This window comes from Anabaena sp. UHCC 0204, assembly GCF_009711975.1.
Taxonomy (GTDB): domain Bacteria; phylum Cyanobacteriota; class Cyanobacteriia; order Cyanobacteriales; family Nostocaceae; genus Dolichospermum.
The window spans coordinates 144,954-201,348 of record NZ_VIKW01000006.1 but is presented as its reverse complement, the minus strand read 5'-3'; the positions used below and the strand labels follow the sequence as shown (position 1 = coordinate 201,348).

Annotated in this window: 53 protein-coding genes, 1 tRNA gene and 1 pseudogene (1 of these 55 running past the window's edge); 26 read left to right on the top strand and 29 right to left on the bottom strand. The window is 37.5% G+C overall.

Annotated elements, in window-relative coordinates:
- The 3 genes from FJR04_RS07505 to FJR04_RS07495 form a co-directional block, all read left to right on the top strand.
- Positions 1–255, top strand: a 255-nt coding sequence (locus FJR04_RS07505) for a GUN4 domain-containing protein (RefSeq protein ID WP_174763516.1), incomplete at its 5' end; no start/stop codon positions are given.
- Between the two features lie 434 nt (positions 256–689).
- Entirely contained in the window at positions 690–1,055 is a 366-nt protein-coding gene (locus FJR04_RS07500) for a nucleotidyltransferase domain-containing protein (RefSeq protein WP_168493210.1), read from the top strand.
- On the top strand, positions 1,012–1,380 hold the full coding sequence (locus FJR04_RS07495; RefSeq protein WP_168493208.1) for a HEPN domain-containing protein: 369 nt from the start codon (positions 1,012–1,014) through the stop codon (positions 1,378–1,380). Before FJR04_RS07500 ends, FJR04_RS07495 begins: the two co-directional genes overlap by 44 nt.
- A 188-nt stretch (positions 1,381–1,568) precedes the next feature.
- On the opposite strand, the gene FJR04_RS07490 is transcribed toward FJR04_RS07495, so the two are convergent.
- Complete coding sequence (locus FJR04_RS07490; RefSeq protein ID WP_168493206.1) at positions 1,569–2,156, bottom strand: Uma2 family endonuclease; 588 nt, start codon at positions 2,154–2,156, stop codon at positions 1,569–1,571.
- Positions 2,157–2,756: 600 nt separating this feature from the next.
- A complete protein-coding gene (locus tag FJR04_RS07485) occupies positions 2,757–3,548 on the bottom strand; it encodes an SDR family oxidoreductase (protein WP_168493204.1) in 792 nt (263 codons plus the stop codon).
- Between the two features lie 789 nt (positions 3,549–4,337).
- On the opposite strand from FJR04_RS07485, the gene FJR04_RS07480 reads away from it, so the two are divergent.
- The 4 genes from FJR04_RS07480 (at position 4,338) to FJR04_RS07465 (ending at position 8,314) form a co-directional block, all read left to right on the top strand.
- Positions 4,338–5,678, top strand: a complete 1,341-nt coding sequence (locus tag FJR04_RS07480) for a mechanosensitive ion channel family protein (RefSeq protein WP_168493202.1) — start codon at positions 4,338–4,340, stop codon at positions 5,676–5,678.
- Between the two features lie 130 nt (positions 5,679–5,808).
- Positions 5,809–6,840, top strand: coding sequence for an AI-2E family transporter (locus FJR04_RS07475; RefSeq protein WP_168493200.1), 1,032 nt, complete (start codon positions 5,809–5,811; stop codon positions 6,838–6,840).
- Positions 6,841–7,110: 270 nt separating this feature from the next.
- On the top strand, positions 7,111–7,461 hold the full coding sequence (locus tag FJR04_RS07470) for a phage holin family protein (RefSeq protein WP_168493198.1): 351 nt from the start codon (positions 7,111–7,113) through the stop codon (positions 7,459–7,461).
- Positions 7,462–7,507: 46 nt separating this feature from the next.
- The gene (locus FJR04_RS07465; RefSeq protein ID WP_254445230.1) at positions 7,508–8,314 is read left to right on the top strand and encodes a superoxide dismutase; all 807 of its coding nucleotides are present in this window, start codon (positions 7,508–7,510) and stop codon (positions 8,312–8,314) included.
- A 380-nt stretch (positions 8,315–8,694) separates the two neighbouring features.
- On the opposite strand, the gene FJR04_RS07460 is transcribed toward FJR04_RS07465, so the two are convergent.
- From FJR04_RS07460 to FJR04_RS07445, 5 genes and pseudogenes are all read right to left on the bottom strand, one after another.
- Complete coding sequence (locus tag FJR04_RS07460) at positions 8,695–9,261, bottom strand: DUF4365 domain-containing protein (protein ID WP_168493196.1); 567 nt, start codon at positions 9,259–9,261, stop codon at positions 8,695–8,697.
- 2 nt (positions 9,262–9,263) lie between these two features.
- Complete coding sequence (locus FJR04_RS07455; RefSeq protein WP_168493194.1) at positions 9,264–10,466, bottom strand: helix-hairpin-helix domain-containing protein; 1,203 nt, start codon at positions 10,464–10,466, stop codon at positions 9,264–9,266.
- Positions 10,467–10,614: 148 nt separating this feature from the next.
- Positions 10,615–10,795 (bottom strand): annotated as a pseudogene (locus FJR04_RS26605) (hypothetical protein); the annotation flags it as partial.
- 24 nt (positions 10,796–10,819) lie between these two features.
- Positions 10,820–11,242, bottom strand: a complete 423-nt coding sequence (locus tag FJR04_RS07450; RefSeq protein WP_168493193.1) for a hypothetical protein — start codon at positions 11,240–11,242, stop codon at positions 10,820–10,822.
- 66 nt (positions 11,243–11,308) lie between these two features.
- The gene (locus FJR04_RS07445) at positions 11,309–12,001 is read right to left on the bottom strand and encodes a hypothetical protein (protein WP_174763515.1); all 693 of its coding nucleotides are present in this window, start codon (positions 11,999–12,001) and stop codon (positions 11,309–11,311) included.
- Between the two features lie 275 nt (positions 12,002–12,276).
- On the opposite strand from FJR04_RS07445, the gene acs reads away from it, so the two are divergent.
- A complete protein-coding gene (gene acs / locus FJR04_RS07440) occupies positions 12,277–14,247 on the top strand; it encodes an acetate--CoA ligase (protein WP_168493192.1) in 1,971 nt (656 codons plus the stop codon).
- A gap of 185 nt (positions 14,248–14,432) precedes the next feature.
- On the opposite strand, the gene FJR04_RS07435 is transcribed toward acs, so the two are convergent.
- From FJR04_RS07435 to FJR04_RS07420, 4 genes are all read right to left on the bottom strand, one after another.
- Complete coding sequence (locus FJR04_RS07435) at positions 14,433–15,800, bottom strand: DICT sensory domain-containing protein (RefSeq protein ID WP_168493191.1); 1,368 nt, start codon at positions 15,798–15,800, stop codon at positions 14,433–14,435.
- Positions 15,801–16,052: 252 nt separating this feature from the next.
- The gene (locus FJR04_RS07430; RefSeq protein WP_168493190.1) at positions 16,053–17,543 is read right to left on the bottom strand and encodes a UDP-N-acetylmuramoyl-L-alanyl-D-glutamate--2,6-diaminopimelate ligase; all 1,491 of its coding nucleotides are present in this window, start codon (positions 17,541–17,543) and stop codon (positions 16,053–16,055) included.
- Positions 17,544–17,721: 178 nt separating this feature from the next.
- On the bottom strand, positions 17,722–18,450 hold the full coding sequence (locus tag FJR04_RS07425) for a hypothetical protein (RefSeq protein WP_168493189.1): 729 nt from the start codon (positions 18,448–18,450) through the stop codon (positions 17,722–17,724).
- Positions 18,451–18,486: 36 nt separating this feature from the next.
- Positions 18,487–19,596 carry a hypothetical protein gene (locus FJR04_RS07420; RefSeq protein WP_168493188.1) on the bottom strand — a complete coding sequence of 370 codons (1,110 nt, stop codon included), beginning with the start codon at positions 19,594–19,596 and terminating at the stop codon, positions 18,487–18,489.
- A 374-nt stretch (positions 19,597–19,970) separates the two neighbouring features.
- Between FJR04_RS07420 and lpdA the strand changes: the two genes are divergently transcribed.
- From lpdA to FJR04_RS07395, 5 genes are all read left to right on the top strand, one after another.
- A complete protein-coding gene (gene lpdA, locus FJR04_RS07415) occupies positions 19,971–21,401 on the top strand; it encodes a dihydrolipoyl dehydrogenase (RefSeq protein WP_168493229.1) in 1,431 nt (476 codons plus the stop codon).
- A 43-nt stretch (positions 21,402–21,444) separates the two neighbouring features.
- Entirely contained in the window at positions 21,445–21,828 is a 384-nt protein-coding gene (locus FJR04_RS07410; RefSeq protein WP_168493187.1) for a four helix bundle protein, read from the top strand.
- An 82-nt stretch (positions 21,829–21,910) separates the two neighbouring features.
- Positions 21,911–22,792: an indole-3-glycerol phosphate synthase TrpC gene (gene trpC / locus FJR04_RS07405; protein WP_168493186.1), complete on the top strand. Its 882-nt coding sequence runs from the start codon at positions 21,911–21,913 to the stop codon at positions 22,790–22,792.
- A gap of 134 nt (positions 22,793–22,926) precedes the next feature.
- The gene (locus tag FJR04_RS07400; protein WP_168493185.1) at positions 22,927–23,172 is read left to right on the top strand and encodes a DUF5340 domain-containing protein; all 246 of its coding nucleotides are present in this window, start codon (positions 22,927–22,929) and stop codon (positions 23,170–23,172) included.
- 268 nt (positions 23,173–23,440) lie between these two features.
- The gene (locus FJR04_RS07395; protein ID WP_168493184.1) at positions 23,441–24,592 is read left to right on the top strand and encodes an alanine--glyoxylate aminotransferase family protein; all 1,152 of its coding nucleotides are present in this window, start codon (positions 23,441–23,443) and stop codon (positions 24,590–24,592) included.
- 72 nt (positions 24,593–24,664) lie between these two features.
- Here the strand turns inward: FJR04_RS07395 and FJR04_RS07390 are convergent, their stop codons facing one another.
- The 6 genes from FJR04_RS07390 to FJR04_RS07365 all read right to left on the bottom strand — a co-directional run bounded on the left by FJR04_RS07390 (position 24,665) and on the right by FJR04_RS07365 (position 29,803).
- Positions 24,665–24,856, bottom strand: coding sequence for a DUF2949 domain-containing protein (locus FJR04_RS07390; RefSeq protein ID WP_168493183.1), 192 nt, complete (start codon positions 24,854–24,856; stop codon positions 24,665–24,667).
- A 695-nt stretch (positions 24,857–25,551) separates the two neighbouring features.
- The gene (locus FJR04_RS07385) at positions 25,552–26,070 is read right to left on the bottom strand and encodes a DUF192 domain-containing protein (protein ID WP_168493182.1); all 519 of its coding nucleotides are present in this window, start codon (positions 26,068–26,070) and stop codon (positions 25,552–25,554) included.
- Between the two features lie 177 nt (positions 26,071–26,247).
- On the bottom strand, positions 26,248–26,961 hold the full coding sequence (gene nblR / locus FJR04_RS07380; RefSeq protein ID WP_168493181.1) for a response regulator transcription factor NblR: 714 nt from the start codon (positions 26,959–26,961) through the stop codon (positions 26,248–26,250).
- 498 nt (positions 26,962–27,459) lie between these two features.
- Positions 27,460–28,377, bottom strand: a complete 918-nt coding sequence (locus FJR04_RS07375) for an NAD(+) kinase (RefSeq protein WP_168493180.1) — start codon at positions 28,375–28,377, stop codon at positions 27,460–27,462.
- Positions 28,378–28,483: 106 nt separating this feature from the next.
- Complete coding sequence (locus FJR04_RS07370; protein WP_168493179.1) at positions 28,484–29,482, bottom strand: SDR family oxidoreductase; 999 nt, start codon at positions 29,480–29,482, stop codon at positions 28,484–28,486.
- Between the two features lie 216 nt (positions 29,483–29,698).
- Positions 29,699–29,803 carry a PetM family cytochrome b6-f complex subunit 7 gene (locus FJR04_RS07365; RefSeq protein ID WP_168493178.1) on the bottom strand — a complete coding sequence of 35 codons (105 nt, stop codon included), beginning with the start codon at positions 29,801–29,803 and terminating at the stop codon, positions 29,699–29,701.
- 221 nt (positions 29,804–30,024) lie between these two features.
- Between FJR04_RS07365 and pdxA the strand changes: the two genes are divergently transcribed.
- The 3 genes from pdxA (at position 30,025) to FJR04_RS07350 (ending at position 31,924) form a co-directional block, all read left to right on the top strand.
- Positions 30,025–31,062, top strand: coding sequence for a 4-hydroxythreonine-4-phosphate dehydrogenase PdxA (gene pdxA, locus FJR04_RS07360; RefSeq protein ID WP_168493177.1), 1,038 nt, complete (start codon positions 30,025–30,027; stop codon positions 31,060–31,062).
- Between the two features lie 234 nt (positions 31,063–31,296).
- Entirely contained in the window at positions 31,297–31,635 is a 339-nt protein-coding gene (locus FJR04_RS07355; protein ID WP_168493176.1) for a type II toxin-antitoxin system RelE/ParE family toxin, read from the top strand.
- Entirely contained in the window at positions 31,628–31,924 is a 297-nt protein-coding gene (locus tag FJR04_RS07350) for a DNA-binding protein (protein ID WP_168493175.1), read from the top strand. The genes FJR04_RS07355 and FJR04_RS07350 overlap by 8 nt, the downstream gene beginning before the upstream one ends.
- Positions 31,925–31,934: 10 nt before the next feature.
- Here the strand turns inward: FJR04_RS07350 and FJR04_RS07345 are convergent, their stop codons facing one another.
- The 7 genes from FJR04_RS07345 to FJR04_RS07315 all read right to left on the bottom strand — a co-directional run bounded on the left by FJR04_RS07345 (position 31,935) and on the right by FJR04_RS07315 (position 40,334).
- Positions 31,935–32,807, bottom strand: coding sequence for an endonuclease/exonuclease/phosphatase family protein (locus FJR04_RS07345; protein WP_254445226.1), 873 nt, complete (start codon positions 32,805–32,807; stop codon positions 31,935–31,937).
- A 160-nt stretch (positions 32,808–32,967) separates the two neighbouring features.
- Positions 32,968–33,684: a response regulator transcription factor gene (locus tag FJR04_RS07340; protein ID WP_168493174.1), complete on the bottom strand. Its 717-nt coding sequence runs from the start codon at positions 33,682–33,684 to the stop codon at positions 32,968–32,970.
- 638 nt (positions 33,685–34,322) lie between these two features.
- The gene (moeB, locus tag FJR04_RS07335) at positions 34,323–35,495 is read right to left on the bottom strand and encodes a molybdopterin-synthase adenylyltransferase MoeB (protein WP_168493173.1); all 1,173 of its coding nucleotides are present in this window, start codon (positions 35,493–35,495) and stop codon (positions 34,323–34,325) included.
- Positions 35,496–35,765: 270 nt separating this feature from the next.
- Positions 35,766–37,454 carry an NAD+ synthase gene (locus tag FJR04_RS07330; protein ID WP_168493172.1) on the bottom strand — a complete coding sequence of 563 codons (1,689 nt, stop codon included), beginning with the start codon at positions 37,452–37,454 and terminating at the stop codon, positions 35,766–35,768.
- Positions 37,455–37,501: 47 nt separating this feature from the next.
- Entirely contained in the window at positions 37,502–38,248 is a 747-nt protein-coding gene (locus tag FJR04_RS07325; protein ID WP_168493171.1) for an NUDIX domain-containing protein, read from the bottom strand.
- The gene (locus tag FJR04_RS07320) at positions 38,218–38,808 is read right to left on the bottom strand and encodes a nicotinate-nucleotide adenylyltransferase (RefSeq protein WP_168493170.1); all 591 of its coding nucleotides are present in this window, start codon (positions 38,806–38,808) and stop codon (positions 38,218–38,220) included. Before FJR04_RS07320 ends, FJR04_RS07325 begins: the two co-directional genes overlap by 31 nt.
- A 143-nt stretch (positions 38,809–38,951) precedes the next feature.
- Entirely contained in the window at positions 38,952–40,334 is a 1,383-nt protein-coding gene (locus tag FJR04_RS07315) for a nicotinate phosphoribosyltransferase (RefSeq protein WP_168493169.1), read from the bottom strand.
- Between the two features lie 381 nt (positions 40,335–40,715).
- Between FJR04_RS07315 and FJR04_RS07310 the strand changes: the two genes are divergently transcribed.
- From FJR04_RS07310 to ctpC, 5 genes are all read left to right on the top strand, one after another.
- Positions 40,716–40,865, top strand: coding sequence for a nicotinate phosphoribosyltransferase (locus FJR04_RS07310; protein WP_168493168.1), 150 nt, complete (start codon positions 40,716–40,718; stop codon positions 40,863–40,865).
- Positions 40,866–41,082: 217 nt separating this feature from the next.
- Positions 41,083–41,448 (top strand): DUF1818 family protein, encoded by a 366-nt coding sequence (locus FJR04_RS07305; RefSeq protein ID WP_168493167.1) that lies wholly within the window; start codon positions 41,083–41,085, stop codon positions 41,446–41,448.
- Between the two features lie 122 nt (positions 41,449–41,570).
- Positions 41,571–41,644: transfer RNA gene (locus FJR04_RS07300), tRNA-Pro, on the top strand.
- 111 nt (positions 41,645–41,755) lie between these two features.
- On the top strand, positions 41,756–42,982 hold the full coding sequence (gene ispG, locus FJR04_RS07295; RefSeq protein WP_168493166.1) for a (E)-4-hydroxy-3-methylbut-2-enyl-diphosphate synthase: 1,227 nt from the start codon (positions 41,756–41,758) through the stop codon (positions 42,980–42,982).
- Positions 42,983–43,196: 214 nt separating this feature from the next.
- Entirely contained in the window at positions 43,197–44,480 is a 1,284-nt protein-coding gene (ctpC, locus tag FJR04_RS07290) for a carboxyl-terminal processing protease CtpC (RefSeq protein ID WP_168493165.1), read from the top strand.
- 50 nt (positions 44,481–44,530) lie between these two features.
- Here ctpC and miaB read toward each other — a convergent pair whose 3' ends face one another.
- Both miaB and FJR04_RS07280 read right to left on the bottom strand, forming a co-directional pair.
- Complete coding sequence (miaB, locus tag FJR04_RS07285) at positions 44,531–45,892, bottom strand: tRNA (N6-isopentenyl adenosine(37)-C2)-methylthiotransferase MiaB (protein WP_168493164.1); 1,362 nt, start codon at positions 45,890–45,892, stop codon at positions 44,531–44,533.
- A 451-nt stretch (positions 45,893–46,343) separates the two neighbouring features.
- A complete protein-coding gene (locus FJR04_RS07280) occupies positions 46,344–47,216 on the bottom strand; it encodes a Cof-type HAD-IIB family hydrolase (RefSeq protein ID WP_168493163.1) in 873 nt (290 codons plus the stop codon).
- Between the two features lie 360 nt (positions 47,217–47,576).
- On the opposite strand from FJR04_RS07280, the gene FJR04_RS07275 reads away from it, so the two are divergent.
- From FJR04_RS07275 to FJR04_RS07265, 3 genes are all read left to right on the top strand, one after another.
- Complete coding sequence (locus tag FJR04_RS07275) at positions 47,577–48,392, top strand: exosortase-dependent surface protein XDP2 (protein ID WP_168493162.1); 816 nt, start codon at positions 47,577–47,579, stop codon at positions 48,390–48,392.
- A gap of 55 nt (positions 48,393–48,447) precedes the next feature.
- The gene (gene polA / locus FJR04_RS07270; RefSeq protein ID WP_168493161.1) at positions 48,448–51,363 is read left to right on the top strand and encodes a DNA polymerase I; all 2,916 of its coding nucleotides are present in this window, start codon (positions 48,448–48,450) and stop codon (positions 51,361–51,363) included.
- A gap of 107 nt (positions 51,364–51,470) precedes the next feature.
- The gene (locus FJR04_RS07265) at positions 51,471–52,436 is read left to right on the top strand and encodes an alpha/beta fold hydrolase (RefSeq protein WP_168493160.1); all 966 of its coding nucleotides are present in this window, start codon (positions 51,471–51,473) and stop codon (positions 52,434–52,436) included.
- 15 nt (positions 52,437–52,451) lie between these two features.
- Here FJR04_RS07265 and FJR04_RS07260 read toward each other — a convergent pair whose 3' ends face one another.
- From FJR04_RS07260 to petN, 3 genes are all read right to left on the bottom strand, one after another.
- Positions 52,452–54,977 carry a GAF domain-containing protein gene (locus FJR04_RS07260; protein ID WP_168493159.1) on the bottom strand — a complete coding sequence of 842 codons (2,526 nt, stop codon included), beginning with the start codon at positions 54,975–54,977 and terminating at the stop codon, positions 52,452–52,454.
- 179 nt (positions 54,978–55,156) lie between these two features.
- On the bottom strand, positions 55,157–55,318 hold the full coding sequence (locus FJR04_RS07255; protein WP_168493158.1) for a hypothetical protein: 162 nt from the start codon (positions 55,316–55,318) through the stop codon (positions 55,157–55,159).
- A gap of 7 nt (positions 55,319–55,325) precedes the next feature.
- Positions 55,326–55,412, bottom strand: coding sequence for a cytochrome b6-f complex subunit PetN (petN, locus tag FJR04_RS07250; protein ID WP_013189847.1), 87 nt, complete (start codon positions 55,410–55,412; stop codon positions 55,326–55,328).
- 101 nt (positions 55,413–55,513) lie between these two features.
- Here petN and FJR04_RS07245 point away from each other — a divergent pair, with 101 nt between their 5' ends.
- On the top strand, positions 55,514–55,960 hold the full coding sequence (locus FJR04_RS07245; protein ID WP_168493157.1) for a hypothetical protein: 447 nt from the start codon (positions 55,514–55,516) through the stop codon (positions 55,958–55,960).
- Between the two features lie 9 nt (positions 55,961–55,969).
- Positions 55,970–56,395: the start of an acyltransferase gene (locus FJR04_RS07240; protein WP_168493156.1), read on the top strand. 666 nt of this gene lie beyond the right edge of the window; 426 of the gene's 1,092 nt are visible here — the first part of the coding sequence; its start codon is at positions 55,970–55,972; its stop codon lies beyond the right edge, outside the window.

Sequence of the window (56,395 nt, the reverse complement as noted above, 5' to 3'; positions counted from 1 at the left end):
ATTGCTGTTCAGAAACGCATTTATCAAAGTTTAGGTGGAACAAGAAAATATAACTCAGACATCTGGGAGAAGTTCGGGGACAAGGTAGGATGGCGAAAAGGAGGAAGTTGGTTGTACTACAGAGATATTACTTTTGACAAAAAAGCACCAGAAGGACACCTACCTAAAGCAATGTGGGGTTTTTTTGGTTGGGTAAAGGTGGGGAATAAATGTATCTCTTCTCTCGCGTCGAGACTTGTAAACTCTAACATCTAAAGCTTTCAGAAAATTATTAAATCAGAATCAGAATATCCAGGATTAAAGGATTTACAGGATTTTATTTTCTGATGAAAGCTCCCCCAATTCTGAGATAATTAATTAGATGAACGAGAAAATTACTCCCTTCTCACACAAAGATAACTGATATTTTTTCTCTGTGTCCTCTGTGGTTCGGTTAAAAAAATTAGTAATCTAACAGTAATATCAAGAATAATTGAACGCAGATAAACGCAGATAAACACAGATAAAGATGGACAATCAAAATTCAAAACATGATACTTTTTCAAACAACATCCTGTAAATCCTAAAATCCTGGACATCCTGATTCAGACAAATTAAAATATTAGTACAGCACAAATAAAATCAACATCCCTAAAATCCTGATTCTGACAAAAAATGCTATATCTCCAAGTAGAAAATATTACTAAACGATGAGACACCCAAAACTAGAAGAAATTATGCAGGAATTGTGTAATAACTTGCTTGAAACATACCAGGAGCAACTAATTGCAGTGATTCTTTTTGGTTCTCAAGCGCGTGGTGATGCTACTCCTGATTCAGATTTTGATGTATTAGTTATACTGAAGGATTTAGTGCAAGCAACCAAAGAAATTGAAAAAATTGGCTTTTTTCTTAGTCCCCTTTGTTTAAAATATACTGTAGTAATTTCTAACCTGTTTTACTCCCTCAGTCGTTTTGAAAAAGAACAAACAATGCTAATCCAAAATATCAAAAAAGAAGGTATTTATTTTTATGAACAAAGAACAAGAATTTCTAGTGCAAAAAGCTCAAGATAGTCTGCGTGCAGCTAAAATTTTAGCTGGTGAAAATCTACCTGACTTTGCTGCTTCTCGTGCTTATTATGCCATGTTTTATATAGCTGAAGCATTCCTGGTAAGTGAAAATCTCAGTTTTAGCAAACACTCCGCTGTAATTAGTAAATTTGGCGAACTTTTTGCTAGAACTGGTAAAATTGATCCCAAATTTCACCGTTATCTAATTGATGCAGAACAGATCCGTTTAAAGGGAGATTATGATCGCTCTGAACGTTTAACTGCTGAAGATGCAAAACTACTGATTGAAAGAACAGAAGAGTTCCTAGAATTATTAGACTATCTATAATCTTGCTAATTCAAATAAATCAATAGTTAAATAAATAATGCTAATGTAACAGTAATACCAAATTAGTTGAACGCAGATAAACGCAGATAAACACAGATAAAGATGGACAATCAAAATTCAAAATATGATCCTTTCAAATAATATCCTGTAAATCCTCAAATCCTGGATATCCTGATTCAGACAAATAATTAAGATTCTGCACTGGTAAAGGCTATTTTTTCATAAATATCAGCCAGAGAAATTTGACCTGGAATAGAAGTTAAATTTAAAGTATCGTTAATATTTTCATATTCTAAAAACATCCATTTTCTATTATCAGTTTTTACATATTGTTCAACGTGAATTGTGTATTGGTCAATTAAAATATATTCTTGAAAACTAGCAATAGTCCGATAAGCTGCAAACTTTTCATCTCTATCATAACCTTTGGTAGATTTTGATAAGACTTCAGCAATCATCACTGGATTAGTAATAGTGTCATTTCTTCCTTCTGCAAACACTAGGGGAGTTTGGACAACCATTACATCAGGATAAATATGAATCTGTCGTTTAGGAATCCAAAGCCGTTGATCAGTATCATAGACTTCATAAGGTTGGCATTTGAGGGCAAAATGTATGGCAACATATAAATTACCAGCTATTTTATTATGATTTGGTGTTTCGCCTGTCTTATGGATAATTAATCCATCAATATATTCGTGACGTAGTTCTGAATTTACCTCAAATTCTAGGTATTCTTCAGGTGAGTAGTAGCGTGTTGTTTGTGCAATAGTCATGATATCTAGATCCTTTTATTGCTTTACCATTGATGTTAGCTTACTCATATTTAGGGCTTGCTGAATAAAGCTGTAACCGTCTATTAATAGGGGTTTCGCGGATTTCAAGAACAAGCAAGTGCAAGGTTTTAGCTTATGGTGTCTCAAAACAGTTGCATTTTTCCTTGTCGGATATGGGAAATTGAGGATATCCAGATAGTTGAAACTGTTCCCTGTTCCCTGTTCCCTGTTCCCTCCCCTCACAGATAACTTTTTCAGCAAACCCTATTTAATATGTTATTAAACCTGCATCAATTTCAAAAAAATACTTCTTGACGCATAGCAGCAAATCGCCAGTAAGTATCAAAAATTTCTTGTCTTACTTGCATATATTGTTCTCTTTGCTTCTCATCATCATTTATGGGCTAATAAAGTTTAGTTAAGCCTAAAAATCAACATTATCAAATTTTTAGTTGGGTTGCGTTGTCGCTTCACCCAATCTACCATTTTTTAACTTGGAAGGGAGCAAAGACGCAAAGTGTTTTTTGTGTCTTTGCTTATTACTGGAGTTTAGTATCTCTAGGAGAGATTGTGCGAAACAAAACTCAAATAGGTTGAACTTTATCCCGCAGCGTCAGGTAATGGTTTTTTCGGTGTTGCTAGTTGCATGATGATCTCTAGTAACCAAGGGGCGAGACGTTGGCATAATACAGCTAGGTGAGATTGCCATCCTACTAAGATCTCTGGTGTATCTTTTTGTAAACCAATGACGAGAGCTTGGGCAACTTGTTCCGGTGTCATAGGAATTACTCCATGAAATAAATTCAAGTCACGCACCATGTCTGTTTCCGTGAGGGAAGGGAGTAAAGCAATAACGCGGACATTGTGTTGAGCAAGTTCTTGACGTAGTGCTTGGGTAAATCCGACAATTGCAAACTTAGTGGCGGAATATGTGGCCATTGTCGGGGCGGCAACTTTCCCCATTAAACTGGAGACATTGACAATGATCCCCTTTTTTTGACTAACCATGCGTTTGGCTATCAAGCTGGTGAGGGTGTACATTCCCATCAAATTGACGGATAGTTCTTCTTGAAGTTGGGGAAGTTTTGATTGCAGAAATGAATTTTGGTGTGCGACTCCGGCACAATTTACGAGTAGATGAATTGGTCCATAACTGCGCCAAAGTTGGGCTACGGCTATGTTAACGTTGATTGAGTGAGTTAAGTCTAAGGCCATGATTGTAGTTTCTACGCCCAAAGCTTCGATTTCTTGGGCTACTTCGGCTAACTTTTGCCGATCGCGTGCTACCAATATTAACCTTTTCATTCCTTGTTTGGCTAATTCTAAAGCGATCGCTCGGCCAATTCCACGAGAAGCCCCGGTAATTAGTGCAACTTTTCCTTGAATATTCATTGGTTTTCACCTCCAAATTCTTCGTCTTCCTTTTGCGTTCTTTGCAATCACAAGGTCAGACGATGGATGAACGGTAAACTAAAATCAACTCTCAACGAGTTGCGATCGAAGATCCTTTTTCTGCTCATCTGCAATACCCCTTTATTGCTTCTCGAAAGCAGAAATTATTTGTCCTCATAATGGGAACAATCAACATAAAAGACTTTTGGCAGGATGGATAAAGCTCATTGATTTTACCTCTCTAATGATCCGAGCATTCACCAGTGCTGTCGTACCTACACACATTAGCAACTAAATCAAGTTATTGCAATATTTTTTAATCAGGATTTCTGAACAGTCGTTTTCGTTAAGTATATATATCGCAATCTGAATTTATATAAGTTTTTATGAATACCGAACCATTAATGTCTTGATCCCCTCACAATTTAGGGATTTTTGTTACAAAAGACACATTTTTTTACCTTATTTAAAAATATATGCTGCTGAATTTGGAATGTATTTATAAAAATTATTTGCACAAGAGTTTCCCATTTTTTCCCGCTTCTACCTATGAATAAATCCCCTATACTTATGAAACATCTTCAAAGAATCCCTGTATGAAAAACGTCTCTACAATGATTAAAATCAAATTAATCAATTGTTAATTTATAAAATATGTCTTTAGGTAATTGAGTAATTACTAAGTGTCAAGTTAATTTATCTAAAACGGTAAGAACCTAATCACACATAAATTCCCAGACAAAAACAACACACCTGTTATAGCAGTTTTACGTTATTAAAAAAAACATAATGAATCACACCTTTAATTTTGGTAAACCCAAATTACCTGCAAAAACAACCGTATTTATTGTTTCCTGTTTACTCCTCATAAATTTTGGCAAAGGACTAACACAGGAAATTCCCCTGAATCCGGCAATACCTCAACCAAACAAAACAAAAACAACTTCAATTGATGGGTTATTTTTCGCTGATATTATTGTGAGAGGACAGCCTATCTTCCAAATTGGTAGTGTGGGAAATGTGAGTGCTAGACAACGCGCACAAATAGTTAACCGTCGCATTGCAGGTATTTTGACACAACCTCAATCAGGCAGAGATGTTACTGTTGTTTTTGATAAATCACGGGGTATTGCTACCATACAAATAGGCAACCGGGTTTTAATAACTGTTACCAAACAGGATGGACAAGACTTTAATTTACCAGTAGAAATTCTGGCACAAAAGTGGGCAAATCAACTATCTAAAGCATTTGAACAACCACCTTTAGTAATTGACATAGGGCGAAGATTATACAGGACTGCACGCCAATTTCAGCGAGATAGTATTGATAATCTACCTTCCTTTTTAGGTGCATTTTTAGCCTTAATTGCTACTTGGATAATGGCTGCTAGTGTCCGTCGTTTTACACTATTTGCTTCCCAGCAGTGGGAAGTTGACCGCAATTCTAAAATTCTTGTGAGTCGTTTGGTATACGGTAGCGTTTGGGTAATGGGTACAATTGTTGCTTTGGGGGTTTTGGGGCTTGATTTTGCTACCTTAGTAGGAACTCTAGGATTAACAAGTGTAGCAATTGGTTTTAGTTTACGAGATATATTAAGTAACTATTTTTCGGGAATTGTTTTATTAACATCTCGCCCCTTTCGTTTAGGTGACCAAATTGTGATTAAAGAATTTGAAGGTACAGTTACTCAAATTCAGTTGCGAGCAACAACATTAAAAACCTATGATGGCCGTGTAGTTTCTATTCCCAATCAGGAAGTGTTTAGAGCTATTATTACTAATAATACTGCTTGTACTCATCGCCGTAGCTCAATTATGGTGGGGATTGACTATGACTCAGATATTAGTAGAGCAAAACAAATTATTAATGATGCAGTTTTGAGAGTCGAAGGAGTTGAATCAGAACCAACACCGGATATTTTAGTGCGTGAACTTGCTGCAAGTACAGTAAATATTGAAGTACGATTTTGGGTTGATTCTCGTCGGTTGCCATTTCTAGAAATGACTTCTCATGTAGCACAATCAATTAAAGAAGCATTAATGCAAGCAGGAGTGGAAATGCCAACAGATATTTATACTGTCAGGTTACGAGGTTTACCACCATTTATTGATAACCATCACGTTAATTAACTAAGATGATAAAAATTTATTTAATTAAACATTTTTTGGATTAGTATATTAATTATAGATAATATATCCAACTTCTCCTAAAAAACGAAAATTATAAATTAGTATAACCTATGGTAGATGTCAAATACAAATGAGCAACTCAGTAAAGAATTCATTAGAACAAATAGGTACTAATAAATTAGTTCACTACCTATTGCTCTTTGCCCTTGGATGGGTAATAGTCCAAGTTTTAGCTTATTTTTCCACAGTAATTATCGTTTTTATCTTAGCAGCAATTGTAGCATTTTTGCTTAATTATCCTGTGCAGTGGATACAGCGTTTTTTGCCCCACAGTTTCGCCGTTATTTTAGTATTTTTAATAAGTCTGTCAATTCTGGTTATTTTTACATTCACAATCGGTTTTACTGCTTTATCTCAAGGACAAGACTTACTCGGTCAATTTCCAGACTTTGTAGATTTTCTGATATCTTTATTAAAAAGACTAGAAACTTTCCTAGCTCGGTGGAATTTACAAGTAAATTTAACGGCTGTTGAAGAACAAATCCGAACTCAAGCTTTAGAAGGAATTGGTATTGGTTTCGCTACAGTTCAAAGATTATTTTCCAGTCTCATTGACATAATTTTGATTGCTGTGGTAGCTTTCTTTATGTTGCTAAATGGTGAACGTCTTTGGTATTTTGTTCTCAAACTTTTCCCCGAACATCTGCGTAATAATTTGACGATTTCTATTCAGCGAAACTTTTTAGGCTTTTTTTGGGGACGGTTAATTTTATCTGTATTTTTTGGAGTTTCTGCCTTTATTGTCTTTTTGATTTTGCAAATTCCCTATCCATTAATTTTATCAGCTATTGCTGGAATTTTTGACTTAATTCCAGGCATTGGAGCGACATTAGGAATTAGCATTGTAGCTTTAATTGTTTTACCTCAAGGAATTTGGATCAGTATAAAAGTATTAATAGGTTGTATTTTAATTCAACAAGTAGAAGAGAATTTGCTAATGCCACGCATTATGCAAGGTTCATTAAATATTAATCCAGTTGTGATGTTTTTCGCATTATTAATAGGTGCTAGAATCGCAGGTTTACTAGGAGTTTTTCTCGCTGTTCCCATTGCTGGAGTAATTATTAGTCTATTTGAAATAGATGAGTTAAAGGCAGATTAAAAACTCATCTTTTTGATAGATGATTACCTACAACAATTCTTCGATTCTAAATATATAGGACTTACGCAAAATATCTCTGAAACCCTCTTTCCTTCGTGTCCTTCGTTCCTTCGTGGTTCGTTCCTTCGTGACTTGTGCGTAAGTCCTGATATAGAAGTCAGGAGTCAGGAGGTAGGGGCGACAGGGCCTGCGCCCAGTCAGGAGAAAGGAGGAAGAAGGAAGGAGTTATCTGTCAATTGTCAATTATAAATTATCAAAGGAATCTTTCTTATGGTTAGTTTAATAATTACTTGGTTAGTCACATCTATCAGTTTTTTAATTATTTCTCGACTACCGATAGGAGTAGAAATAGACGGCTTTGGTAAGGCATTAATTACCGCCGCAGTTTTTGGGGTTTTGAATGCACTGTTACTGCCTATTTTAACTTTATTCACCTTACCATTTATTATTATTACTTTGGGCTTATTTTTCTTTGTGATCAATTCCATTATCTTTGGTTTATCCGCTGCTTTAGTACCTGGATTTCGCCTAAGATACGGTTTTTGGAGTGCCTTTCTTGGCTCACTTGCTTTAGCAATCATTAACTCAATTCTCTTGAGACTCATAGCACCACTTACCTAAGAAAAAAGCGAGTGTTCCATTGTCATTGCTAGTAAATATGAAGTATATGATCATGAAATTTTTACAACAACAAGTTATGTTGTTTATAACAGGAGTTTGTCTAGTATCTTTACTATTTGCTTGTCAAGTTGAACCCATAACAGAATTATCAACTTCCATAACAACACCTGTACAAGACGTTGTTGCTACTACTCAATTTGTCGCTGTAGCGTATCCTGACAGAGAACTAAGTGCTTCTCCCGCAGAGTTACCAAAATTACCTTACGCTGATAATGCTCTAGAAAGGGCTATTGATGCCCAAACGATGAAGCTGCATCATGACAAACACCATAGTGCATACGTTAATAAATTAAATGAAGCATTGCAAAAGCATCCTGAGTTGAAAAGTAGAAGTGTAGAAGCAATACTGCGTGACTTAAATAATGTACCAGAGGATATTCGGCAGACGGTACGGAACCACGGTGGTGGTCATCTTAACCACACAATTTTCTGGCAAATCATGAGTCCCAATGGTGGTGGAGAACCAACGGGAAAAATAGCCCAAGAGATAAATCAAACTTTTGGTAGTTTTGATGCTTTTAAAAAACAGTTTAATGAAGCCGGTGGAAACAGATTTGGGAGTGGTTGGGTTTGGTTGGTGCGTAATCCCCAAAATCAACTACAAATTGTGACTACACCAAATCAGGATAGTCCTATCATGGATGGTTTGTATCCTATTATGGGTAATGATGTGTGGGAACACGCATACTACCTCAGATATCAAAATCGTCGTGCTGAGTATCTCAATAATTGGTGGAATGTGGTGAACTGGACGGAAATTAATCGGCGAGTACAGGCGGTATCTTCACAATAAAGTTAATAGTTGTAGGGTGCATCAGACTGCATAAATGTTTATTGACAATTGGTATAACCAGGGGTTTATCTTTGCTATTATGAGCAAGAAACTTAAGGGATTTTATAGTTAAAGACTTGACAAGACGAAAAATATACGCTATATTCATGTTATGAGTGGTAATCTGTCCGCGCATATATAGTAAGATTTTCTATTATTAACATTATTATTTTTACCCATATCTAAAATATCCCTAAATACTTTTTTCATTCTTCACTTTTGGGTGAACCATATAAATAGTAAGAGTGTTCCAAACAATAAATGATCCAAAACCAGAGATTGCTTCATTCCGCTCCGCTCCATTCGCAATGACAATTGGGCATTTTTTTACTTGGAATACTCTAATCTAAATTTTTTGACATATCAGATGGTAGCTTTTCCCATTCTGTTTGAGGAATTTGGCTAGTAATATCATTAATTATATAACTATTTGGTTGATTTGCATACCATTGATTAACTAGAAAAACAATATCATTTATTGCTTGTTTCGTTAATTTTCTAAATTTGAGATTTGGATTCAAGTTTAATTTTTTTCTGTTTTGCCTATCAATGATTGGTGCTAATATCCATTTATAGTAACCATGATCATTATCTTTATCTAAGGTGAAGAAAAATAGACATATTGGAAAATTAAATTTTTTAGCTATTGATATCAATTCCTTAGAATCTACATTACAAATCTCATCATCTTGTATAGGGTTTGCACTAGATTGTGTACCTCTTACTATCACCCCAAAATATTTATCAATAGAATCTACATTCTTAGTATTTTTGGTAATTGAAACCAAAATATCTAAGCCTTGATTTTGTTTATCTTTAGAAACAATTAAGTCATCACGACGAGTTAAGTATACAACTGACAAAGCTTCTGAACGTAAGCCAATATACCAGGGTTCTTTATTGTTCATAATTATTCAATTAAATCAAATGAAAATAATTCCTGAGCTTTCGCAACTGTTTTCGACCCTATACCCTGAATAGTTCCTAGTAATTCGGGTGTAAATGTACCATGTTCTACTCGCAATTTGATAATTTGTTTTGCTGTTGTTCGTTGAATATTTAGTATACTTTCTAATTCATGCTGTGTTGCTTTATAGATATTAGGTTTAATTTCTCTGCTAACAAAACTTTTATCTAAATAACCTAAAAGATCAGCAATTAATAAATAAGTATTAAAAACAGTTTTAACTGCTTCTACTTTAGTAATTGAAGTATGAACACCTTTATTAATTAGTTTATGTGTTTTTTGTAAATAGCTACCTAAAAAATCAATATGAGTTTTAGCTAATTCTCTGTTAGCTTCGCTTTCTATAGCTTTATCCATAAAAGTCCAAAGTCTGTTTATATATTGCTCTTGACCTAGTTTTCTGCCATTTACATTATTATCAATTGGTGGAAAAAGTTCATCTGCAAGCCCTTCAATAAGTCGTCTACAAGAAGTTAAAGCGTGTGACCATTCTTCTGGATTCTCACTAGAAACAGATTTAAAAGCAATCATCAGCTTTTCGGAAAGTTCAGGATTTAAATCTAGAAGTTTATCATCAACTTCCTCTTTGAGAAAATCAAAATTGGTTTTAATTATATCTGTAGATACATATTTTTTAAAAAGATTCAAAGCCTTTTCATGAGCTTTTCTTTTTACATGAGATATTCGTTCTAATAAATTATACTTGTGGTCAATATCATCTTTCTCTTTTTTATTTGTTACCATTTCTCCATATTTAGATTCTAAAAAACCTATACTTTGGCATCCAAATTCTCCATAATGATCCACCATAAAACCAATATCTTCTCTGTCGATATCCTGGTTAATTTTGATTCTATATCTTTGCTGAAGAAATTCTGTGGCTTGAATTATATTTTCTTCTTTTTTATCTTGATCATTTTCATTTCTGTACTGACGTATCACAAAATTAGAGTAATCCTTTAAAGGAAATATATAATCTTGCTTACCAAGATGGATTTCACACCAAACTACGATTGACTCTTCATCCAGTATTTGAGCAACACGCAAGAGTTTTTGAACACCTGATGTAACACTACCCTTTGGTGATTCTAACTCTTTTAAAGCCTCATTTAATATTGTTATCGCCTCTTGTTTTGCATTAACCATAAAAATAAATTCAGTTGGGGTCTATTAAGTAACTTGCTTTTATACAGTGTATCTTAACACTCATTAATTCTAAGTTACTTTAGAGCAAAAAAAAGCAAAGACACAAAAAACACTTTGCGTCTTTGCTTCTTAGCGTCTTTGCGCGAAACTAACCTAAATTATAAATTAACCCTTCCTGCAACTTATCCAAAACACTGCGATATTTCCTGTCCTGCTGCCAAATTCCGCAACAAACGCCGCATAATCTTACCAGAACTGGTTTTCAGTAAAGCATCAGTAAACCTGATTTCACCAGGACGAGCGATCGCTCCAATCTCATTATTATGGTGCGTAAGTCCTATAAGAATTATTTTTTACAGTAATTTATCTACCAAATTATTAGCTAAATCTAATAACTCTAGATCATCCATTAGATCAAGATCATTAGCTAACACATTTTTGACAGCAGATGTTTTGTCATGTTCTCTAGAAATTCTCAAACATTCCTCTAAATTAACTGCCAAATCGAACAGTGATGTATCTCCTATATATTTTCTAATCTTGATAGCTACATCATCATCACTTACTAAAAAATCTTTCAGAGCATCGAACAAAGAATTAGATATTTCATCATCTCCCCAGGTTTCTAGCCAATCACCTTCAACATCTTCTACATAAATATGAACAAAATTTAATCCATAATTTAGCCAATCTTGCTGCATTCTCCGGGCTGCTGCTAAAGCTTCGGTCAAATCTTCGAGTTGGGCGCTATTATTAGTTTGTTGTTGGTTAACCATAAATGGTATTTTCCGCGGATTAATGATGTTGGCTAGGACACAGACTTCGATTTCAATACTTGGGAATCAGGAGAAATTCACATACTTCCCTGCCGCGAGATGATCACTGTTATACAGCGCGACATTAACTAACTGATTGATAAAATCATGTTCTTTGGGATTGTAACTGAGAAACAATCCTCTTTCGATTTCCCACAATTGCAGTGCATTTTGCCAATTTTGATATTTTTTGCTATGGAATTCTTCGCTAACACTTGTGACTTGAATACAAAGTGGTTTATTTTGATGATTGCTAACAATTAGGTCTGTTGCCATAGAAAGGTCGGCTATATAACGCCGCCAAAAATCCCCTTCATGATGGACAATATCCTGAGCTATATATTTAATAATATCACTATCAGCCTGATTAAACTCCCCTGCCATCATTTTTTTCTTCCAAATGTAAAATTTGGTATCTGTGGCATTTATCCATTTGGGAAATAGACAACCATACCAATATCGCTCATTGGCTGTCATTTGCTCAAACTGTAATTTTTGGTCTTCCTCAGAAGGTAAGGATTTAATAGCCAACCAAACCTTAGAGTCCGTAATTACTTCTAGCAAAAAAGCTACGACGATTGGTTTAGATGTCAGTGAACCAAGCTTGATATGTCTGATCCAACGGTTGATCTCTCTTAATTTTACGGTGAGATTGGGATCTATTCCAGAAGCTTGCTCGATCAGTAGATTTAGTTTATCCTTAATTTGTTTTGCTTGCAAACTATACCCTATTGTAGAACACTACTAACTCAGTTGCTAAAAATTTATATTGAAATTGGTCAGTAAACAGGATTGTTAAAAACATCATCATTATTTTATGTGACGGCTGCATTGAGAAATTCAGCGTTAATTAATTCTCGTACTAGAGTAATACTAGATCAGCATATCAGTAAATAATCTTTACAGTGGATGTAACTTCATAAAAATCTAAAGATTATTTACCACAACTCAGTTAAAAATAGTTTTCAGTCACAATCTCATTGGCATAAATCACCATGTCTCAACCGACTATAGAATCTATACTACAGGAAAAACGGCTATTTTATCCTTCTAGTGATTTTTCGCAACAGTCAAATATTAAAAGCCTAGAAGACTATCAGCGTCTTTATGATGAAGCCAAAGCTGATCCTCAGCTATTTTGGTCAAAATTGGCAGAAACTGAGTTAGAGTGGTTTAAAAAATGGGACACTGTACTAGATTGGCAACCACCTTTTGCTAAGTGGTTTGTAAACGGTAAGATTAATATTTCTTACAACTGTCTTGACAGACATCTCACTACTTGGCGCAAAAATAAAGCAGCATTGATTTGGGAAGGAGAACCGGGAGATTCACGGACGCTGACTTATGCCCAATTGCATCGGGAAGTTTGCCAGTTTGCGAATGTATTAAAACAGTTGGGAGCAAAAAAAGGCGATCGCATTGGTATTTATATGCCGATGATTCCCGAAGCTGCCATAGCTATGTTAGCCTGTGCGAGAATTGGCGCACCTCATAGCGTTGTTTTTGGTGGATTTAGTGCTGAAGCTTTACGCGATCGCTTGAATGATGCCGAAGCCAAGTTAGTGATCACTGCCGATGGTGGTTGGCGCAAAGATGCAATTGTTCCTCTTAAAGAACAGGTAGATAAAGCTTTAGAGCATGATGCAGTTCCCAGCGTGACAGATGTCCTCGTTGTCAAACGCACAAATCAAAAAACCCAGATGTCAGCAGGACGTGACCATTGGTGGCACGATTTACAACAAGGCGTTTCCGCTGATTGTCCCGCTGAACCAATGGACAGCGAAGATATGCTGTTTGTCCTTTATACTTCTGGTAGTACCGGCAAACCGAAAGGCGTTGTTCATACCACAGGCGGTTATAACTTATACAGCCATATCACCACGAAATGGATTTTCGATCTCCAAGAAACTGATGTATACTGGTGTACTGCCGATGTAGGTTGGATTACGGGACACAGCTATATAGTTTATGGTCCCCTTTCCAACGGTGCAACCACAATCATGTATGAAGGTGCGCCCCGTGCTTCTAATCTTGGATGTTTCTGGGATGTAATTGAAAAATACGGCGTAACTACTTTTTATACTGCACCTACAGCAATTCGCGCCTTTATCAAAATGGGTGAACATCATCCCAAATCCCGCAATCTTTCGTCTCTGCGATTGCTGGGAACTGTCGGTGAACCCATTAACCCCGAAGCTTGGATGTGGTATCACAAAATCATTGGTGGGGAACGCTGTCCGATTGTGGATACTTGGTGGCAAACTGAAACCGGTGGGATTATGATTACACCCCTACCTGGGGCAATTCCCACTAAACCAGGTTCTGCAACTCGTCCTTTCCCTGGTATTATTGCGGATGTGGTGGATTTAGACGGCAATTCTGTTCCCGAAAATGAAGGTGGTTATTTAGCCATTCGTCATCCTTGGCCAGGAATGATGCGGACTGTATACGGTGATCCTGATCGTTTTCGGCGGACTTACTGGGAACATATTCCACCCAAAGATGGTAATTATACGTACTTTGCTGGTGATGGTGCAAGAAAAGATGAGGATGGCTATTTCTGGGTAATGGGGCGCGTAGATGATGTCCTGAATGTCTCTGGACATCGCTTAGGAACAATGGAAGTAGAATCTGCGTTAGTATCTCATCCTGCGGTGGCAGAAGCTGCGGTGGTCGGTAAACCGGATGATTTGAAAGGGGAAGAAGTTGTAGCTTTTGTAACCTTGGAAGGGACTTATCAAGCCAGTGAGGAGTTGAGTAAGGAACTGAAAAAGCACGTTGTTAGTGAAATTGGCGCGATCGCCCGTCCTGGTGAAATCAGGTTTACTGATGCTTTACCAAAAACCCGTTCTGGTAAGATTATGCGGCGGTTGTTGCGGAATCTAGCTGCTGGTCAAGAGGTATCAGGAGATACTTCAACCTTGGAAGACCGCAGTGTTTTGGATAAATTACGAGAAGGTTCATAGTCGTAGGGGCGCAGGGTCTGCGCCCAGTCACTAGTACACAACGGCGTAAATCAATTAACCATTAAGAATTCTCAAAAAGCTTGTGTTATCTGCTTTTTTAATTTTTAATTTTTAATTCCGCCCTGCGGTACTAGGCTGTTTATAAATGGCGATCGCATGACATTTGCCATTTATAAGCAGCCTGTTTATTCTGTTTTTGGATTAACAATTGCCAATTTAATTATAAAATTAGAACCTGCATATAACTTACTTTTTACAGATATTGAACCGCGAGAATGACGGAGTAACTGTTTAACAATTGTTAACCCTAATCCAGCACCATTGAAATCTTCAGATATTCCTGTTCTCACTCGATAGAAACGATCAAAAATCTTAGGAATTTCGTTTTCAGGAATCCCCATTCCTGTATCACGAATTTCTAAAAGAATATAGTCTCCTTGTAATTTTGCAGATACTAATACTTGACCACCGGTGGGAGTAAATTTCAAACTATTATGTAGTAGATTAATCATAATTTCTCTCAAGCCACCGTTAACACAATAAACAGATGGTATATCGTTAGGAATTGTGGAACTAATCATAATTCCTTTTTCCTGTGCTAATGATTGATATGTACTAACTACACCAGGAATAATATCCGATAAATTAACCGCTTCTAATTTGGTTTCGGCTAAATTACGTTCTAATTCCAATAAATGCAATAAGCCAGTAATTAGAGAACTCTGGCGATCGCATTCTTGATTAAGCATCTGTAAATAACGTTGTCGTTGTGGTGGTTTTATCTGCGGTGAATTCAATAATGATAATGCTGTTTTTATATGTGTTAATGGTGTCCGCAATTCCTGACAAATATTAATTAAGTATTCATCTTGAAGATATTCTTTGTTATCTATATTTTGATGATTTTGTCGAACTTTTATTATTTGTTTATTTATGGTTTGCTGGTTTATTTCTTCTTGTCGTTGTATTTGTTTAATCCATAACTGATTGATCAGCCTGACTTGTGGCGGATATGGACAAATAAAATCAGTAAATATGGGAGGTACATCAGGCGGATTTACTCGTTTAATCTCATTAACAACTTCCTGAATAATCTCACATTCAAAAGTATTAATAGTTAATAATGGTGATTTTTTCTGAGACTTAATTTTTTCCCGACTTTGATTTTCTGGAATTTGTCTTGCAGCTACCATTAAACTCCAAAATTCTGGTGATAAAATCAATAAAAAATATTCATTTTTCAATTGATTATCTGCTAGTAATTCTATATTAATATAAAGATCAGAAAATTCTTGTTTATTAGTTTGATAATTATAAATATTTTTAGAAAGATGCTCGCATTTTTGATAGCGTTCTATTTCGGAATACCAAAGTTTTCCCGGTGGTAATTTGACTAATATTGTGGCAGCAATTTGCTGTTCAATTAGTAAATCAATTTTGGCTCTAATTATTGATAAGAGTGTAACAGGAGTAAAAAATATTGGTGTAGTAGATTTTGAGACATTCAGTGTCAAATTATAAACAGATAAATCGTCAACAAGAGAATATTTCATGAGTTAACTACAATTAATAATTTTATAATTTCATACAGCAGGAATAGTAGGGGCGAAGCATTCGGACGATAAATTATCGGTTTTTCCCAACTTTATTTTCCGAATGCTTCGCCCGTATTTTGTTCAACCCAACCTACCAAAATCTGCAATCTGCTGTAAGAATTTATAGAGATTTTATACTTTCAAAAAGGGAAATTATACAACAACTAATTCAGAAGGGCGGGGAAACCCCACCCCTACAAAATTAATGATCTAATTCTGGTTGTTGATTCTTTGCGCTAAAGCTTCCCGCGCTTGTTCCCTGTCGTCAAAATGGATTTTCTCAGTACCGAGAATTTGATAATCTTCGTGACCTTTACCAGCTAATAATACACCGTCTCCGGGTTGAGCTTGTAAAATAGCAGTCCGAATTGCAGTAGAGCGATCGCTGATAACTAATGGTTGTACCATATCAGGAATACCTGCCAATACATCCTGTAATATCTTTTCTGGATCTTCCGTGCGGGGATTATCAGATGTTACCACAGCTACATCTGCAAGTTCCGCCGCAATCTTACCCATTTTCGGACGTTTAGTGCGATCGCGATCGCCCCCACAACCAAATACACAAATCATCTTACCAGGAATAAACGGCCGAGCAGCTTTCAACAAATTCTCCAAACTGTCGGGAGTATGGGCATAATCCACAATGACGCTAATATCTTGCACAGAGTTAATTTGCACCCGTTCCATGCGTCCAGGAACGCCGGGAAATGCAGGAATAGCATTTGCTACCAATTGCAAATCTAACCCCAAATGGACAACCGTCCCCACCGCAGCTAAAAGATTTTCTAAGTTATATTGACCAACTAAAGGCGAACTAAAATCGACATTTCCTTTGGGAGTATGTAAAATTCCACTCACACCATTGGGTTGGTAATTTAAATCACTCATCCAAAAATCAGCAGTATGATCGTTAACGCTATAACTCCAAACCTGTTCTGGATTTAAAGACGCAATTAATCTTTTACCATAAGCATCATCAAGGTTAATTATTGCCTGTCCTTGCAGATAATCAGCACTAAATAACAACGCCTTCGCTGCAAAATAGTCCTCCATATCTGTGTGATAGTCCAAATGATCTTGAGTAAGATTAGTAAATACCCCCACTTCAAAAGCACAACTTAAAACCCTACCCTGGGCTAAAGCATGAGAACTAACTTCCATTACCCCAGTTTCACAACCAGCATTTATGGCTTTAGCTAATTGCTGCTGCAAATCCACAGCAAAAGGAGTGGTATTAACAGCAACTTCTTCAAAACCAGGCCAGCGCGTGTAAAGTGTGCCTATTAAAGCCGTTGGTAAATTAGATTGAGTTAAGAAATATTCAATTAAGTGAGTAGTGGTAGTTTTACCATTTGTCCCTGTCACACCCACCATTTTCAGTTTTTGTCCAGGATAACCATAAAACGTTGCGGCTATTTGAGCGCAGACTCTTGTCATATTATCGGCGCTAATTACCACAGAGTTTGGTGTAGGCGGATTTTTCCCAAATGCTTCTGAGGAAACAATGGCTGCAACTGCACCAGCAGCCAAAGCACCAGGCCAAAACTCCCCACCATCTACTCTAGTTCCTGGCATTCCCAAAAACAAATCTCCCATAGTACAAGCATGGGAATTCGTTTTCAGTCCTTGAATATCAATATCCGGTATATTTACAGACTCAATCCCATCTACAGCCGCTAATAATTCCCGCAATTTCATCTAGTGAACCTCGCCACAAGCTTGTCTTGCGCTTATTTAAACATTATTTTTTATTTATTGGGAGAGATTTGCCATGGAAAACGCATATTTAATTTTTACCAGCTATTTATTAAAAAATTACCATGTCTTTTGTAGAAAAACATGGTAATTAAAGTCTCTATCTAATCCAATTAAAAATTTATACCAAACTTGCTCTAAATTCTTTGAGAATTCTACCAATTTCTACGAAAGTCTCATCTTGTGAGAGTTTTTGAAGAGTAACAGGATCACTTTCCTTGACAATGGCATTGTATGCCTCAATCGCTTCATTTAGCTTATTGATATCTACAGTTGCTAAATCACCAGCTTGAGCAACTTGAGAATCTGCTTTTAGTCCCTTAGTGCTTGCTACTAATTCAGGTGTTAACTGAGCTACAGGAGTACCTGGAGTAGATGCTTGTGTAAGTACACAAACATTTGATAGTGCAACAAATAAGGTACTTACCCGTATTGAGCTAACACCATAACCTAGTAAATTTGTTGTTGTTCTACTAGCCAACGCAGGAGTATTTTCTCCCCTGCGAGTAAACAGTTCGCGCACCTGACCTCTAATGGTAGTAGTGGTAACTGTAGTTTGGCTAAATAGATTAGTAGCAAAACTATTCAACGCAATCTGAATAGTCTGTGTAACTGTTAAAACAAAAGAACCCCGGACAGGACCGGGTGAACTAATAACCCCAGATAATCCTTGAATTACAGTTGTGGTGATTGTAGTAATAGAGAAAGTATCACCAGAAGTTGTAGATGAATCTGGAGTTGTACCAGGAACAACAACTTGACCGGCATTTGCTCTGTGAGGAAAAGCTACTAAAGAACCTAATAATAAGGAAACAAGACCCACGCTCAAGGTCAATTTTTGCTTAATCATGCTTCTGCCTTAAATTTTAGTGAAAAAACTCGGATATTAGAACTGGAAACTATAACCTGCACTGAGACTAAAACCTGCACTATTGATGTTGTCACTCACATCAGTGAAAATAGCATTAACGACTAAAGGTGTTTGTTTCAGGGGAACAAAGGACGCACCCAAGTTCAAACTACTTCCAGTCCAACTACTAATCAAAGAGGCCGCTGGAGAAAGTCTATAACCTAAACTGCCAAATAAATTAAGATCATTATCACCGCTGTTTCTTGCACCCTTGGATCTATAGCTACCAGTACCAACACCTACAGAAGCTGTTAACTGTTGAAACTGTTGGGTAACTACTCCATAGATAGTCTCTTGAGGAATATCTGCTTCTCCCCATTTAATGGCATTTGACCAGCCGATAGCTACTCCTGTTCCACTATTAGGCAGGTATTTGTGTAACTTTAATCCAATAGTTCCGCTATCACCAAAGTCACCAAAGTTAGGTTCTTGACCACCTACACTGATAATATTAGTGGCAACTTCCAAACCTACGGATTGAACTGAATTTCCTAACCCGAAACCAACGGACAAAGAACCATCTACATCACCATCAAAAGGAAAGTATAGTCCACCACCGATAAAAGCTTGTCCCCAATTTGCACCATAAGCAGTGGGAGTACCAGCACTGGAAGAAGGTGCAGCAACTAATGGTGGTTTGCCGCCTTCAACAATAGGCTCAATTAGTAGTTCCTGACGTAGTTTGTTGGATTCACCAAAAGTATCACCAACACTACCAGAGGAATCTGTTTGGGCGATAGTTTTTGGTTTTTGCTGCTGAATATCCGACAGTTTATTTGCTGGAACAAATGTATCACCTATACTGCTAGAGGAATCTGTTTGGGCGATAATTTTTGGTTTTTCTAGCTTGAGTGGTTTGCTAAATTCAACAGCAAATGCTTCTGGCTTCAGGTTCAAATCAGTGAGGACTGTTTGTTTATTATTAGTAGTTAATTCATAGCTGCTGTTTTTAGGAAATAAGCTCTCAGCAGCAGAGGCTGGCTTAAGAGAGATGGTTGTAGATAATAAAAGGCAACTCAAGAGGGGTGTGCTAATGAACCGAACCCAATTAGTTGAAATTACTTGGGAAAATTTGTGTTTAGTCAAAGTATTGCTCCTCACACTTATACACTATTAAATCATACGAAATTATACTCGTAATTCCGGGAAAAATCAAAGTTTTCTTAGTGCTAAATTTTAGCTTATAATGCTGTAATCCCCTATAGCTATATAAAGCAGGGTGCGTTCAAAATAAATGTAAGCATACCGAGCCTGGTGAGATTTAGCAAAATTCCAGTTATCTGTAGAGACTGATCATAGAAGAGTTGACAATGTAAAATCCTTACAGAAAATGTTGATAATTATGGCGAATTTATCAAAAATATCCCTATTTATGGGTTAGGCTTGTGGCTGATAACTTCCAGAAAGTTTCACAAAAAAAAGTTAAATTGACAATAGGCGAAGAAAACGGGGAAACAAAAGTGAGTGCTGGATTTGATTACGATTTAGTGATTATTGGCGCTGGTGTAGGTGGACATGGTGCGGCCTTACACGCTATCAGCTGCGGTCTAAAAACAGCGATTATTGAAGCTGCGGATATGGGAGGAACTTGTGTAAACAGGGGCTGTATTCCTTCTAAAGCATTACTGGCAGCTTCGGGAAAAGTGAGGGAATTACGCAATGCCCATCACCTCAAGTCTTTGGGCATTCAAATTGGTAATGTCGAGTTTGAGCGGCAAGCGATCGCTGATCATGCTAACAATCTCGTCTCCAAAATCCAAGGAGATTTAACCAATAGTCTCAAACGCTTGGGAGTTGATATTATCCAGGGTTGGGGTAAGGTAGCAGGTACACAAAAAGTTACCATTGTCACAGATCAAAGTGAGAAAACCATCACAGCCCAAAATATCATCCTTTCTCCCGGTTCTGTCCCCTTCGTTCCCCCAGGAATTGAAGTAGACGGCAAAACTGTGTTTACCAGTGACCAAGGCGTTAAATTAGAAACTCTCCCTCAATGGGTGGCAATTATTGGTAGCGGTTACATCGGGTTAGAATTTTCTGATGTTTACTCGGCTTTAGGTTGTGAAATCACTTTGATTGAAGCCCTAGACGAGTTAATGCCAGGATTTGACCGGGATATTGCTAAATTGGCAGAACGGGTATTAATTAACCCCCGTGATATTGAAACTAAAGTCGGTATCTATGCCAAAAAAGTTATTCCTGGTTCACCAGTAATCATTGAGTTGGCTGACTTTGAGACTAAAGAAGATTTAGAAGTTCTGGAAGTTGATGCTTGTTTAGTCGCTACAGGTCGTGTTCCCGCTACTCAAAATCTTGGTTTAGAATCTGTTAATGTCGAACTTGACCGCCGCAATTTCATTCCAGTTAATGACAATATGGCGGTATTATCAGCCGGAGAAGTTATCCCCTATCTCTGGGCTATTGGTGATGCTACCGGGAAAATGATGTTAGCTCATGCTGCATCTGCTCAAGGTATCATTGCTGTAGAAAATATTATGGGTCGTCAAAGAATAGTTGACTATCGCAGCATTCCTGCCGCTGCTTTTACCCACCCAGAAGTTAGTTATGTGGGCTTGACAGAAGCCGCCGCCGAAACTTTAGGATTAACTGAAGGTTTTGAAATTGCCACCAGTAAGAGTTACTTTAAAGGTAATTCCAAAGCCTTAGCGGAAAAAGATACTGATGGGATGACAAAGGTTATTTACCGCAAAGATACGGGCGAAGTTCTAGGAGTACATATTTTTGGACCCCATGCTTCCGATTTAATTCATGAAGCCGCAGCCGCTGTTGCTAACCGTCAATCTATCCACAGTCTCGCTTACTTGGTTCACGCTCATCCAACGCTTTCAGAAGTTATCGATGAAGCTTATAAACGAGCTTTGGTAAGTTAGTAGTCAATTGTCAGTGGTCAGTGGTCAGTGGTCAGTTGAAAAAATGGCGAAATCTAACTTCGAGAATTTGCTAGTTTACCAATTAGCAGAGAAATTAGCTGATGAGATTTGGAACATTGTTCTTCATTGGGATGAATTTCCTAAAGCAACAATTGGTAAGCAAATAGTCCGTTCTGTTGATAGTATTGGCGCAAATATTGCAGAAGGTTGTGGTAGGTATAACTTTCAGGATAATCGCCGTTTCGTTAGAATAGCGAGAGGTTCTTTAAATGAAACTAGACATTGGTTGCGACGAGCTTATAGACGAAATCTGTTAACAAATGAAGAAGTAAATAGGCTCAAACCAATCATTGATGAACTTTCTCCTAAGTTAAACGCTTATCTTAACTCCATTGGCAATATTTCAGAAAAAAACTCTGACAACTGACAACTAACAACTGACAACTAACAACTGACAACTAACAACTGACAACTGACAACTGACAACTGACAACTGACAACTAACAAATATGCAAATCCGTCGTCGTTCACCTAGCCCGGTTATTAATGTTTCTATAATTCAATATCATTCCGCTATAGAAGGGGCAGCACCAAATAATATTTTAGAAGAAATTGTTTGGCACAAAGAAACAGAAGTTGAGCAAATGCGGGAAAAGCTACCTTTGCGGGAATTGCAGAAAAAAGCCCTCACAGCCCCACCGATTCGGGATTTTGTCGCTGCTTTGCGTCAAGGTAAAACTAGTCCGGCTTTAATTGCTGAAGTGAAAAAAGCTTCTCCTAGTAAAGGGGTATTGAGGGCAGATTTCGATCCAGTAGCGATCGCTCAATCTTATCAAGCAGGTGGCGCTAGTTGTCTCTCTGTCCTCACAGATGTCAAATTTTTTCAAGGTAGTTTTGAAAATCTATCTTTAGTCCGTTCTGCTGTGGATTTACCTTTACTATGTAAGGATTTTATTATCTATCCTTACCAAATGTATTGGGCGCGAATTCATGGTGCAGATGCAGTTTTATTAATAGCAGCAATTCTCAATGATCAAGATTTGCAATACTTTATTAAAATCGCTAAAAACTTGAAAATGGCGGCTTTAATAGAAGTTCATAACTTAGAAGAACTAGATCGCGTGTTAGCTTTAGATGGAGTTTCTTTAGTCGGGATTAATAATCGCAACTTGGAAGATTTTTCTGTTGATTTGCAAACTACTTGTCAGTTAATGACAGCCAGAAGTGAACAATTGCAAGCAAAGAACATCCTTGTAGTTAGTGAATCAGGATTGCATCACCCGGAGGATTTAAGTGTAGTTAAAACAGCAGGTGCAGCCGCTGTACTGATTGGTGAATCATTAGTGAAACAACCAGATCCTCAATTAGCGATCGCCAATCTATTTGCTTAATCACAAACTATTGCCTTTTGTTTCTTGCCTAACAGCAATTATTTGTTTCCTGTGTAACAATTAATTTGGGATTAGCTAAACTTTAACTAAAAGTAAATTAAAAATCCCCAAGTTGTAATTTTACAATAAACTACATGGAGCCAATTCCTTTACCCTCTCCTATCCATTACGAACTTATACTTCAACTTTTAGAAAAGCAAACAATGACTTCCATAGGTCAAAACCAAGACCTCCGCAATCAAGTCAATCAACTGATTATTACCCTGCGAAAAGCCGCATCTCAACAAAAGCGACTAGAAGAAACTTTTCAATCTTCCTCGCTAATTATTGATCACCGTTGGTCTATTAATCATGTTGGGAATAAAGTTGATTGTTCGTGATGAATATATATTTCAACAACACAAAACCATGTCGTAAAAACCATGGATTTTGTGCCAAACTTACCAGAAAAATCAATCATAAATCTAAAATTCCCAATCCAACTTTCAATAAGCTCAACCTGGTAATATACAATGAAAGCTTATTGACGACGCGCAGCGCCAAAAATACGGTGTAGCGAAACCCACAATAGATTTTGTGGGTTGTTTTTTGTGTTTTTATCCCCTGTAGGGGTTACTTTGTATTGTATTGAAATTTTAGGAAATACAAATGGATAATAAATTGATGCTGATGATTCCTGGTCCTACCCCAGTACCAGAAGCAGCTTTACTAGCATTGGCCAAGCACCCCATTGGCCACCGGACTGGTGAATTTAGTAGCATGATGGGAGAGGTGACAGAAAACCTCAAATGGTTACATCAAACAGCAAGTGATGTATTGATGTTAAACGTCAGCGGTACTGGTGCTGTAGAAGCGGGAATAATTAATTTTCTTTCTCCAGGCGATCGCATATTAGTCGGTTCTAATGGTAAATTTGGTGAACGTTGGGTAGAAGTCGGTCAAGCTTTTGGCTTAAATGTGGAAACTGTCACCGCAGAATGGGGACAACCCTTAGATCCAGCCCAATTTGCAGCCAAACTCCAAGCTGATACCAACAAAGAAATCAAAGCTGTCATTATCACCCACAGCGAAACCTCAACTGGTGTGATTAATGACCTAGAAACTATCAACCGCCACGTTAAAGAACATGGTGAGGCTTTGATCATAGTTGATGCTGTCACCAGTCTAGGGGCTTACAACGTCCCTGTAGACGCTTGGGGACTAGATGTAGTCGCGTCCGGTTCTCAAAAAGGCTATATGATTCCTCCCGGTTTAGGATTTGTCTCCGTCAGTGCCAAAGCCTGGGAAGCCTACAAAACCGCGAAATTGCCCAAGTATTACTTAGATTTAGGTAAATATCGCAAAGCTACCGCTAAAAATACCACTCCTTTTACTCCTCCTGTTAACTTAATGGTGGCACTACACACCACCTTGGGAATGATGAAGAAGGAAGGATTGGAAGGCATCTTTACCCGTCATGAACGCCAAAAAAATGCTACTCGTGCAGCAATGAAAGCGTTAAATTTATCATTATTTGCTGGTGATAATTGTGCCAGTCCTGCCATTACCGCTGTAGCGACCCCAGGAATCGAAGCAGATAAAATTCGGTCTTTGATGAAAAAACGGTTTGATATTGCTTTAGCAGGTGGTCAAGACCATTTGAGTAATAAAATTTTCCGCATAGGTCACTTGGGTTTTGTGAGCGATCGCGATATTCTGAGCTGTATCGCCTCCCTAGAAGTTGTCCTTCCAGAAGTGGGTCATGAAAGCTTCACCTCCGGTGCTGGTATCGCAGCAGCAGCAAAAGTTTTTGCCCAATAGTCATTAAACTGGTCATGGGTAATTGATAATTGATAATTGATAATTGTCAATTGTCAATTGTCAATTTTCACCTTATGCCGTTTCTAACCAATCATAAATTTGTTCTAACTGTTCTAGAGTAATTAGCCCATACTGCCAAAGAGTCATTGTTAAAGAACCGGGATCTTGATCCCGATTACGTAATGCTACAGCCAGAGAAGCCGTAGAAATTGCCAAATCTTCCTGGAGAAAATTAATCAGCCGTGAATATCTTGATGGTGTCATTTGTCTCTCACCTCCTTGGGTAGAGTGTATAGTTAGGGCTTGCTTATCCATTTCTCGGTATTGTTATAGCCTGTATCTTATTTGTTACGCTCTTGCAAGTAATTCAAGAGTTAAAAGTTGTATAGAAAAATATGTATTTTTCCCAATAACCCTTTTGTAAAGCATTAACCTTACTGAAGGTAATACTACGCCACCCTACTGATAACAATAGGGGAAAACCCTTAATACAGTATCTCCTATATCTAGTCAGGATAAGAATTAGGAAATACTTCACCTGTGATGTTAGCGTTAGCTTTAACATCCGCTTGTTTACTTTTTTTTAAGTGACAAAGATTTCATAGCCTATACTCCGCTATTCGCGCCTATTTACACTTGCGCCAAAAGGGAGATTTTTGCTACTTCACTCTGAAGTCGTGATTTTAACTGAAAAAAACCTAAAATTCGATGTTATTCACACTACTGATAAATATTAACCTCTTCACTGCTATTTATGCTAGGTTATGTAATATTTTTTTGGTCAGAATAATTATTTATCAGTTAAAGATTCTGAATCAAGACTCATGCTATCTCCAAATCAGATCATGGTTAGATAATCCAATGCTTGATTTGACAAAAGTTCTGACTCGGCGACTTCGGGGATTTTTACTTGCAGAGGACTTTTTTCGCTCTTCATATAGTGGATAATCATACCCTGTTTACCGAAGGGTTAAAAAATCAATTTTGACCCTATCTCCTATCTGTAAACCTAATTCTCCTGCTCGTCCTGATCTGAGTTCAATAACTTGATCTATAGGGACATTCGGACCATAGGTAGGACAAGGTTCTCTATCGCAAGCAGGAGCAGCTATTTGTATATACTTAACTACACCTTTCTGGAGAAATACCATATCTAAAGCAACAGGTACATTTTTCATCCAAAACTGCACGGGTTGTGCTGAAGGAAAAACAAACAGCATTCCTCGGTTATCTGGTAAAGCCGGTCTATACATCAAACCCATCATTTGTTGTGCTTGTGTTTTCGCTACTTCTAACTGAATTTTTGTCCCTTGAGGAAGAGTAGCTTCAGCCGAAATTGGTAAATTTTGACCTGCATTTACTGGTGATTGGGTTGGTGATTCTATTGTCATAGAGGGAGATTTAGCTGTTGTGGGTGGTGAACAGCCCATGAGTAGAATACTGAGTAATATTGAACAAAAACTGAGCCAAGAAATCATAAGTAATACCGAGAACAGGAAATAGGGTGCAAGAATTAGGGAAAAAGTGATAATTTTCCTAAATCACCTCTTCCCTAATCGCCACGAGCTTATGTACTGGAATTTAGATTTTGATTATTCTACTTAATTTCTGCAAAATTGCCCACAAATTTAGATTTTATTTCTCGTTTCTCGATTTTAAGAGTCTCTTAATACATAACCTACACCACGCACTGTTTGAATCAGGCGTTTTTGGCCTTCTTCCTCAATTTTGAGGCGAAGATAACGAATATATACTTCAATGACATTAGACTCACCCATAAAGTCATAACCCCAAACATTTTCTAAGATTTGTTCGCGGGTTAATACTTCACGGGGATGTTCCATTAAGAATTTTAAGAGTTCAAATTCTTTCATGGTTAAGTCAATGGCTTTACTGCTGTAAATAGCGCGACGTGTTCCTATATCCAATACTAAATCGCCAAATCGTAATTGTTCGGTGGTATCAATGTCAGGTTTGAGATAGAGACGAATTAGCTTTAAAAAATCTTCCGAACGATAAGGTTTTAGGATGTAATCGTCAGCACCAGCATCTAGACAAGCTACACGATCATCTACTGTATCTCTAGCCATTAAAACCAGTACAGGAGAACGATTACCCATGTTTCTGAGATTTTTACATAGAGATAGTCCTGATTCTCCGACTAGCATTCTATCTACAACAATAAGAGCGGGTTGACGATGGTTAGAACCACCATCGTCATCACGACAGTATTCTAGTCCATGGGCTGTATCATGAGTCACAATTGCATCATAGCCAGCTTCTTGTAAGTCAAAAGCTAACTGATTAGCTAAAGTTTCATCGGGTTCAATTACCAACACAAAAACAGAGGAATTTTGAGCAGCTATCATAGCAGTCTGGGTGATTGGATTGGGAATTTGAAATTTTTATACCAATTTGCATCATGATTGCAACTAATGAAAAGACACAAAGCTGATGCAGTCTGCCTTTGACAATCAAGAATCTCAAATGATATACAGTAGAATTCAACGAGTCAGGATGAACAGTCAGTTGATGTTTAACGCTAGAGTCATGTTTTAATTGTCAGTTTGTACTTCATGTACCTGCAATATGCAGTAATTACTAGATTCTAACTCTTGACTTCTGACCGAATTTTAGATTTCCAATTGAGAATTCTGGCTTGAATGATGCAAAATCTCCAATTCATCCGCTGGTTTTAAGTATGGGAAAATCCCAATTCTCTTGCCGAAGCGCCAGAATTAAAGAATGGAGCCAAGCTAAAATTTAAAATTGTTTGACTCGTGTTGAATTATTCCCAATACCATCACCTGACAAGTAATTCTGGAAAAATACTCAAAACAGAAGTTTTTACCAATAATTACTGACAACTAAGGCAATTCTACTGAATTGGGTTTAGCAATATGCGGTAAACCCCAACCTAATTTTTCTCGGAGAACACGGAAAAACTCTGGTGATTGGAGACGAATAAACCGGGCGCTATAGGGCGATCGCTCCATATATACCCGATCTTCTGGCAAAATATAACATCCACCATTTCCATCTACTACCATCACTAATCGCGGAATGTTAACAGGATAGATATTAACTGGTTCATTATCGGGAAACACCAAAGCCCTAGAAGCTAGGGAATGGGGACAAATGGGTACTAACTGTAATACAGGGACACCAGGAGTAATTACTGGTCCACCTGCGCTTAATGAATAAGCTGTAGAACCCGTAGGGGTGGAAACAATAATCCCATCAGCCGCAATATCCACTGGTGAATGTCGCCCCACTGCAATTTCAAAATGGCACATACAAGTTAAAGGTTCTCGATGTAGCACCATTTCATTTAAACAAAGGGCTTCCCATGTCACTGCATCTCCCCGGAGAACTTTGACAGTGAGCATGACTCTATCTTCAATTTCGTATTCACCCGCCATTACTTGTTCTATGGCTTGGGGCAATTGGTTGAGATAAGTTTCCGTCAAAAATCCCATGTGACCAGTATTAACTGTCAGCATGGGTATACCACAGGGGGCGACTAGGCGTGATGCTGCTAACACAGTTCCATCTCCCCCTAACACCACTGCAAATTTCATATCTGAGTCAAAGCCAGGGGGCGTAAGACCTTCAATAGGGGTGTGACAAACAGGACTGTCTGGTTGAGGATAGCCTAATATACCACCGATACTCGCGGTGACACAGACATCCCAACCAGCCGCGGTGAGTTTGTCTTTCAGTTCGATAGCGACATGACTCGCTACCGGTTTAACGTCGTTATAGATGATGCCTGCTTTCGGCACAGTTTACAATTCCATACCCAAATATTGAATGTTTTTAACACATTTTGGACTACTATATAGCATTCCTCAATCATTTGTGAGAAATCTATTGTCTATGTCTATCTTTCTAGCTATTGATTTTGGAAGATTGTTTAAAGGGAGTTTTTTTACTTTTCTGCTTTTTGGTTTTAGCTTTCTCATAATCTAACTCTTTCAGCTTCTTCATAATCCGGCTGAAGTATTCTTGGAGGTAAACTTCCAGGGTGGTAGTTTGTTCTTTATCTAACCCAAAGACAGTATATACTTCGTCCATTGTTTCTGAATTTAGAGCTTTCCCACTGGCTAAAACTTCGGTAAAAGCTAATCTATCAGCCACGTTCCATCCCCACTGAAAGAAACGTAAACAGTTCTGCACAGTCCGCAGTAAGCCTATGGGCATCCGTGTTACTTTTGCATCTCTATCAGATAACCGTTCACAAAGATTAATAATTTCCTCTGCACTCCAAGCGCGAGTTCCCACGACAGGGAAGGCTTGTTTTTCTGTTTCTGGCACACTCAAAGCCCGAACAGCGAATTTAGCAATGTCTTGGGTGTCCATATACGCAATAGGCGAAGATGTACCTGTTACCCACACAGGCTGTTTTTCAAGAATAGGTATACCATACTGACCAATTAACCCTTGCATAAAGCCGGCTAACCGTAAAATGGTATAATTTAAACCTGATTCTGCTAAGAATGCTTCTGTACATCGCTTAATTTCCATCAGCGGTACATTCGGGTATTTATCGGCATCGAGAATTGAAAAGAAAATAAATCTTTCTACACCAGCAGTTTTAGCTGCTTGAATTAATGCTACTTTCCCATCCCAGTCAACCTGTTTAATAGTCAGTGAATCTGTAGCACGGGATGTAGCAGCATCAATGACTGCGGTTACACCTACTAAGGCCTCTGGCAAGGTTTGAGGATTACATAAATCTCCCCTTACCAGTTCTGCACCCCATTCTTTCAAAAAAGCAGCTTTTTTAGGACTCCGAACGAGACAGCGGACTTTGTAACCTTCATCAATTGCGCGACGAGCCACTTGTCTTCCCAAGGTGCCAGTTGCACCGACTATTAATAATGTCATGGGGTTGGTTATATATTTTAATGTTTATGAAAAGAATCTTAACAGAATTAGTTATCTAAATAAAACTTTACATATTTTTAAGGAGAAAGAAGTCGTAGGGGCGAAGCATTCGGGCGATAAATTATCCATTTTTGTCAAGGCTATTTTCCGAATGCTTCGCCCTTACAGGAGTCAGACGAAACAAGAAAGAAATTTTTTCCCCTGCGCCCCTGCCCTCTATTCTTCTGCGCCTTGAATTTTGAGTAAGAAAGCACCAATTGCCCAACCTACAAAGATTAGACCGAAAGATAGCATCGCTGCATTTAAGATTTCGCCACCCATTTGCTGTAATTCTCCCTTATGGATTGTTGATTTATGTGTCTTGTCTCTAATGCTGAACTTGATTTGAAGGCTCAAATCTCATTTTCAACTTTGAGGACTCAGGTAAACTTGGTCTATTCGCATGATTGAGTTAGACCTTCGTCAATAATTCTAAACCAATTCAGGGGTGATAATTGAGGATAGGCTGGGAAATCCCGCCCCCATAACATGACTAATGACCAATGAATAATCAAAATAAACGTATACGGTTGGCATTGACGCTTGGAGATCCGGCGGGTATTGGCTCTGAAGTAATTTTAAAAGCTTTAGCAGATCCAGAAGTTACTCAAAACTGTGATCTGGTAGTGGTGGGTAGTAGAACTTTATTAACTAAAAATTATGAATATATTAGTAAAAATACTGACAATTCTCTAGCTTTGGTGAATCCTGCTGATTTGTCTATGATTGATATTCCTACTGCTGGGGAAATTATTAATGGTGTAGGGAATGCGGCTAGTGGTGCAGCTAGTTTTGCTTATATGGAATATGCGATCGCTCAAACCTTAGCGGGTGAGTTTGATGGGATTGTGACAGCACCTATTGCTAAATCGGCTTGGAAGGCAGCGGGTTACAATTATCCAGGACAAACAGAACTTTTAGCCCAAAAGGCTGGTGTTGACCGTTTTGGGATGTTGTTTGTGGGGCGATCGCCTTTTACTGGCTGGACACTCCGCGCTCTACTTGCTACCACACATATTCCTTTACGTCAAGTAGCTGATACTTTAACACCGCAATTATTAACTTTGAAATTAGATTTGCTGGTGGAGTGTTTAGAAAATAATTTTGGGATTAAAAATGGGAGAATTGCGATCGCTGGATTAAATCCCCATAGTGGAGAAATGGGACAATTGGGAACAGAAGAAATTGATTGGCTAATTCCCTGGTTGGAGTCAGAACGCCAAAAACGTCCCCATTTAAAGCTAGAAGGACCTATACCCCCTGATACAATGTGGGTTAAACCGGGTATTGCTTGGTATGGTAATTCTGTGATCAAAAATCCGGCTGATGCTTATTTAGCACTTTATCACGACCAAGGTTTAATTCCGGTGAAGTTAATGGCTTTTGATCGGGCTGTAAATACTACCATTGGTTTACCGTTTGTGAGAACTTCCCCAGATCATGGAACAGCGTTTGATATTGCGGGAAAAGGGATTGCTGATGCGACAAGTATGAAAGCAGCGATTCAATTAGCGGTAGAGTTGGTGAAGCAGAAAGTATAGTTTAAATGTATAGGGGTAAAAAAAGCGCAACTCTTACCTATAGAATTAAACGTAGGACTTACGCACAAGTCACGAAAGAACGAACCACGAAGGAACGAAGGACACGAAGACAAGAGGGTTTCAGAGATATTTTGCGTAAGTCCTAAAACGATTAGGCAATTTTGGCTATACCCCCCTGAAAATCAAACCCAGAAAGATATAGGTTAGGAGTGTAGTCGCTTATAAGACAAGCACATGAATATCCAACCTAGAGAAATTCAAAAATACCTAAAAGTAGATGGGACAAATCCTTTTGATAATTGGTTTGATTTTCTACGAGATAGAAGAGCAAAAGCTAAAATTAGAGCCAGACTTGACAGAGTTGAAGATGGTAATCTAGGAGACTGTAAGTCCGTTGGAGAAGGTGTATTTGAACTGAGAATAGACTATGGACCAGGCTACCGGATATACTTTGGACAGGAAGGATCAAAAATTATTTTGCTCTTGTGTGGTGGTGACAAAAACACACAGATCCAAGATATTCGTAAAGCCAAAGAATATTGGGAAGATTATCGGAGTCGAGACAATGCCTAGAAGTACAAGTTATCACGTCAAACTAATTAAAGACTTACAAGATCCTCTAGAAGCAGCAGCTTATATTGAAGTCGTTATAGAAGAAGGTGATCCTAATATGTTAAATAAAGCACTCAAAAATGTAATTGAGGCTCAAGGTGGAATTGATAGATTTTCAGAGACAGTACAGCAATCCTATAATAAATTTGCACAAATTCTTGCTGAAAAAGGAGAAATTGAGTTTTATGCTTTGACTAATGTACTTAATGCTTTGGGATTGCAGTTAGCAGTAACAGTGAAGTCAGCTTGAATTATTCAAATCATGAAACTATTGTTAATTTTACAATCACCGAAAAATGGTCAGAAGGCCAAACTCCTTCCCACTGTTGACTGTCAATAATAACTTGTTCTGTTTGGAAAGAGCGATCGCAATATATAGTATCAATAGCATCCCAAGCAGCACCTGTAAAATCGTGAAAGGTTTTTTGTTGTTCTAGAGGAAGAGTAGCTAAAGGATCTTGTAATTGTTTACCATTAGCTAAAGGTGATAGGAAAATTTGTCGTTCTGGGGTGTGAGGATTGGCGTTAAAATCTCCTGATAACAGTAAATAATCTTCTGGTGGAAATTGGGCTAAACGTTGACTAATTAAAGCTGCACTTAATTCTCTAGATTTGGCATTTTCATGATCTAGATGGGTATTTACAAGAGTTAGAAAAATACCAAGATTACTAACTTCAAAATTACCCCAAGTTGCCATACGTGGTAAACGAGTTCCCCAAGTAATACTACCAGGAATTTCTGGAGTATCACTGAGGTAAAAATCTTGTGTTTGCTGAAGCTTCAGGCGTTGAGGCTTGTAGAAAATTGCACAATGTTCGCTTTGTCCTGTCCCCGTGCGATCGCCCCCAATAATTTTATATTCTGGTAAAAGTGCTTGTAAATCTCTCAGTTGATGGGTTTTTCCCTCCTGCGTACCCATTAAATCCGGTTGGTAGTGCTGGATTAAAGAAGCGATCGCACCTACACGCTTTGTCCACTGACGCACCCCTGAATCTGGTTTGTCATAGCGGAGATTAAAGGTCATTACAGTAATTTGCATTGATATTGTTTTAAGCTGAAGATGGGGAAATATTTTGAGAATATCTTGTAAAGGAGAAAAATTAAAGCCTTTATCTGAGGCTTGAATAGACATCAATCCCTGACTGGCTTTAGCTTCACCATCTCTGAATTAATCACACTGATCATCTAATCAAGCCCCAATATAAACACTTAGGTAATGCACGTATTAAACCAATTTTTGCAGCGATACCTGCGGTGGGCGTAGCGATCGCCACAATCCTGTTTGCAAAAGTTTAAACTTTGGTGTTTTCTGGTGGATCAAATTTATAACCATAACCCCGCACCGTTTTAATAAACTCCGGCATACTAGAATCAACTTCCATTTTCTTCCGCAACTGACCAATATGGACATCCACAACTCGTCCATCTCCCACATAGTCACAACCCCAAATCTTTTGGATAAGTTGAGCGCGACTCCAGGCTTGTCCAGGATGGTTAGCCAAAAAATGTAAGATATTAAACTCTAAGGCTGTTAAGGCTAAAGGTTTATCATTGAGCGTCACCTCTCGCGCCTCTGAGTTAATCGCTAACTGGTTAAAAGTGAGTCTTTGAGAAGAATGGGGCTGAATATAGCGGACACGCCTTAACAGGGCTTCTACCCTGACTTCCACCTCAGCTAGACTAAATGGTTTAGTTAAAAAATCATCCGCACCAGCCGCCAGGACTTTAATTTTATCCGCTTCATCATTGCGACTCGTGAGCATCATTACTAAAACATTGGTACGACTCTGCATTTCCTGGCAAAGCTTATAACCATTTGCATCTGGTAAATTCCAGTCTAGAATCACTAACGCAGGATTCATTTTATCAAATAATACCATGGCGTTTTTACCATCCGCTGCTGATTCTATTTGATATTTCCGACTTAAAAAACGCTGAATGAGGTTGCGGACACTGAAATCGTCATCAACAACCAGAATCTTGGGATTAGTTGTAGGCAGGTTATCCATAATGCAATCTATTGTTATTTTGGCAATTTGCTGTAGCGATAGATGCTGGTTAAGTTAGGTTCTTAAAGGTGAATTTACTCTCCATTCCTTGTCAATTAGCTATTTCAGGCAGAATGTAGGAAAAAAGGTACTTGTAGTGTATTTACTTGTGTGATTTAAAGAAAATAAACTAATTAACTGTATCCACTGAGATTGACTATGACCCTGACTCGTTTTGAAGATATGTGTCGTATGTATGTACACTAAATTTTCCATGAAGTTTATGCAAACTTTAGATATTTTACTCTTTAAAAAGAGTATAAGTAATGTACAATTTTGGTATTTTTTCAAGATTTTTTAGTATAAATTCAGATATATAACCGAAAATAAGGTAAAAAGGTTTTTTGTGTTCTTCTTGGCACTACACTACCAGTAGAATTTCAATAATTGACAATGGATAATTGACAATTGACAATTAATTACCTTACTCTGGAATGTGATGATTGAGAAAGAAGAATTTTTTGGCTTTTTCTGCGTTCGGAGTTTCTCAGGGGTTGATATGTTTCTAATATCAGGAAATACCCGACTTCTCTAAAAAATCGGGTATGTTGTTGTGTAAATTAAATTGAGGATTGCTACAACAATCCTACATATAAGTATTAATACTGAGGAACAGAAGCATCTACTTCTTGACTCCAAGCATTAATTCCCCCTTTCACATTTGTGCCAGTAATTCCCGCTTCCTTGAGAATACCCAAGGCTTTTGCAGAACGTCCACCCATTTTACAATGAGCAATTAAACGGTTTCCGTTGAGTAATTCTTTTACCTTAGCCACACCATCACCATTTTCAATATCTGGCAATGGTACTAACACTGAACCCGGAATTTTAGCAATTTCATACTCATGAGGATTACGCACATCTAGCAGCACAAAGTCCTTTGCACCACTATCTAATAATGTCTTCAATTCCTTCACGGTCATTTCTTGAATTTCCATCTGCTGTTTCGCTTCTTCTGCTTGAGCTTGGGGAATACCACAGAATTGTTCGTAATCTATGAGCTTGTCAATAACTGGACGGATAGGGTTAGGACGCAGTTTCAACTCCCGGAATTTCATATCCAAGGCATTGTAAAGTACCAGTCTACCACTCAGGGTAGTACCATTACCCAGGATAATTTTCACGGTTTCTGTGGCTTGAATAATCCCAATCATCCCTGGTAAAATTCCCAGCACACCACCTTCTGCACAAGAAGGAACCATTCCTGGTGGTGGTGGTTCTGGATATAAATCCCGATAGTTGGGACCACCTTCATAATTAAAGACGGTTGCTTGTCCTTCAAAACGGAAGATAGAACCGTAAACGTTAGGTTTATCTAACAATACGCAAGCGTCATTGACTAAATACCGAGTTGGGAAGTTATCAGTTCCATCAACAACGATATCGTAAGGACGAATAATATCGAGGGCGTTTTCTGAACTCAGACGAGTTTCATGCAAATCAACCTGACAATGAGGGTTAATCTCATGAATCCGGTTTTTTGCTGATTCAATTTTCGGTTTACCTACCCAAGATGTTCCATGAATAACTTGACGTTGCAGGTTGGAGGTATCCACAATATCAAAATCAACAATACCAATTCTGCCTATACCTGCGGCTGCAAGATATAACAGTAATGGTGAACCTAGTCCACCTGTACCAATACACAATACACTGGCGGCTTTTAGGCGTTTTTGTCCTTCCACTCCCACTTCTGGTAAAATTAAGTGGCGGGAATAACGTTCGTAGTCGTCTTTTGTCAACTGGATTTCATCCAGATTGGGATTTAGCATAGCAGTTGTATGAATCAGCGCGGAGTATTAATGTTAACTTAAAATTGCTAATTTTATTAGTTTAATTGTCTCGATTTGAAACTGGTGGTTGTCATCAAGAATCCTGCTTTGCAGTTCACCAGGTTGATTATTTTGTACGGATATTATCACATAAGAGTATTTTGGACAAGGATATATCCTATTTATTTTATAGCAATTTGATCTCCTAGCTTTGGCTAAACCAAATCATTTTTCTCATTTAGCCAAATAGGGGATTTTCACCCCTCTCTACTAGCTACCTATATTCCTCAACGCAGACCAACTACTAGCAATAGGCATTCTCCAACCAGTCCCAAAAGCGCGGTCAGTAATTTTTAATCCCGGTGCAGCTTGTCTGCGTTTAAATTCCGCACGAGATAATAATTGTAATACCCTATCCACAATTGCCGGTTCATGACCTGCGCTAATAATTTGTGCTGCTGATTGATGTTGATGAATCAAACGGTCGAGAATATCATCTAAAATTTCATAAGGTGGAAGAGAATCTTGGTCAACTTGACCAGGTTTAAGTTCCGCACTAGGTGCTTTAGTGAGAATATTTTCGGGAATAACTTCTTTTTGTTGATGAGAATTTAACCATTTACAGATAGAATAAACGCGGGTTTTCGGAACATCAGCAATAACCGCTAAACCACCATTCATATCACCATAAAGAGTACAATAACCAACAGCAACTTCTGATTTATTACCAGTAGATAAAAGCAAATAACCGAACTTATTAGAAATTGCCATTAATAAATTACCACGAATGCGAGATTGCAGATTTTCTTCCGCAATCCCAAATTCTGTGCCTGCAAATAACTCACCAAGAGAGTTATCAAAACTTTGCATTAATTCCCCAATTGGTAAAATCTGGGTTTGAATATCTAAATTTGCTGCTAATGCTAAAGCATCACTAATAGAATGTTCAGAACTATAGGGAGAAGGCATTAACACACCAATCACATTTTCTTTCCCTAATGCGGCAGTCGCAATAGCCGCAACCAAAGCAGAATCTACTCCCCCACTTAAACCCAACAATACTTTAGAAAAGCGACATTTACCAACATAATCTTTTACTCCCAAAACTAAAGCATTCCAAATTTCCTCATCTTCAGATTCATTAGCAGGAGAAATATCAGCTAATTCTAAATCTTGTTTATCGGTATTAAATTCAACAGTCAGAAAATCAGAAACAAAACCCTTAGCCCGACAAACAATTTCACCTTGTTTATTTAAAGCAAAACTCCGTCCATCAAAAATCAAATCATCATTTCCACCAACTTGATTAGTATAAATAAGAGGCTGTTGGAAATTAGCAGCAGTATGTTTTAACATCGCTTCTCGCAGATGTTGCTTACCAACGGTATAGGGTGAAGCGGATAAATTCACAATTAAATCTACACCCAAATTTGCTAAATCAGCAATAGGATTAACTGCGTAACTCCGCTTACCCCAAAATTCCTCATCATTCCATAAATCTTCGCAAATTGTCACACCAATATTGAGATCATCTAATTTAAAATAATTGGCTTCTAGTCCTGGTTCAAAATAGCGTTTTTCATCAAAAACATCGTAAGTTGGTAATAACCTTTTATGGAAAATTTGTTGAATGTTTCCTGATGTTAATAAAGCAATACTATTAAATAAATTTTTCTCTCCAGTAATATGTGCTTGGGAATTTTTAGCAACCGTTCCCACTAATACAGCTAAATCTTCTGGTAAATCTTTGGCTAATTTTTGCAATGTCTGATCCATTGCATTTATAAAACTAGGATTTAGTAATAAATCTCTGGGTGGATAACCACAAATAGATAACTCAGGTGTTAATAATAAACGCACACCCGTTGACGCTGCTGCTTGTGCCATTTCCAGGATTTTTTGGGCATTTCCTGTTAAATCACCAATAATAGGATTAATTTGAGCGATCGCGATTTTCATAATTTATCTGCGTTTATTTGCGTTCATCTGCGTTTAATTATTTTTCCTTAAATAAACACCAACGGCTTATCTTTAAATGGTGCAAAAGCTGCTTTATCAAACTTATACAAACTCGCAGGACGACCTGCACCTCGTGATACTTTAATTCCGGTATCTGACAGAAAACCTAACTTGAGTAACCGCGCTCGAAAATTAGAATAATCTGCAAAATTTTCCCCTAAAACTGTTGTGTATAGTTGATACAAATCGTTTAAGGTAAAAGTTTCTGGCAAGACTTCAAAAGCTACAGGACTATACTCTAATTTGTTTTTTAATCTTCTATGTCCATAGGTAATAATCTCATTGTGGTCAAATGCTAATTGGGGTAATTGTTTAACAGGATACCAAGCAATACCAGCGACTTTATCAGCAATTAATTCTGCTTCTTCAAACCTGACTAAAGCAAAATAACTAACTGATAAATAACGGACTCCATAACTATCAATTTCTTCTCTAGGATCACGATTTGGACCACCAAAAGTATAAAGTTGTTCTAAATAAAGATTATTTACCTTTATTTTCTCAGCCATAATCCGATAAGCAGCATCTTCTAAAGATTCTCCTTGACGGACTAAAGTACCGGGAAGACTCCAATAATTTAAAAATGGTTCTTGCTGTCGCATGACTAAGAGAACTAACAGCCGATTTTGGGCAGTATCTACAGAAAAAATCACATTATCAACACCAACTTTAAAGTCAGCTAAAGGTTGTTGATTTATGGAGTTTAGAATCTTTTTTGGGTTACGTATTGGCATTCGTACAAATGCTGTTGATGAATATAATCAAGTACAGGAGGTGTGAGAGTATTAATATCTCCTTGTTCACGAAAAGCGGTCGAGGAAACATCTAAACCAATTAAATTAGCAATGGCAATTTTTCCTCCTATTTGTTTAACTTTTTCTAAACTAGCATTATCTATTACATATCCTGGTCTGGGAATGACCAGTAATTGCACTTGTTGTAATAAATCTTGAACGTGATACCAACGCGGTAATTGATTGACTAAATCAGCACCAATTACTAAAGTATATTCAATATTTTCACCCCATTTAAATTTGGCTTTACCTACAGTTTCTAGAGTTTTCCAACTACTTAAATCCTGTTCTAAAGCTATATTTTGGTTGGCGACATTGATATCTTTAATTAACAGTTCTAACATTGCTGCCCGATGTGGTAAAGGCGTTTGTTGGGATTTTAAAGGATTATCCGCAGCCCACACAGCCACCCAATCATAATGTTTAGATAACCACTTGAGAATTATTAAATGTCCAGCAGTTGGAGGATCTGCACTTGTCCCAAACAAAGCAATTTTCATGATTTTTGAGGCTTATTTGCTCATTAATTTGATTTACATAACTAACGCAAAATATCTTTAAAACTCTCTTATCTATCCCTAACGGGACGCTTCGCGAACGTTTACTTCGTTCCTATGCCTTCGGCACGCTTCGCGAACGTGGTTTATTTTCTTTTCGTTTTTTCTGTCAATTTCTGTAATGATTCGGAAATTTCAATTTTGACAGAAATGGGATTTTCTAATCTGCGTGTTTCTTCAGATAAACTAGCAACTGAAGCCTTAGTGCGTTGACGAATCATTGTTAAAGTTTCTGGAGATTGTAATTGTTTACCATCTTTCATTACTAACTGTAATAATGGTTTTTCATTTTCAGAATTTTCAGCTATTAAGCCCAATCTATCTTTCTCTAATTTACCTGCTGTAAATGAGCGAAAAATTTGTTTTTTACCTGGATAAGTGAATTTACCACTTGATTCTTTTATGACGGGAATTCCATCAATATCAACAAGTTTATAAACTCCATTTACTGGTGAACCTGTCACTAATTTTGTTCCTAATCCATAACTATCAATTTCTGCTCCTTCTCTTCTAAGTCTACTAATTTCCCATTCATCTAAATCGCCACTAGCAAATATTGAAATATTCGGTAAAAGCGATCGCACTTGTTTTGATAAACTGACTAAATCTCCAGAATCTAACCTGACTCCAGATAATTCCATTTTGCCAGAATTCACCTTTTCTGCTAATTTCTCCGCAGCCGCAACCGTGTCATAAGTATCAATTAATAAGGGCGCACCGGGAAAATATTGATGAAATGCTGTAAAAGCTTGTTCTTCGCTCCCTTCTAAAGCTGATAAAGCCATGACTAAAGCGTGTGCCATTGTACCACTTGGTTTTTGTCCTAGCTGTAGCGCAGCTAACACATTAGAGGTGGCATCTAAACCACCAGCTAAAGCCGCCCGTGCCGCCCAAAGAGAGGCTTGGGGGCTAAAAGCTCTTCGCGTCCCAAATTCTAAAAGAGTAGCTTTTTCACCCGCTATATCCCGTAATCTTGCGGCTCTAGTGGCAATTAATGTTTGATAATTAAGAGTATTTAAAAGATATGTTTCTACTATCTGCGCTTGCCATAATGGTGCTTCTATTCTCAACAGGGGTTCATTTGCAAATACCGCTGTTCCTTCAGGAATAGCCCATACATCTCCAGTAAAACAACCTTCCCGCAAAAGTTGCCAAAAACCCGGATTTGCATGGGAAAAAATGCCCGTTTTTTGTAAAGCTACAATTTGGGAATCATTAAATCTGAATTTAGTCAAATATTCCAAAGCTTGCGCTAAACCCATAGCTATTAAATAGCCAAAACCATCAGGTAAGCGTCTGACAAATAACTCAAAACTGGATGGCTTGTGTTCTATACCTTCACCCACATAACAAGCTGTCATTGTGAGTTGATACAAATCCGTTAGTAAGCTATAGTCCTCAGAACTGAGATTTAGTTCGGGATCTTGAGAGCTTTTCTTTTTATAGTTTATATCTGGGAAAGTTGTCATCTGAGATTCCCCCTACCAAAAATGCTTCTTTATTTATGGTAAATCTTACCATAAATAATGTCAAGTCTTAGTTAATCAATAGTGGTAAATTTCCCAAAAGCCTGTATTGGCAAGGGTATTAAGCTCTTTTTTCCAATTATTTTACATTTCTTAATAGTACAAACTATAATTTTGTTCTCAAAAAACCCGATTATAAATTTTCAGTTACAATTAGAATTAAAGAGAAAAGTTAGAAAAATCTTGATTATAAAGTATTGCAAAGTTATCTAAAAAAATATTGTGTTGAGTATAGATATATGGAGAATATGAGCAGATAGCTAATCATCGTATTAAAGTATAGATATCACCGATTAAAAACCTGAAAAAAGGGGCTTTAAGATCATGGCTATCTACAGAATGGTTGCTAATATGGCTCAATTTATTTCTGAAGGCTTTATGCGGATTTTCACCCCTACTAATGATGCCTATCCTGTGATTGGGGTGCAACCTTTTACAGGTAATCTATATAAAAGAGGTAGAGCAGCTTGGTAGGTATTGACTTCGTAAAACTTAAGCTACTTTTAAATAATCAGAATAGGGATACTGTCAAACTTTTGATGTGTCCCTATCTTTTATTATTTAACCCTAAACAGGTTTGTAGTGAGGACTTTAGTCCTCATTTAAAGGCTGAAGCCCTTACTACCAAATTATCTCAATATTTTTTACATTACTTAATCTAAGTTGATTTATTTTTGTCTAGTTACTAACTATGGAACGAGTGATCAAAAGTGGAATTGGCTGGCGAATAGGTTGGAATCCAGACGCACCAGAATTTAAAGGACTAATTGGTACAGAAGATTGGGCAATAGAATTGACAGAAGCTGAATTAAACGAATTTTGTCGCCTCCTTTATCAGCTTGCAGATACAATGAAGCACCTAGCGACAGAATTAATGGCAGAGGAAAAAATTGCCTGTGAAGCCGAAAGCAACTTACTATGGATGGAAGTAGAAGGTTATCCCCATGCCTACAATCTACGCTTCATTCTCAATACAGGACGTGGAACAGAAGGTGCATGGCCAGCCGCTGCTGTAACTGAGTTATTGCAAGCAACAAGAATGCTCAAAGTTTTTTGAAAAACCCCTTGCTATTTTCCCGAAACTTGTGATATCTTTGTAAGAGTGACTGAATTAATTTTAGATGCACAAATTTGGAAAATCCCCAACTCCAAAATTCTAAAGTTCCCAGTTTGCATTTACGGGGCGTAGCGCAGCTTGGTAGCGCGCCACTTTGGGGTAGTGGAGGTCGTGGGTTCGAATCCCGCCGCTCCGATTTTATTAATTTTCGATTTTATTGACCAAAAACATCTCAATTGTGGCAATCTGAGAAGCAGAACCCTTGCAATTTGATATTTTAGCTACAGAAAATCTACCAGTTTAGATTATGCAAACTCTGCCAACTCTTGAAACTCATAAGACCACATCTAGTCAACCAGCCTTTGACACCACCATCAAACGTCGCAAAACCCGTCCTGTAAAAATCGGAGATGTCACCATTGGGGGAGGATACCCAGTAGTGGTACAGTCAATGATTAATGAAGACACCCTAGATATAGATGGTTCAGTTGCGGGTATTCGTCGTCTCCATGAAATAGGCTGCGAAATTGTCCGCGTTACAGTCCCCAGTCTTGGACACGCTAAAGCTTTAGCGGAAATCAAACAAAAATTAATCAAAACTTACCGTGATGTGCCAATTGTCGCCGATGTCCATCACAACGGGATGAAAATTGCCTTAGAAGTTGCCAAACATATCGAAAAAGTCCGAATTAATCCAGGATTGTATGTATTTGAAAAACCAAATACCAGCCGCACCGAATATACAAAAGCTGAATTTGATGAAATTGGCGAAAAAATCCGCGAAACCTTAGCACCGCTGGTAATTTCCTTGCGTGATCAAGGTAAAGCCATGCGAATTGGCGTAAATCATGGTTCTTTAGCCGAAAGAATGCTATTTACCTATGGTGATACTCCAGAAGGAATGGTGGAATCAGCTATAGAATTTATTCGTATTTGTGAATCTTTGGATTTTCACAATGTGGTAATTTCCATGAAAGCTTCACGAGTTCCGGTTATGGTGGCTGCATATCGTCTCATGGCCAAACGCATGGATGATTTGGGTATGGATTATCCCCTACATTTAGGCGTAACAGAAGCAGGTGATGGTGAATATGGCAGAATCAAATCTACTGCCGGTATTGCCACATTACTAGCTGACGGCATTGGTGATACAATCCGCGTATCTTTGACAGAAGCACCAGAAAAGGAAATTCCGGTTTGTTACAGCATTCTCCAAGCTTTGGGTTTGCGGAAAACAATGGTTGAGTATGTTGCTTGTCCTTCTTGTGGACGGACTTTATTTAATCTAGAGGAAGTGCTGCACGTAGTCCGAGAAGCCACTAAACACTTGACTGGTTTAGATATCGCTGTCATGGGTTGTATTGTCAATGGTCCAGGAGAAATGGCAGATGCTGACTATGGCTATGTTGGTAAAACCCCTGGTTATATTTCCTTGTATCGTGGACGGGAAGAAATTAAAAAAGTCCCAGAAACACAAGGTGTAGAGGAATTAATCAACCTCATTAAAGCCGACGGACGTTGGGTTGATCCATAAATCAGGTGATTGGTGATAGGTGACAGGTGACAGGGAGTAGGGGAAAGAATTTCCTAATGACAACGGACAACTGACGACTGACAACGGACAACTGACGACTAACAACTGACAACTGACAAATTACCCATTACTAATTACCCATTACCAATCACCAATCCCTGTGTTAGATTGAGCATACTTGATATATATTTTTTTCATTAACATAACCGTCATTATGGTAATTACAAAAAGTAAGCTGGTTTTAAGTGCTACGGTAGTAACGCTTTCGACGATCGCTGTTACTAGTCTTGGTATTCACTCAAGTGGTCAAGCTTTATTTCAAGATAGTCACAAGGATTTAGTTGATGAAGTTTGGCAAATTATTTACTACCGATATGTAGATGGCACTTTTAATCAAGTAGATTGGCAAGCTGTTCGTAAAGAATATTTAAGCAAGTCTTATACTGATAAAAAAGAAGCTTATACGTCCATTCGGGAAATGCTCAAAAAGCTGGAAGATCCTTACACCCGCTTCATGGACCCAGATGAATTCAAGAATATGCAAGTTGATACTTCTGGAGAACTTACAGGTATTGGTATCACTATCAGTCAGGATGAAAAAACCAAACAATTGGTTGTTATTGCCCCCATTGAAGATACACCTGCATTTAAAGCAGGTATTTTAGCTAAAGATGCCATTATCGAAATTGATGGAAAAAGTACCAAAGGCATGGATACTAATGATGCAGTATCCCTCATTCGTGGTGAAGCAGGAAGTCGGGTGAAGCTGACAATTCTGCGGAATGGGCAGAAAAAACTCTTTAATATCCAACGAGCGCGAATTGAAATCCATCCTGTCCGCTATTCGGAAAAGAACACCCCAGCGGGTAATATTGGCTATATTCGTTTAAATCAATTCAGTGCTAATGCTAGTAAGGAAATGAAAGATGCTATTAAAAAGTTAGAAGCTAAGAAGGTTTCTGGATATGTTTTAGATTTGCGTGGTAATCCTGGCGGACTACTATACTCAAGTATAGAAATTGCCCAAATGTGGATGGATAAAGGAACGATTGTCTTTACGATTGATCGTCAAGGTAGTCAAGATAAACAAGTTGCCAATGGTTCAGCTTTGACTAATAAACCGTTGATGATCTTAGTGGATAAAGGTTCAGCTAGTGCTAGTGAAATTCTTTCGGGTGCGTTACAAGATAATAAACGTGCGACTTTAATTGGAGATCAGACTTTTGGTAAAGGTTTAGTACAATCGGTGCAACCTCTAAAATCTGGTGCCGGTTTGGCTGTAACGATCGCTAAATATCATACTCCTAGTGGTAAAGATATTAATAAACATGGTATTGACCCAGATATAAAAGTGGAATTGACTGATGCCCAACGACAAGATTTATGGCTGCGTGAACGGGATAAGCTAGGTACTCTTGAAGATCCCCAATTTGCCAAAGCTGTGGAATTGTTAGGTAAACAAGCTTCTCAAAACACCGATCCAATTAAGAAAAATTAAGAAGGAGTCACAGCAGTAGGGGCGCAGGGTCTGCGCCCAGCTAGGAGTCATTAAACAGTCACTGGTTGACGAACTTCCACTGCTTCTCCAGTTAAGCTAAAAGCACGAACTTCGGTAATTTTCACTTCGACTATTTGCCCTTTTAGTTGATGAATATCACCAGTAAAGAAAGTGAGACGATTACCACCAGTGCGTCCCATGACCTGAGTTTTATCTTTGCTGTTTTGATCTTCTACTAATACTTTTTCAGTGCGTCCCAAGTAACGCTGCGATCGCTCGGCTGCTTTGATATTAACTAAATGATTTAATCTTTGCAATCTGTCGCTTTTGACTTCTTCACTTAATTGATGATCCCACAAAGCCGCAGGTGTGCCGGGACGAGGTGAATAAGCAGCAGTATTCAACAAATCAAAACCGATATCTTCTACTAATTTCAAAGTATTTTCAAATTGTGCCTCTGTCTCACCAGGAAACCCCACAATTGCATCCGCACTAATGGAAGCATCTGGCATATATCGCCTAATAGTATCAATAATCCGGCGATATTTTTCGTGAGTATAACCTCGTGACATGGCCTTTAAAAGCTCATTATCCCCAGATTGAAAGGGAATATGGAAATGTTCACAAACCTTTGGTAACTCGGCACAAGCTTTAATTAATCTTTCCGTAAAATAACGGGGATGACTGGTAGCAAATCTAATTCTTTCAATCCCTGGCACATCATGAACATAATACAGTAAATCTGTCAAGGTGTGCAGGTGACGACCTTCTGGGGTAGAACCAGGTAAATCTCGCCCGTAAGCATCAATATTTTGACCCAGAAGCGTAATTTCTTTATAGCCTTGTTTTCCTAGTTGTTCGATTTCCGCACGAATAGACTCTGGTGTGCGGGACTGTTCCACACCACGGACGTTAGGAACTACGCAATAAGTACAACGTTCGTTGCAGCCATAAATGATATTTACCCACGCTGTGACTTGACTATCTCGACGGGGTTGGGTGATATCTTCAAAAATGTGAACTTCTTCAGTAGCAACAACTTGATTACCCTCAAAAACAGACTCTAGTAAGTCCTTGAGACGGTTAGCGTGTTGAGGACCCATCACCAAATCCAATTCTGGTACACGCCGCAGTAAAGCTTCTCCTTCTTGTTGGGCAACACAACCAGCAACAATCAGTGTTAAATCAGGTTGTTCATGCTTGCGTTTAGCTTGCCTACCTAAATAAGAATATACTTTCTGTTCTGCATTATCCCGAATGGTGCAAGTATTGTAAAGGATTACATCTGCTTGGTTTGGGTCTTCTGTCCACTCAAAGCCCATGTCTTCTAAAATACCAGCCATGCGCTCAGAGTCGGCCTTGTTCATTTGACAGCCGAAGGTAATGATGTGGTAATGGCGGTTAGTGGTCATTAGGAATTACGCTTAATTAGTAATGTATATCAAGTCTGTTTACTATCTTATTACAGACATCTGGTTTAAAAGATTTATAGGTTGAGATTATAATTATAGATTTTTTGTCTATTTTATGCAAATTATACAAAATTTATGTTTTTAGCTCTTTGGGAATCTCAACTATTGCTTTTTGAACTTACGCCAAGCATCGCATAGACATATATTCTTACTATTGAACGCTTGTAAAGAAGCATCTATTGATCTCAGTTGTGAAACAAGCAGTATTGATAACATCGGCTGTCGTCCTCTTTCCCAGTTATGAATTTAATTTTGTCTGACTAACCACTATTGACAAAATAAATATCTCTGGCTAAACTGTGCAAATGTGTGAGGAGCGAACCAAAAAAGACACCGAGACGAAACACGGCCAGTCGTCGGTGTCTTTTTTGATGTGTATGGTAAAATTTAGCTAGGAAAGTAAGAATTTTTCCATTGCTACTGCTGCTCCATCTGCTTCTACACTGGGTGCTACCCAATGAGCGATCGCTTGAACTTCTGCTGGTGCGTCACCCATTGCTACACCAATTCCCGCATAATCTAGCATTTCTACATCATTGAAATTATCACCAATAGTCATGACGTTATGGCTTTCTAGTCCTAGCATCTCTTCTGCTAGGTAACGGACAGCATTGCCTTTATTAACACAGGTATTAGCTGCTTCTAAAAAGGTAGCCACAGATGTTGTCATATATAATTCTGCCGGTGTATATTGACGACGTAAATTACCTAAAAGTTGTTGAATTAAATTTGCGTCGTTACACAAAGCTAAAACTTTTGTAGGTTCATCATTTAATACTTTACGTAAATCACCGACAGGAATCGGAGTAACACCAGAGCGTTCTGCATAAATTGCCGTTTCTTTAGTGATTTCTCGGACATACAGTTGATCGTTGATATAAAAATGGACCGAGAGGAGCGATCGCCATTGTGACTGTTCAAAATATTCTAGTAGTTGGTGGGAAATTTCCCTAGATACAGGTAAATGACGGTGAATTTTCTGCGTATTTGGATCTTGAATCCAAGCACCTTGATAAGCGACTAAAGGCAGAGTAGAGCCGATTTCCCGATGAAACCGCACAGCAGAACGATACATTCTTCCTGTGGCGATCGCTACTTGAATTCCTTGGGCTTGTACCGCAGCAATAGCTTGTTTGACAGTGACACTGACAGTATTGGAATCACCAGCAATAGTCCCATCTATATCTAAAACCAACAATTTAATCTCTTTGCCATTTTTAGTCAGATGAGCGGTTGATGTTAAAAAATTCTCTAATGGTGTCATAAGTTTTCTCGATTCCAGAGCCATAAGAACGTTACACAGTTTATTCTTTTTGAATAACTTTACCTGATGAAATGTCAAAACTAATCAACTAAGTTGTTTGTTTATACTTTACTAAAACAATATATTTGCCAAAGAGGGATTGTTGGTCAAGATACAACTAGAACCTATACGGTTAGGTTTTTCCATGAGTATTCTGTAGATATTACCAATAACTTACTTGTTTAAAGAGTTTGTGAATTAGTGGATTCACTTATAGACATCAATAGGCATACCGATCTATTACTAAATAAGTTAAGTGATGTTTTCCAAAACAAAACTAACTATACAGTTCAAGCAAATCATAGATCAAGGACAAACATCATGAAAGTCAAGAACTTATTAGTACCCGCTGCTTTAGTAATTAGCTCAGTATTGGCAATGTCAGCATCTGCTCAAGCTGCAACATTTACAACCCAGTTCACCCAAAACAATGGTGCTAAGGGTGATACTTGGTTAAATTCTGTGACACAGAATGGCAAGACAATCAGCAACTTTTCCTTAGTTAATAGTGCTAATATCATTAGCAATGACACATGGACGCATAATAATACTGGTGCAGCAAGTACAGACAAAGGAGATAACGCATCTAATGCTATTAAGCTTTTCGGTACTGGTAGTTATGCTACCAATGAAAATCCAACAAACGCTGAAATTGCTGCATACTTGGGTAACAAGAACTTAAACAATATCATTGACACCGAAGATAATGGTGCTTTTAACATTAAAATATTCTTCGATAGCCTGATTAAAGCAGATGATTCTGGATTAGATAGTCTGTTCTTTTGGGAACGGGGTAAAAATAGTGACTTGCGAATTCGAGCTTTAGATGCGTCTGGAAATGCGATTGGTAATGCTTTGAAATTATTAAGAGGGGATCAATCAGACGCTGGATATCAAATTAACACAAAAGAAATTGGCGGTTCTCAAAATGTTGGTTCATGGGGAGTTAGCCTAGCGCAGTTAGGAGTAACCCAATTAAGCGGTTTGAAATTAACAGCAAATGACAGCTTTGATGGTCCTGACTTCAAAGTTGTTGCTAGAAAAACTACTCCTGAACCTGGTGCAATGATGGGCTTAGGTGCAGTGGCTACACTCGCTTTCTTGCGTCGTCGTCAACAAAATCAAGCTGCTAACTAATAGTTAATGGGAGTGTCTGTTTACAATAGAATAGTTCCCTAATTCGGTTAATCAATTGACTTTTAATTCTCCATTTATAAACAAGCCTACATTCATCCTCGTTGATGGACACTCCCTAGCTTTTCGTTCCTACTTCGCTTTTGCTAAAGGTAGAGATGGAGGACTTCGCACACACACTGGTATTCCTACTAGTGTGTGTTTTGGTTTTCTTAAATGTTTGCTAGAGGTAATAGCCACACAACAGCCGCAAGCAATAGCTGTAGCTTTTGATTTGGCTTTACCCACTTTCCGTCATGAAGCTGATGATACATATAAAGCTGGACGTGCAGAAACACCAGAAGACTTTATTCCCGACTTAGAAAACCTCTATGAGTTACTCACCAGTCTGAATCTACCCATCATAACTGCACCTGGATATGAAGCAGATGACGTATTGGGAACATTAGCACAAAAAGCCGCTGCGGCTGGGTATCGGGTTAAGATACTTTCCGGTGATAGAGATTTATTTCAACTAATTGATGCTGATAAAGAAATTACAGTTTTAAATTTCACACCAGAAGCATTAAAACGTTCTACAAATAGTATTGCTGAATTCAAAGCTGAAGAAGTAAAAGAAAAATTAGGCGTATTACCTACACAAATTGTTGATTTTAAAGCCCTCTGTGGTGATAAATCAGATAATATTCCCGGAGTCAAAGGAATTGGCGAAAAAACAGCAGTTCAACTCTTAAATACTTATAATTCTATTGAACAAATATATGCTGCTTTAGATGAAATTAAAGGTGCAACTCAGAAAAAACTAGCTACGGGTAAAGAAGACGCTGAAAAATCGCGCTATTTAGCAAAGATAGTTTGTGATGTGCCTTTAGAAATTGATTTAGAAGATTGTCAATTAAAAGGTTTTGATAATACTCAACTAATCCCGATTTTAGAGAAATTAGAATTTAAAAGATTTTTAGATAAAATCAATGAAATACAGCAAAAATTTGGCGGAGAGATTGTAGAAACTCCAGTATCTAAAACTATAGAAACACCTTCTACAGAAACAGATGATGATCTGTGGTTTTTTAGTGCAGAAGATACAGCCAAAGAAATCAAACAAAATGCTTCACCTATTCAACCACGCATCATTAATACAACAGCTAAATTAACGGAATTAGTCGCAGGTTTAAGAAAATTCACAAATCCAGAAATACCCGTTGCTTGGGATACAGAAACTACTGCATTAGAACCACGAGATGCAGATTTAGTCGGGATTGGTTGCTGTTGGGGAATAGAACCTGATCAAGTTGCTTATATTCCCATTGGACATAAAAATGGTGATAATTTAAGTCGAGATTTGGTATTAGAAACACTGCGGCCAATTTTGGAAATTGCTGATTATCCCAAATCCTTACAAAATGCTAAATTTGATCGGTTAATTCTGCGGTGTCAAGGTATTAATTTAACTGGAGTGGTATTTGATACGATGCTGGCTAGTTATTTGATTAATCCAGATAGTAGCCATAATTTAAGTGATTTATCTCTGCGATATTTGGGATTCAGTGGCAAAAGTTATGGAGATTTAGTTCCTAAAGGGCAAACTATCGCTGATATTAGTATTTCTGCGGTTGCTGATTATTGCGGAATGGACGTTTATTCTACATTTGGATTAGTACCAAAATTACGGGAGAAGTTAGCAGGAACTCCAGCTTTATATAAACTTTTGAATGAAGTTGAACTACCGTTAGAAGCAGTTTTAGCAGAAGTTGAATATACAGGAGTTCGTATTAATTCAGATTATCTCAAAGAACTTTCACAGCAGTTAGAAACAGAATTAGCAAAATTAGAAATAACAGCTACTGAAATTGTGGGAGAGAAATTTAATTTAGGTTCTCCTAAGCAATTAAGTCAAATTCTTTTTGATAAATTAGGTTTAAGTACCAAATATTCTCGTAAAATTCAAACTGGTTATTCTACAGATGCAGCAACTTTAGAAAAACTCCAAGAAGTTGATAATACTGGATTTGTGGAAGCGATTATTGAATATCGGACTTTATCAAAATTAAAGTCTACCTATGTAGATGCGCTACCAGTTTTAGTACATCCCAAAAGCCAAAGATTACATACTGATTTTAACCAAACTGCAACTTCTACAGGTAGGTTATCTTCTTCTAATCCAAATTTACAAAATATCCCTATTCGTACTGCTTTTAGTCGGCAAATTAGAAAGGCGTTTTTACCGGAATCTGGTTGGTTAATGGTAGCTGCTGATTACTCGCAAATTGAGTTAAGGATTTTGGCACATTTGAGTCAAGAACCGATATTAATTCAAGCATATCAACAAAATGAAGATATTCATACTGTGACTGCAAAATTAGTTTTTGAGAAAGAAGAAGTAACATCAGATGAACGGCGTTTTGCGAAGACGATTAATTTTGGTGTAATTTATGGCATGGGTTCTCTTAAATTTGCCCGCTCAACTGGTATAGATAAAGCTAATGCGAATGAGTTTATTAAGCGATTTAATGAACGATATCCTCAAGTGTTTAAATATTTAGAGGAAGTTAAAAAACAAGCGATCGCTCTTGGTTATGTGGAAACAATTCTCGGTAGACGACGTTATTTTGAATTTACAAGTAATAGTTTACGTCAGCTAAAAGGTAGCAATTTAGAAGATATTAATTTACAGAAATTAAAGAATTTAGGTGCTTACGATGCCGGATTACTCCGTTCCGCTGCAAATGCACCCATTCAAGGTTCTAGTGCGGATATTATCAAAATTGCCATGATTCAATTACATGAGGTTTTAAAGAAATATCAAGCGCGTTTATTGTTGCAAGTTCATGATGAATTAGTGTTTGAAGTTCCTCCTCAAGAGTGGGAAGAATTAAAACCACAAATTAAGTCAGTAATGGAAAATGCTGTTTCTTTATCTGTGCCTTTAGTTGTTGATATTCACGCAGGGGATAATTGGATGGAAACGAAATAAATTTGAATATTTTGAAAAACAAGATCCCCCGATTTTTTGAAAAATCGGGGATCTAAAAACTGCGTTTTGTGTATAAAATACAGTAATTATTATTTATCTAACTAAATATGCCTATCTACGGTCCCGAAACGATTAATTTAGAAGGTGTAAATGGCGATCGCTATTGGTTCTATGAACCTTACCCTTACATTGGAGTAGCTGATATTGATGAAAGACTCAGTGGCTTTCCAGTAGTGGTTTTTTTGCCCCCCCATCGTACTGGACAAGATGTACCTCTAGTTATTGGTTTACAAGGGATGTGTGCGCCCTATGGCTTAAATGCTTTTATCATCCCCACACTGACACAGATGGGTATTGCTGTAGCTTTATTTGATACTCCTTTTGCTGGGGAGAGGAGTTTAATTAGAACATTTACAGCGAAGGTAGAAAAAGAAATTCAACCATTAATAGAAAGAGGTATTCCCTTTGATACAAAACTACTTTTACACCTATTTCGCAAAAATGTAGATGATGTCAATAAAGTTCATGAATTTTGTCGTCAACGGTATGGAATAGGTAATACTAAATTGGCATTATTTGGGGTCAGCATGGGAGTATTAGAAACAGCATATTGTTTTACTGCTCATGGGATTGGAGAAAGATTATTGGGAGTAATCGGCCATGCAGACCTTGAGTATTTTGCTAAAACTTGGGGTGGTTGTATTTTACCAAATTTAGCCGCTTCACCGCTAGGGAAAATGGCAGGAAATCTAGCTGGAAAACTACAACCAGAAACAAAAACAATTATTAATCTTTTGCAACTTGTAAAAAATATTAAAGATCCTGATGAGTTTGCTTTAGCTTGTAACCCGATGACTTATGTAAATCAGGTTAAATTACCGCGTCAGGTAAGATTTTTGGTAGGGGGTAATGATCCTGTAGTTGGTTCTCAAGATGCTAAAAAATGCGCTCAACAATTCCCTGATGGTGAATGTTATGTAGTTCCGGGAATGGGACATGGGACAAGAGAATGGGGACTAACTTTTGTTGATCATGTCCGCTATTTTCTTAGCACTCAATTAGGTGATTGGTAATTTCTTCTTCAATAGTTAGACTAAATTCTGCTGAATTGGCATTTCAATTATAAACTCACATCCTTTCCCTAATTCAGAAATGCACTTAATTTGTCCACCGTGTTTTTCGACAATGATTTGATAACTCACAGATAATCCTAAACCGCTACCTTGTCCAGGTTCTTTCGTCGTAAAGAAAGGTTCAAAAATGCGATCGCGTACATTTTCCGCAATCCCACAACCATTATCAGCAATACAAATTTGCAGATGAATATTATCTATAACTTTTGTCCGAATCCAAATTTTTGGACTTTCTGTAAATGATTCTTTTAAACCATCAAGGGCATTAGTGAGAAGATTCATAAATACCTGATTCATTTGAGCAGCATAACAAACTATCGGCGGTAATTCACCATATTCTTTAATGACTGCAATTTTTAGGGTATTATTATGTTGTTGAAACCGATGTTGTAAAATTGAGAGAGTGCTATCAATTCCTTCATGTAAATTAACAGGCTTCATTTCAGCTTCATCAAGACGAGAAAAAGTTCTTAATGAAATCACCAATTGACGAATACGATCTGCTCCACCCATCATAGAATTGAGCATTTTGGGCAAATCATCATTAATGAAGTCTAAATCTATTTCTGCTAACTGATCTTGAATTTCTCCTATTGCTTGGGGATAGTTATTCTGGTAAAGACGCACTAAATTTAATAAATCTTTTACATGGTCAGTCACATAAGGAATATTACCGTAAATGAAACTAATCGGGTTATTAATTTCGTGTGCTAACCCAGCAATTAACTGACCTAAACCCGCCATTTTTTCACTTTGAATTAACTTGCTTTGAGTGCGCTGTAATTCTTTCAAAGTTTGGGCAATTTCTTCCTTTTGTATCTGCATCTGTTTTAAAGATTCAGCTTGTTGTATTGCTACACCCAATTGCACACCAACTTGTGCTAATAAATTGATTTCTTCCTCTTGCCAATAACGAGGTTGGGAATTTTGATAAGCTACTAACAATCCCCATAGCTTTTCACCTTGAGAAATGGGAACAAAAACTTCATTTCTGGCATATTTTCCCGCTTTTGTTTCTTGTAGAAGCACCAGTTCAGTTATAGGTTGAGGTTTAGCAACTGTTGTCCAATTATCCAAAATAGAATCAGCGACAAATTCACCACTCCAATCAGCATGAAAACGATAAATTGCTACTCGTTCTACTTCCAATAATCTCCCGACTTCTTGAGTAGTAGTTTTAAAGATAATATCAATATCTAAAGACTGCCTAATTTTATCAACAGTATTTACTAATGCTCTTTGTCTTTCGGCTGCTTTGCTAATTTCGGATGCTTGTTTCCGCAATGTTTGTAAATATTCAGCTTGCTGTAAAGCTACACCCAATTGTGAACTAACTTGTGTGAGTAAGTAGACTTCATCTTGTTGCCAATCACGGGATTGTGTATTTTGGTAAACTGCTAATAATCCCCAAATTTTGTGATTATAGAGAATAGCAATAATTACATAAGCTTTTGCTTGATAGCTTTCTAAAACTTGGATGTAACAATTGTTAAATCCGCAATTGTAAATATCATCACAAACACGATATACTTCACCTTTAGCAAACCGACCACCACCTGTATCTTGTAAGTAGGTGTCAGTTGGTGGTTCTACTAAATCTTTTAATTTACATTCACTAATATTATCACCTATCTCTGGACGCTGTAGCTGTTCGTCCATCAGCTTTACCCAACCTTCAGCTACAGATTCAAAGACAAATTCACCACTCCAATCAGGATTAAAACGATAAATGGCTGCACGATCAACATTTAGTAAATGTCTGAGTTCGTCCGTAGTTGTGCGAAAAATACTCTCTAAGTCTAATGATTGACGAATTTTTTCAATCGTTTTGGCAATGGTTTTTTGATGTTCTGCCGATTTTTCTCTAGCTTTTGCTTGTGCAAGTTGGGCTGATTGTAATTTAACTTGTTCTATATAATCAGCTTGTTGTAAAGCTACTCCCAAATGTTCAGAAATTAATTGTACAAATTCAATTTCTGATTCTTCCCATTGCCGGGGTTGACTACATTGATGAATACACAATAATCCCCATAAATCTTTGCCTTTTATGAGGGGGACAGCTATATTGGCACGGACTTGAAATTTTTCTAAACTTTTAACCTGACAATCACAATTAATGTCTTGATAAATATCAGATATAACTTTAATTCTGCCTTCTTGATAGAGTTGGGTAAAATCTTCTGCACAATAGTGTTCATGCAGTTTAGTTGATAATGCAGAAACCCATTTTTGATCTACGTCTTCATATATAAATTCACCTTGACAATCTAATTCCTTGTCAAACCGAAATACTCCCACTCTGTCAGTATTTAGTAACTGACGAACTTCAGTTACTGTGACTGTAAAAATAATATCTATATCTAGAGACTCCCGAATTCGAGCAATTACTCTAGACAAAGCTTTTTGTCTTTCTCTACGATCTAGAGAAAATGTCATATTTGTTTGATATATTGGTTGGGAAGTTGGTTGTTTGAGTTCCATATGAAAATTATTCTCCGTTCCCAAGCGGATTTTTATATTGTTGGTCTTATTTTAATGTAGCAATAAATCTTGGTATTGGTGAGGTGATAAATATAGATTATGTAGGGAAACAAGCTATTCTTGCCCCTACATAAACAGTGTTTTACGCAAAATACAGCCCAATATGTGCTGTAATTGAATCATTTTCGCTTGCTAGTGCTGCGTCTGGCTTCGCGGGTTTCGTCTTCGAGACGACGGCGATCGCGCCAATCTGCTAATGTTAAATAAACAACACCACCAGTGACTCCTACTAGCAGCACTATGGCAAATAAAGCCAAAATACTCAAAAATGGACTTTCCACGATTCCTCTATAGTCCGTTGCGTCCCCAAACTACCATAGAAATCGACCATGTAAACACAACTAACAGTGATACCCAACCCAGTGTCAAAATCATAGTTTTACTTTTCAAATAATTGCAAAAGGTCTCTAATATTTATAATACCGGGAAAACGCGGCTGATTCATTAACTGTATTGATAGAAGGTTTAGGAAAATTATGGAATTAATGCCAGAACGGTTAGAATCCTTGAAAGCGGGAGTTATTGGCAGTATATCGTTAGGTTTGGCGTTCCTGACCACTGGCTTTATTAATGTTTGGTGGCTGGCAAAGTATTTTCCCATACTTACTTATGATAAAATTGATATAGTAAATTTACAGGTGTTACTAAGTGGTGTAATAGCCGGGTTTTCTGGTTTTTTATTTGGTGTTACCTACCGCTATATTATCCGTGTAGATTCAAATCCTCACCTCAAAACTGGTGGAGTTTGGGCTTTTGGGTTGGTGCGGGGTTTAACGCAAATAGAAGTTGGCTGGAATATAAATAATTCGGTTTTGCCTTTTTTGATCTTAGCAGGCGAAAGTATATTATGGTTTGCTTTAGCAGCTTTTGCTCTAGATAAAGCTATTTTACTTAGTTGGCTAAAACCGTTTTCATCCAATTGAAGGTAAATTATGGGACTACTTAGAATACTTTTAGCTTTAGCTGTTGTAGCTGCACATACTAAAGATTTATTTGGATTAAAGTTAACAGGAGGTGCTATATCTGTAGAATTGTTTTTTATTATCTCTGGATTTTATATGACCATGATTTTAGAAAATAAATATACTGGCAAAGGCAGTTATAGTTTATTCATCTCAAATAGGTTTTTAAGAATTTATCCTATTTATTGGGTGGTACTAGGATTAACAATCACTACTTTAACTTGTTCCGGGGTGATAGTTGGTAATTGGTGGAATCTGGAATATTATTTTCAATATTTTCAGAGTATGGGTATTGGAATTTTTCTTTTTCAATTACTAACTAATATATTTTTGTTTGGACAAGACATTGTTATGTTTTTGGGATTTAATCCTAATAATGGTACATTATTTTTTACA

Excerpts from the sequence above, each read along its gene's own strand:
- miaB (WP_168493164.1), bottom strand. The coding sequence starts at position 45,892 with ATGACCACTAACCGCCATTACCACATCATTACCTTCGGCTGTCAAATG.
- FJR04_RS07340 (WP_168493174.1), bottom strand. The coding sequence starts at position 33,684 with ATGGATAACCTGCCTACAACTAATCCCAAGATTCTGGTTGTTGATGAC.
- FJR04_RS07465 (WP_254445230.1), top strand. The coding sequence starts at position 7,508 with ATGATCATGAAATTTTTACAACAACAAGTTATGTTGTTTATAACAGGA.
- FJR04_RS07390 (WP_168493183.1), bottom strand. The coding sequence starts at position 24,856 with ATGACACCATCAAGATATTCACGGCTGATTAATTTTCTCCAGGAAGAT.
- FJR04_RS07455 (WP_168493194.1), bottom strand. The coding sequence starts at position 10,466 with ATGGTTAATGCAAAACAAGAGGCGATAACAATATTAAATGAGGCTTTA.
- FJR04_RS07490 (WP_168493206.1), bottom strand. The coding sequence starts at position 2,156 with ATGACTATTGCACAAACAACACGCTACTACTCACCTGAAGAATACCTA.
- FJR04_RS07365 (WP_168493178.1), bottom strand. The coding sequence starts at position 29,803 with ATGGGTGGCGAAATCTTAAATGCAGCGATGCTATCTTTCGGTCTAATC.
- FJR04_RS07400 (WP_168493185.1), top strand. The coding sequence starts at position 22,927 with ATGGAGCCAATTCCTTTACCCTCTCCTATCCATTACGAACTTATACTT.
- ctpC (WP_168493165.1), top strand. The coding sequence starts at position 43,197 with ATGGTAATTACAAAAAGTAAGCTGGTTTTAAGTGCTACGGTAGTAACG.
- FJR04_RS07485 (WP_168493204.1), bottom strand. The coding sequence starts at position 3,548 with ATGAATATTCAAGGAAAAGTTGCACTAATTACCGGGGCTTCTCGTGGA.
- FJR04_RS07480 (WP_168493202.1), top strand. The coding sequence starts at position 4,338 with ATGAATCACACCTTTAATTTTGGTAAACCCAAATTACCTGCAAAAACA.
- FJR04_RS07370 (WP_168493179.1), bottom strand. The coding sequence starts at position 29,482 with ATGACATTATTAATAGTCGGTGCAACTGGCACCTTGGGAAGACAAGTG.
- FJR04_RS07310 (WP_168493168.1), top strand. The coding sequence starts at position 40,716 with ATGGCTATCTACAGAATGGTTGCTAATATGGCTCAATTTATTTCTGAA.
- FJR04_RS07280 (WP_168493163.1), bottom strand. The coding sequence starts at position 47,216 with ATGACACCATTAGAGAATTTTTTAACATCAACCGCTCATCTGACTAAA.
- FJR04_RS07345 (WP_254445226.1), bottom strand. The coding sequence starts at position 32,807 with ATGTCTATTCAAGCCTCAGATAAAGGCTTTAATTTTTCTCCTTTACAA.
- FJR04_RS07350 (WP_168493175.1), top strand. The coding sequence starts at position 31,628 with ATGCCTAGAAGTACAAGTTATCACGTCAAACTAATTAAAGACTTACAA.
- FJR04_RS07385 (WP_168493182.1), bottom strand. The coding sequence starts at position 26,070 with ATGATTTCTTGGCTCAGTTTTTGTTCAATATTACTCAGTATTCTACTC.
- trpC (WP_168493186.1), top strand. The coding sequence starts at position 21,911 with ATGCAAATCCGTCGTCGTTCACCTAGCCCGGTTATTAATGTTTCTATA.
- FJR04_RS07355 (WP_168493176.1), top strand. The coding sequence starts at position 31,297 with ATGAATATCCAACCTAGAGAAATTCAAAAATACCTAAAAGTAGATGGG.
- pdxA (WP_168493177.1), top strand. The coding sequence starts at position 30,025 with ATGAATAATCAAAATAAACGTATACGGTTGGCATTGACGCTTGGAGAT.
- FJR04_RS07260 (WP_168493159.1), bottom strand. The coding sequence starts at position 54,977 with ATGGAACTCAAACAACCAACTTCCCAACCAATATATCAAACAAATATG.
- FJR04_RS07495 (WP_168493208.1), top strand. The coding sequence starts at position 1,012 with ATGAACAAAGAACAAGAATTTCTAGTGCAAAAAGCTCAAGATAGTCTG.
- FJR04_RS07430 (WP_168493190.1), bottom strand. The coding sequence starts at position 17,543 with ATGAAATTGCGGGAATTATTAGCGGCTGTAGATGGGATTGAGTCTGTA.
- FJR04_RS07305 (WP_168493167.1), top strand. The coding sequence starts at position 41,083 with ATGGAACGAGTGATCAAAAGTGGAATTGGCTGGCGAATAGGTTGGAAT.
- FJR04_RS07275 (WP_168493162.1), top strand. The coding sequence starts at position 47,577 with ATGAAAGTCAAGAACTTATTAGTACCCGCTGCTTTAGTAATTAGCTCA.
- FJR04_RS07395 (WP_168493184.1), top strand. The coding sequence starts at position 23,441 with ATGGATAATAAATTGATGCTGATGATTCCTGGTCCTACCCCAGTACCA.
- FJR04_RS07435 (WP_168493191.1), bottom strand. The coding sequence starts at position 15,800 with ATGAAATATTCTCTTGTTGACGATTTATCTGTTTATAATTTGACACTG.
- FJR04_RS07450 (WP_168493193.1), bottom strand. The coding sequence starts at position 11,242 with ATGGTTAACCAACAACAAACTAATAATAGCGCCCAACTCGAAGATTTG.
- FJR04_RS07410 (WP_168493187.1), top strand. The coding sequence starts at position 21,445 with ATGGCGAAATCTAACTTCGAGAATTTGCTAGTTTACCAATTAGCAGAG.
- FJR04_RS07315 (WP_168493169.1), bottom strand. The coding sequence starts at position 40,334 with ATGACAACTTTCCCAGATATAAACTATAAAAAGAAAAGCTCTCAAGAT.
- acs (WP_168493192.1), top strand. The coding sequence starts at position 12,277 with ATGTCTCAACCGACTATAGAATCTATACTACAGGAAAAACGGCTATTT.
- FJR04_RS07470 (WP_168493198.1), top strand. The coding sequence starts at position 7,111 with ATGGTTAGTTTAATAATTACTTGGTTAGTCACATCTATCAGTTTTTTA.
- FJR04_RS07245 (WP_168493157.1), top strand. The coding sequence starts at position 55,514 with ATGGAATTAATGCCAGAACGGTTAGAATCCTTGAAAGCGGGAGTTATT.
- nblR (WP_168493181.1), bottom strand. The coding sequence starts at position 26,961 with ATGATAGCTGCTCAAAATTCCTCTGTTTTTGTGTTGGTAATTGAACCC.
- FJR04_RS07475 (WP_168493200.1), top strand. The coding sequence starts at position 5,809 with ATGAGCAACTCAGTAAAGAATTCATTAGAACAAATAGGTACTAATAAA.
- ispG (WP_168493166.1), top strand. The coding sequence starts at position 41,756 with ATGCAAACTCTGCCAACTCTTGAAACTCATAAGACCACATCTAGTCAA.
- FJR04_RS07500 (WP_168493210.1), top strand. The coding sequence starts at position 690 with ATGAGACACCCAAAACTAGAAGAAATTATGCAGGAATTGTGTAATAAC.
- FJR04_RS07265 (WP_168493160.1), top strand. The coding sequence starts at position 51,471 with ATGCCTATCTACGGTCCCGAAACGATTAATTTAGAAGGTGTAAATGGC.
- moeB (WP_168493173.1), bottom strand. The coding sequence starts at position 35,495 with ATGCTAAATCCCAATCTGGATGAAATCCAGTTGACAAAAGACGACTAC.
- FJR04_RS07320 (WP_168493170.1), bottom strand. The coding sequence starts at position 38,808 with ATGAAAATTGCTTTGTTTGGGACAAGTGCAGATCCTCCAACTGCTGGA.
- petN (WP_013189847.1), bottom strand. The coding sequence starts at position 55,412 with ATGATTTTGACACTGGGTTGGGTATCACTGTTAGTTGTGTTTACATGG.
- FJR04_RS07325 (WP_168493171.1), bottom strand. The coding sequence starts at position 38,248 with ATGCCAATACGTAACCCAAAAAAGATTCTAAACTCCATAAATCAACAA.
- FJR04_RS07425 (WP_168493189.1), bottom strand. The coding sequence starts at position 18,450 with ATGATTAAGCAAAAATTGACCTTGAGCGTGGGTCTTGTTTCCTTATTA.
- FJR04_RS07460 (WP_168493196.1), bottom strand. The coding sequence starts at position 9,261 with ATGAACAATAAAGAACCCTGGTATATTGGCTTACGTTCAGAAGCTTTG.
- FJR04_RS07330 (WP_168493172.1), bottom strand. The coding sequence starts at position 37,454 with ATGAAAATCGCGATCGCTCAAATTAATCCTATTATTGGTGATTTAACA.